Source organism: Massilimicrobiota sp. An142 (assembly GCF_002160725.1).
GTDB classification, from domain to species: Bacteria; Bacillota_I; Bacilli_A; order Erysipelotrichales; family Coprobacillaceae; genus Allocoprobacillus; species Allocoprobacillus merdigallinarum.
This window is the reverse complement of record NZ_NFLD01000025.1, coordinates 1-42769: the sequence shown is the minus strand read 5'-3', so window position 1 is coordinate 42769 and position 42769 is coordinate 1. Positions and strand designations below refer to the sequence as shown.

At 32.7% G+C, this 42769-nt stretch carries 43 protein-coding genes; 32 read left to right on the top strand and 11 right to left on the bottom strand.

From position 1 onward, the window contains the following. From B5E87_RS10660 to B5E87_RS10630, 7 genes are all read left to right on the top strand, one after another. On the top strand, nt 1-573 hold a 573-nt coding region (locus tag B5E87_RS10660), incomplete at its 5' end, for a fructose-6-phosphate aldolase (RefSeq protein ID WP_087244911.1). Between the two features lie 50 nt (nt 574-623). Beyond that, a complete protein-coding gene (locus B5E87_RS10655; protein ID WP_087244906.1) occupies nt 624-1283 on the top strand; it encodes a DNA alkylation repair protein in 660 nt (219 codons plus the stop codon). 87 nt (nt 1284-1370) lie between these two features. Next, complete coding sequence (locus B5E87_RS10650; protein WP_087244905.1) at nt 1371-1589, top strand: hypothetical protein; 219 nt, start codon at nt 1371-1373, stop codon at nt 1587-1589. A gap of 39 nt (nt 1590-1628) precedes the next feature. After that, nucleotides 1629-2660 (top strand): aldo/keto reductase, encoded by a 1032-nt coding sequence (locus B5E87_RS10645; protein ID WP_087244904.1) that lies wholly within the window; start codon nt 1629-1631, stop codon nt 2658-2660. A 72-nt stretch (nt 2661-2732) separates the two neighbouring features. Further along, nucleotides 2733-3575, top strand: a complete 843-nt coding sequence (locus B5E87_RS10640; protein WP_087244903.1) for a Cof-type HAD-IIB family hydrolase — start codon at nt 2733-2735, stop codon at nt 3573-3575. 135 nt (nt 3576-3710) lie between these two features. Beyond that, entirely contained in the window at nt 3711-4478 is a 768-nt protein-coding gene (locus B5E87_RS10635) for a ParB/RepB/Spo0J family partition protein (RefSeq protein ID WP_087244902.1), read from the top strand. A 217-nt stretch (nt 4479-4695) separates the two neighbouring features. Continuing rightward, complete coding sequence (locus B5E87_RS10630; protein ID WP_087244901.1) at nt 4696-6015, top strand: MATE family efflux transporter; 1320 nt, start codon at nt 4696-4698, stop codon at nt 6013-6015. An 84-nt stretch (nt 6016-6099) separates the two neighbouring features. Here the strand turns inward: B5E87_RS10630 and B5E87_RS10625 are convergent, their stop codons facing one another. Continuing rightward, complete coding sequence (locus tag B5E87_RS10625) at nt 6100-7131, bottom strand: lactonase family protein (protein ID WP_087244900.1); 1032 nt, start codon at nt 7129-7131, stop codon at nt 6100-6102. Between the two features lie 163 nt (nt 7132-7294). On the opposite strand from B5E87_RS10625, the gene B5E87_RS10620 reads away from it, so the two are divergent. The 4 genes from B5E87_RS10620 to B5E87_RS10605 all read left to right on the top strand — a co-directional run bounded on the left by B5E87_RS10620 (nt 7295) and on the right by B5E87_RS10605 (nt 10313). Then, nucleotides 7295-7786, top strand: coding sequence for an Lrp/AsnC family transcriptional regulator (locus B5E87_RS10620; RefSeq protein WP_087244899.1), 492 nt, complete (start codon nt 7295-7297; stop codon nt 7784-7786). Then, nucleotides 7786-8964 carry an aminotransferase class I/II-fold pyridoxal phosphate-dependent enzyme gene (locus tag B5E87_RS10615; RefSeq protein WP_087244898.1) on the top strand — a complete coding sequence of 393 codons (1179 nt, stop codon included), beginning with the start codon at nt 7786-7788 and terminating at the stop codon, nt 8962-8964. The genes B5E87_RS10620 and B5E87_RS10615 overlap by 1 nt, the downstream gene beginning before the upstream one ends. Continuing rightward, complete coding sequence (locus tag B5E87_RS10610; protein ID WP_087244897.1) at nt 8957-9364, top strand: PTS sugar transporter subunit IIB; 408 nt, start codon at nt 8957-8959, stop codon at nt 9362-9364. The genes B5E87_RS10615 and B5E87_RS10610 overlap by 8 nt, the downstream gene beginning before the upstream one ends. 94 nt (nt 9365-9458) lie before the next feature. After that, nucleotides 9459-10313: an EamA family transporter gene (locus B5E87_RS10605; protein ID WP_087244896.1), complete on the top strand. Its 855-nt coding sequence runs from the start codon at nt 9459-9461 to the stop codon at nt 10311-10313. A 19-nt stretch (nt 10314-10332) separates the two neighbouring features. Here the strand turns inward: B5E87_RS10605 and B5E87_RS10600 are convergent, their stop codons facing one another. The 3 genes from B5E87_RS10600 to tgt are packed head-to-tail and all read right to left on the bottom strand — an operon-like array spanning nt 10333 to nt 13142. Continuing rightward, nucleotides 10333-10983 carry an epoxyqueuosine reductase QueH gene (locus tag B5E87_RS10600; RefSeq protein WP_087244895.1) on the bottom strand — a complete coding sequence of 217 codons (651 nt, stop codon included), beginning with the start codon at nt 10981-10983 and terminating at the stop codon, nt 10333-10335. Beyond that, nucleotides 10983-12008 (bottom strand): tRNA preQ1(34) S-adenosylmethionine ribosyltransferase-isomerase QueA, encoded by a 1026-nt coding sequence (gene queA, locus B5E87_RS10595; protein ID WP_087244894.1) that lies wholly within the window; start codon nt 12006-12008, stop codon nt 10983-10985. Before queA ends, B5E87_RS10600 begins: the two co-directional genes overlap by 1 nt. After that, a complete protein-coding gene (gene tgt, locus B5E87_RS10590) occupies nt 12009-13142 on the bottom strand; it encodes a tRNA guanosine(34) transglycosylase Tgt (RefSeq protein ID WP_087244893.1) in 1134 nt (377 codons plus the stop codon). It lies immediately after the preceding gene. Between the two features lie 124 nt (nt 13143-13266). On the opposite strand from tgt, the gene B5E87_RS10585 reads away from it, so the two are divergent. Both B5E87_RS10585 and B5E87_RS10580 read left to right on the top strand, forming a co-directional pair. Next, nucleotides 13267-13464 (top strand): DUF6199 family natural product biosynthesis protein, encoded by a 198-nt coding sequence (locus tag B5E87_RS10585; RefSeq protein WP_087244892.1) that lies wholly within the window; start codon nt 13267-13269, stop codon nt 13462-13464. A 463-nt stretch (nt 13465-13927) separates the two neighbouring features. Further along, the gene (locus B5E87_RS10580; protein WP_241147169.1) at nt 13928-14836 is read left to right on the top strand and encodes a phosphatase PAP2 family protein; all 909 of its coding nucleotides are present in this window, start codon (nt 13928-13930) and stop codon (nt 14834-14836) included. A gap of 24 nt (nt 14837-14860) precedes the next feature. Here the strand turns inward: B5E87_RS10580 and B5E87_RS10575 are convergent, their stop codons facing one another. Continuing rightward, a complete protein-coding gene (locus B5E87_RS10575) occupies nt 14861-15802 on the bottom strand; it encodes a TIGR03943 family putative permease subunit (protein ID WP_087244891.1) in 942 nt (313 codons plus the stop codon). Next, nucleotides 15802-16911, bottom strand: a complete 1110-nt coding sequence (locus tag B5E87_RS10570; RefSeq protein WP_087244890.1) for a CobW family GTP-binding protein — start codon at nt 16909-16911, stop codon at nt 15802-15804. The genes B5E87_RS10575 and B5E87_RS10570 overlap by 1 nt, the downstream gene beginning before the upstream one ends. Before the next feature lie 149 nt (nt 16912-17060). Here B5E87_RS10570 and B5E87_RS10565 point away from each other — a divergent pair, with 149 nt between their 5' ends. From B5E87_RS10565 to B5E87_RS10555, 3 genes are read left to right on the top strand one after another with little or no spacing between them, the layout of a single operon-like run. Further along, nucleotides 17061-17489 (top strand): MarR family winged helix-turn-helix transcriptional regulator, encoded by a 429-nt coding sequence (locus tag B5E87_RS10565; RefSeq protein ID WP_087244889.1) that lies wholly within the window; start codon nt 17061-17063, stop codon nt 17487-17489. Between the two features lie 11 nt (nt 17490-17500). Further along, nucleotides 17501-19225: an ABC transporter ATP-binding protein gene (locus B5E87_RS10560; protein WP_087244888.1), complete on the top strand. Its 1725-nt coding sequence runs from the start codon at nt 17501-17503 to the stop codon at nt 19223-19225. Continuing rightward, nucleotides 19225-21084 carry an ABC transporter ATP-binding protein gene (locus B5E87_RS10555; RefSeq protein WP_087244887.1) on the top strand — a complete coding sequence of 620 codons (1860 nt, stop codon included), beginning with the start codon at nt 19225-19227 and terminating at the stop codon, nt 21082-21084. The genes B5E87_RS10560 and B5E87_RS10555 overlap by 1 nt, the downstream gene beginning before the upstream one ends. Before the next feature lie 40 nt (nt 21085-21124). Here the strand turns inward: B5E87_RS10555 and B5E87_RS10550 are convergent, their stop codons facing one another. Further along, the gene (locus B5E87_RS10550; protein ID WP_087244886.1) at nt 21125-22498 is read right to left on the bottom strand and encodes a leucyl aminopeptidase family protein; all 1374 of its coding nucleotides are present in this window, start codon (nt 22496-22498) and stop codon (nt 21125-21127) included. 103 nt (nt 22499-22601) lie between these two features. Then, the gene (locus tag B5E87_RS10545) at nt 22602-24269 is read right to left on the bottom strand and encodes a glycoside hydrolase family 13 protein (protein WP_087244885.1); all 1668 of its coding nucleotides are present in this window, start codon (nt 24267-24269) and stop codon (nt 22602-22604) included. 104 nt (nt 24270-24373) lie between these two features. On the opposite strand from B5E87_RS10545, the gene B5E87_RS10540 reads away from it, so the two are divergent. From B5E87_RS10540 to B5E87_RS10510, 7 genes are all read left to right on the top strand, one after another. Then, nucleotides 24374-25165, top strand: a complete 792-nt coding sequence (locus B5E87_RS10540) for a PHP domain-containing protein (protein WP_087244884.1) — start codon at nt 24374-24376, stop codon at nt 25163-25165. A gap of 183 nt (nt 25166-25348) precedes the next feature. After that, nucleotides 25349-26434 (top strand): 3-phosphoserine/phosphohydroxythreonine transaminase, encoded by a 1086-nt coding sequence (serC, locus tag B5E87_RS10535; protein ID WP_087244883.1) that lies wholly within the window; start codon nt 25349-25351, stop codon nt 26432-26434. A gap of 5 nt (nt 26435-26439) precedes the next feature. Next, complete coding sequence (locus tag B5E87_RS10530; protein ID WP_087244882.1) at nt 26440-27591, top strand: phosphoglycerate dehydrogenase; 1152 nt, start codon at nt 26440-26442, stop codon at nt 27589-27591. Between the two features lie 104 nt (nt 27592-27695). Next, nucleotides 27696-28658: a putative periplasmic lipoprotein gene (locus tag B5E87_RS10525; protein ID WP_087244881.1), complete on the top strand. Its 963-nt coding sequence runs from the start codon at nt 27696-27698 to the stop codon at nt 28656-28658. A gap of 190 nt (nt 28659-28848) precedes the next feature. After that, nucleotides 28849-29469, top strand: a complete 621-nt coding sequence (locus B5E87_RS10520) for a TetR/AcrR family transcriptional regulator (RefSeq protein ID WP_087244880.1) — start codon at nt 28849-28851, stop codon at nt 29467-29469. Between the two features lie 81 nt (nt 29470-29550). Continuing rightward, nucleotides 29551-31353 (top strand): ABC transporter ATP-binding protein, encoded by a 1803-nt coding sequence (locus B5E87_RS10515; protein ID WP_087244879.1) that lies wholly within the window; start codon nt 29551-29553, stop codon nt 31351-31353. Then, entirely contained in the window at nt 31354-33096 is a 1743-nt protein-coding gene (locus B5E87_RS10510; RefSeq protein WP_087244878.1) for an ABC transporter ATP-binding protein, read from the top strand. It abuts the gene before it with no gap. 47 nt (nt 33097-33143) lie between these two features. Here the strand turns inward: B5E87_RS10510 and B5E87_RS10505 are convergent, their stop codons facing one another. Next, complete coding sequence (locus B5E87_RS10505; RefSeq protein WP_158095603.1) at nt 33144-33845, bottom strand: DUF1835 domain-containing protein; 702 nt, start codon at nt 33843-33845, stop codon at nt 33144-33146. A 2-nt stretch (nt 33846-33847) separates the two neighbouring features. Beyond that, nucleotides 33848-33979 carry a hypothetical protein gene (locus B5E87_RS15590; protein WP_255374760.1) on the bottom strand — a complete coding sequence of 44 codons (132 nt, stop codon included), beginning with the start codon at nt 33977-33979 and terminating at the stop codon, nt 33848-33850. Between the two features lie 492 nt (nt 33980-34471). Between B5E87_RS15590 and B5E87_RS10500 the strand changes: the two genes are divergently transcribed. The 7 genes from B5E87_RS10500 to B5E87_RS10475 all read left to right on the top strand — a co-directional run bounded on the left by B5E87_RS10500 (nt 34472) and on the right by B5E87_RS10475 (nt 39144). Further along, nucleotides 34472-34684 (top strand): FeoA family protein, encoded by a 213-nt coding sequence (locus B5E87_RS10500; RefSeq protein WP_204209694.1) that lies wholly within the window; start codon nt 34472-34474, stop codon nt 34682-34684. A 35-nt stretch (nt 34685-34719) separates the two neighbouring features. Continuing rightward, nucleotides 34720-34938: a FeoA family protein gene (locus B5E87_RS10495; protein WP_087244908.1), complete on the top strand. Its 219-nt coding sequence runs from the start codon at nt 34720-34722 to the stop codon at nt 34936-34938. Between the two features lie 15 nt (nt 34939-34953). Further along, nucleotides 34954-37134, top strand: coding sequence for a ferrous iron transport protein B (feoB, locus tag B5E87_RS10490; RefSeq protein WP_087244876.1), 2181 nt, complete (start codon nt 34954-34956; stop codon nt 37132-37134). 56 nt (nt 37135-37190) lie between these two features. After that, on the top strand, nt 37191-37385 hold the full coding sequence (locus B5E87_RS10485; RefSeq protein ID WP_087244875.1) for a FeoB-associated Cys-rich membrane protein: 195 nt from the start codon (nt 37191-37193) through the stop codon (nt 37383-37385). Beyond that, complete coding sequence (locus B5E87_RS15205; protein WP_164483499.1) at nt 37386-37544, top strand: hypothetical protein; 159 nt, start codon at nt 37386-37388, stop codon at nt 37542-37544. Beyond that, complete coding sequence (locus B5E87_RS10480; RefSeq protein ID WP_087244874.1) at nt 37537-37902, top strand: heavy-metal-associated domain-containing protein; 366 nt, start codon at nt 37537-37539, stop codon at nt 37900-37902. The genes B5E87_RS15205 and B5E87_RS10480 overlap by 8 nt, the downstream gene beginning before the upstream one ends. A 495-nt stretch (nt 37903-38397) precedes the next feature. Beyond that, entirely contained in the window at nt 38398-39144 is a 747-nt protein-coding gene (locus tag B5E87_RS10475; protein ID WP_087244907.1) for a DeoR/GlpR family DNA-binding transcription regulator, read from the top strand. Nucleotides 39145-39161: 17 nt separating this feature from the next. On the opposite strand, the gene B5E87_RS10470 is transcribed toward B5E87_RS10475, so the two are convergent. Beyond that, nucleotides 39162-40058: a glycyl-radical enzyme activating protein gene (locus tag B5E87_RS10470; protein ID WP_087244873.1), complete on the bottom strand. Its 897-nt coding sequence runs from the start codon at nt 40056-40058 to the stop codon at nt 39162-39164. 180 nt (nt 40059-40238) lie between these two features. Between B5E87_RS10470 and B5E87_RS10465 the strand changes: the two genes are divergently transcribed. Both B5E87_RS10465 and B5E87_RS14905 read left to right on the top strand, forming a co-directional pair. Then, nucleotides 40239-42650, top strand: coding sequence for a glycyl radical protein (locus B5E87_RS10465; RefSeq protein ID WP_087244872.1), 2412 nt, complete (start codon nt 40239-40241; stop codon nt 42648-42650). Between the two features lie 10 nt (nt 42651-42660). Then, on the top strand, nt 42661-42769 hold a 109-nt coding region (locus B5E87_RS14905; RefSeq protein WP_275112312.1), incomplete at its 3' end, for a transaldolase family protein.

The window sequence follows — 42769 nt, the reverse complement described above, 5'->3', positions numbered from 1 at the left end:
CCAGAGGATTTCTTTGCACATATGCGAGCAATCAGAGATATTATTGGAAAGGATAGAAGCCTTCATATCCAGGTGATTTCTAAGGATTGTCAAAGCATGGTCAAGGAAGCACATAGAATTCTTGAAGAAATAGACAGACAGGTCTATATCAAAGTACCCGTATCTTATGAAGGAATCAAAGCAATTAAGATGTTGAAGGAAGAAAACATTCATGTCACAGCGACAGCGGTCTATGATTTGATGCAGGCTTATATGGCACTGGCAGCAGGGGCAGACTATATTGCACCATATGTCAATAGAATTGGAAATCTAGGAGCAGATCCAATGGAGCTCATCAATGAATTATCAAATCGTATTGTCATGGATGGATATGATACAAAGATAGTCGCAGCATCATTCAAGGGAGTGCAACAGATTAGAGAAGCCTTCAATTATGGAGCACAGGCGATTACAGCACCAGTAGAGATCTTGAAACAGATTTTCAAGAATCCAAGCATAGAAAAAGCAGTAGATGATTTCAATGCCGACTGGTATAGCATGTATGGTGAAGGCAAAGGAATATGTGATTTATAAGACGAGGAAACTCGTCTTTTATGTTATAATGAAACTAAGGATGTGGAATGATGGATAAGTATTTATATATCAAACAGTTATTTGAAAATATGCAAGATCAAAATCAAGCTTTATCTATGGCCCAATATATGAAAAATCAGTTTGTTTTCTACGGAATACCAACCCCTCAAAGAAGAAAGCTTTATAAAGATTTTTTGAAACAGGAAAAGAAACACAAACAAATTGATTGGGATTTTTTAGATTTATGTTATCAAGATTCCCATAGAGAATTTCAATATTTTGTTTGTGATTATTTAAAGATGTTTCAAAATCAATTGGTTTATGAAGATATTCAGCATATGAAAGTTTATATAAAAGATAAACAATGGTGGGATTCTATTGATATTTTTGATACGATTATTGGTCAAATTGGATTAACAGATCAACGTGTTGATGATTTAATGCTGGAATGGTCATTAGATGATGACTTTTGGCTAAGAAGATTAGCTATTGATCATCAGTTAGGACGAAAAGAAAAAACAAATACCATCTTGTTAGAAAAGATTCTTGTGAATAATTTGAATAGTCATGAGTTTTTTATCAACAAAGCGATAGGCTGGATATTAAGAGATTATTCTAAAACAAATCCACAATGGGTTCGTGATTTTATTCAACAATATCATGAAAAAATGGCTAAACTTTCCATTAAAGAAGGCAGTAAGTATATATGATAGAATTATCTATAAAATGGTGTGAAAGATAGAATCTGATAAAGATTATTTTTTGAAGAAAATCAATAAAGAAAGGAAGTATTGAAAATGATAATGATAGGTGTTCTAGGCATTGCTTTATGTATGATTATTTTATATGTCATAGTAAGTCAAAATCGTTATTTTCAATGTCAACATTGTCATCGAACATGGAAACCTCACTTTTTTCAGGTTATAGGCAATGTGAATCGTCAGGTTCAAGATTATCATGTTCAATGTCCTTATTGTCATACGATTCAAAATATCAAGCTTTCAAAAAAGAAATAAGTTGTGTTAAAATAAAAAGTGAGAAAAGAGGTTAGGCGTATGAAGGAAATCATTTTAGGAAGTACAGGTATTCAAGTTGTACAAAATGGGTTTGGAGCATTACCCGTTCAAAGAGTTTCTAAAGAAGAAGGGGTCACTATTATAAGAAAAGCCTATGATGGAGGAATGCGTTTTTTTGACACAGCGAGAGCTTATAGTGATAGTGAAGAAAAGTTAGGAGAAGCATTACATATTTATCCACGTAGTAGCTATTATATTGCAACAAAGACAATGGCAACGACACCTGAGGAATTCTGGAAGCAATTGGACACATCATTATCGTTATTGAAAACAGATTATGTGGATATTTATCAATTTCATTGTGCTTCACAAGTTTATGCACCAAATGATGGAACAGGTATGTATGAATGTATGTTAGAAGCTAAAAAACAAGGGAAAATCAGACATATTGGAATCACTGCTCATCAGTTACAAGTTGCATTAGATGCTGTTGATTCTCATCTCTATGAAACGATTCAATTTCCTTTTAGTTATTTATCATCTCAAAAAGAAATAGAACTGGTTCAAAAGAGTCAAGAAGCCAATATGGGATTCATTGCGATGAAGGGGTTAGCTGGAGGATTAATTAATCAGTCACGTCCAGCAATGGCTTATATGAGTCAATTTGATAATGTTTTACCTATTTGGGGAATTCAAAAAGAAAGTGAATTAGATGAATGGTTATCTTATATGCAGGATACACCGGTTCTTGATGATGAAATGAAGGCATTTATAGAAAAAGAAAAAATAGAATTATCAGGTGATTTCTGTCGAGGATGTGGATATTGTATGCCATGTCCAGCAGGTATTATGATTAATCAATGTGCCCGTATGTCATTGATGTTAAGAAGAGCACCATCACAAAACTGGTTGACTGAAGATATGCAGGCAGAAATGAAAAAGATTGAAGATTGTTTGCATTGTGGACAATGTTCAAGGCGATGTCCTTATGAATTAGATACTCCAGCACTGCTTCAAAAGAATTATGAAGATTATCAGAAAGTCTTATCTGGTGAAGTGAAAGTTCAATAACAGCATGATTTCATGCTGTTATTTTTTTGAAACATGTTATAATAAAAATAATAGTGGAAAAGGAGAGACAATATGAGCAAGATTATATTTTTAGATGTTGATGGAACATTAATTGATTATGAGGCTAAATTACCAGCTTCAGCTGCTCAGGCAGTGAATCAGGCACGTGCAAATGGACATAAAGTTTATATTTGTACAGGTTGTTCAAAAGCTGAAATTGAACAGAGAAACCTTTGTGAATTAGATGGTATGATTGGTGGGAATGGAGCTTATGTAGAAGATCATGGGCATGTTGTGATGCATCAGGGATTATCAAAGGAAGATGTCAAACATATTGTAGACTGGTGTAATGAAAGACATTTAGGATTTTATTTAGAAGCCAATAGTGGTATGTATTGTAATGATTATATGTTGGAACAGGGACCAGAAACAATGGTGAAATATGCACAGGGTAAAGGTGCGGATTTAACGAAAGCTAAAGAATCTTCAAAGAAGTTTATGGGTGGTTTTATTCATTTGCAGGGAGAAGATTTATATCGAGATGATGTGAATAAAATTAGTTTTATTTTAAGTCGTTATCAAGATCATTTAGATTCTCAAAAAGAATTTCCTCATTTGATTGCGAATACATGGGGAGGTAAGGGAGAAGTGGCCTTGTATGGTGATTTAGGTCCAACTGGTATTACAAAGAGACATGCTATTGAAGTTTTATTGGATTATTTAGGTGTTGACCAAAAAGATACGATTTCTTTTGGAGATGCTAAAATTGATTTATCTATGTTTGAATGTTGTGATTATAATGTGGCTATGGGAAATGGTGGCGAAGAAATTAAAGCTGCTGCTGATTATATTACAACAGATGTTAATGATGATGGGTTATATAATGCTTTTCGTTATTTAAAATTAATTGATTAGGGATTGATGTTAAAATTATCAACAGAGACTCTTTATAAAGAGGTCTGTTGATAATTGTTTTTTTGTGTTATTGATTTCTTTTGTTTTTTGAATAAAAATGCTATAATAAGGAACGGATTATAAGGAGAGGATTTTGTGAAAGAACCGAAATATAAATTTATAGATATACATAAAATTGAAGCTAATGAGCATCAGCCAAGAACACATTTTGAAAATGAAAAAATTCAGGAATTAGCTGTATCTATTCAACAAAATGGATTATTACAACCTATTGTGGTCAGACCTTATCATGGGAAGTATCAGATTGTTGTTGGGGAAAGACGTTATCGTGCATGTCTTTTGGCAGGTATAGAAGAAGTTCCATGTCTTGTTCAAAATTATGATGAACAACAGACTGCCACAGCTGCAATTGTTGAGAATATTCAACGAGAGAATTTATCAGCCATTGAAGAAGCATTAGCATATCAACAAATCTTAGATACACAAAATATAACACAGGAAGAATTAGCTCAAAAAGTTGGTAAAAAGCAATCAACTATTGCAAATAAGTTAAGGTTATTACAGCTTCCGATGACTGTTCAAGAAGCAGTACGAAGAAAAGATATCACAGAAAGACATGCCAGAGCTTTATTAAAGTTAGATACAACAGCAAAACAAAATAATATGTTAAGAGAAATTATGGATAAGGGTTTAAATGTTGAACAGACAGAAGAAAAAATCAAAAAGAAAATTGAACCCAAAAAGCCAAAACCTAAAACAAAAAGTATTTCACAAAATTTAAAAATTGCTATGAATACATTAGATCAGGCTGCCATGATGGTACAGCAGGCAGGAGTGGAAACAACAGTAGATATTTCTGAAACAGATGAAGAAGTTGTTTATGTGATTAAGATGAAAAAATAATGAGATGTATTGATATATATTATGTCTTGTGATAGAATGCATAGCAGATATATGATTGTTTGCCGCCGGGTAAATTTTAAGCATTGGTTTCGTATCGATAGGCCATTGAAGATACGACAATCAGTGCTTTTCTTTTGTAAAGATAGAAAAGGTGACAAAAGTCAATAAAATGTTTAATATATCTATTCAATTGATAAAATGAAAGGATAAAGAAAACATGAAGAAATTAGAGAGTTTACAGGAATTTTTTAGGTATACATCTTTAAATGTGTTAGGTATGATTGGTTTATCGTGCTATATTTTAGCAGACACATTTTTTGTTTCTAAAGGACTTGGTACAGATGGATTGACAGCTTTAAATTTGGCTATTCCTATTTATAGTTTTATTCATGGAAGTGGCTTGATGATTGGTATGGGTGGTGGAACAAAATATTCCATATTAAAAAGCCAGGAACATCATCAAGATGCAAACAAGACATTCACTCATGCTGTTTTATTAGCTATATGTTTTGCGATTATTTTTGTTTTGATAGGTTTCTTATTTTCTGGAACAATTATTTCATTATTTGTTGAGCAGGGGAATGTTTTTGATATGTCAAAAACATATTTACAAGTGATATTATTGTTTGCGCCAGCTTTTTTAATGAATAATGTTTTTCTTTGTTTTGTACGTAATGATGGAGCACCACAGCTTTCCATGGCTGCAATGCTAGGAGGAAGTTTTTCTAATATTGTTTTAGATTATATCTTTATTTTTCCTTGTCAAATGGGCATTTTTGGAGCTGTCTTTGCGACAGGATTAGCTCCTATTATCAGCATGTGCATTTTATCACCACATTTTTTCAAAAAGAAAAATCAATTTCATTTTATAAAAAGTACAATTTCATTAAAAACAATCACTGGTATTTTCTCAAGTGGTGTACCCTCTTTGGTTACAGAAGTTTCTTCTGGAATTGTCATGATTGTTTTTAATACCATTATTTTAAATCTTGAAGGGAATGTGGGTGTTGCTGCATATGGTGTTATTGCTAATTTATCATTAGTTGTCATGGCTATATATACTGGGATTGCTCAAGGTATACAGCCATTAATGAGTCGAGATTATGGCTTGAATCATTTAGATAACATTTATAGAGTATTGAAATATGCATTATTAACTATGTTAATAATTTCAGCTGTTATTTATACAACTGTTTTCTTTGGTGCATCTTCCATCACACAAATATTTAATAGTGAGAATAATGCAATGTTGCAGACAATTGCAGCACAAGGGTTGAAGTTATATTTCATTGCTTGTCCATTGGCTGGATTTAATATTATTTTATCAATGTATTTTACTTCTGTTGAACATCCTTTGCCTGCACATATTATTTCTTTATTAAGGGGATTTATCATTATCATTCCAATGGCTTTTCTCCTCTCCGCTATAGCAAAGATGAATGGTGTCTGGAGTGCATTTCCAGTGACTGAACTCATTGTGGCTGTTGTTGGACTGGGATGCTTTGAATGGTTAAAACATCATCATTATAGTGAATAAATAAAATACTATGTTTGAATAAACCTGATTGCTTGGTTAACAAACATAGTGTTTTTTATAATGAATCAAAGTGATATGCAGAGTCTATTCAAAAGCTACACAAACAGGTGCAGGTATTTCAATTGAAAAGTCACTTAAAACAAGTTCTTCTGTATCTTCATTGAATGTCATCACCTGTAACAGATTGCTGCCTTGACAAGCAATAATTAAATAACGATCATCAACAATTTGGAAATCTCGAGGATCTTTTTTTGTATGAACCATATAGAGTAAAGAAATTTTACCACTTTCTTTATTGACGCGGTACATAGCTATACTGTCATGCCCTCTATTTGATACAAAAAGATGATTTCCACTATGACTTAAGCGAATAGCAGCAGCACTTGAAAAACCTTTAAAATGTCTTGGTATACAGTGAATAGCCTGTATTAATTGGAAATGGCCCTGATAATATTTAAAGACCATAATATTATTAGCAATCTCATTGACAAGATAGGCAAAACGACCATCATGAGAAAAAATCATATGACGTGGACCAGAACCAGGAACAATATTTAAAGTATAATGAGGATCTTCTAATAAAACACCTTGAGAGTAACGATACATAACGACTTTATCAGCACCTAAATCAACAGAATAAACAAATTCCTGATCAGGAGTGATGCCAACATAATGCGCATGTGGACCTGTTTGGCGTTTTAAAAGATCGGGACCTAAACCGACATGATGAACTGCACAAATTTTTTGAGTAATAATACTATTTTCTAATTGGTAAGAAGCAGTTGCGCCAACATGATAATTTGCCGCAAAAAGATAGCGATTATTTTGATCAACGCATAAATGTGTATAAGAACGACCGCTGGAATGATAATTATTATTTAAAATCAGTTCATCTTTATAGATTGAAAAACTTCCTAATCCCCCTCCATAACTATGAGAATTGGCATTTTTATAAGCGACATATAAAGTGTGATCATTACATATCATATAAGAAGGGTAGTCTTGAGTTTCGATTTGTTGAATACGTTTCATTTCTAATGTTTTTTCATCAAATTTCATGATATAAATACCTTTATCATGATGTTTTCCATAACTTGATACATAAAAGATTTTCATGTTAAAGCTCCTTTCGCTATATAAAATATTTTATCATAATATTTTATGAAATGAATAAAAAAAGGTATAAAAACATAGAAATAATAAAAAGAAAATTATAAAATTCTTTCATAATACACAAAAGTGTAATACAATAGATACTATATTGAAGGAGGAAGCGAATATGGAAGAGAAGTTAATGTTAAGTTTATTACAAAAAAATGCGAGGATGAAGATTACTGATTTAGCGGCCGCCTTAGATGAATCTAAAGATAATGTCATTCAAAAATTAACAGAATTAGAACAGAAGAAAGTGATCTGTGGTTATCATACAATTGTCAACTGGGATTTAACAAATACAGAAATTGTAACAGCATTGATTCAAGTCAATGCAAGTCCAGAAAGAGAATATGGCTATGATCGTATTGCGAGTCATATTTATAAATTTGATGAAGTTGATACAATGTATTTATTGAGTGGAAGTTTTGAATTTGTATGTATTGTTAAAGGAAAGACAATGCAGGAAGTTGCTCATTTTGTGGCTAGTAAACTGGCATGTGTAGATGGAGTGACAGGAACATCAACTTATTTTGTATTAAAACAATATAAAAATAATGGTGTTGTTTTAATTGAAGATGAAGATGGAAAAAATGATAGATTGGTGGTGACTCCATAATGGATTATAATGATATTTTAAGTGATAGAGTCAAAACAATTAAACCAAGTGGAATTAGAAAATTCTTTGATTTAGCTTCACAAATGGAAGATGTCATATCTTTAGGAGTTGGGGAACCGGATTTTACAACACCTTGGGCTATTCGAGAAGCTGCGATTTATTCCATTGAAAAAGGAAGAACATTTTATACAGCTAATCAGGGATTACAGGAATTAAGAGAAGAAATCTGTCGATATTATCGTGATCGTTTTCATGTGGATTATAATGCCAAAGAGAACTGTATTGTGACTGTTGGGGGATCAGAGGGTATTGATATTGCGATTCGTGCTATATTAAATCCTGGAGAAGAAATGATTGTTTTGGATCCTGGATATGTAGCTTATACACCTGGTGTTGAGCTTGCAGGAGGGGTTCCTGTCACAATTAATTTACGTCAGGAAGATGAGTTTAAATTAACACCAGAGCTTTTAAAAGCTGCGATTACACCCAAAACAAAAGCATTATTGATTAATTATCCATCAAATCCAACCGGTGGATTTATGACAAAGAGTGATTATGAAAAGATTGTTCCTATTATTAAGGAATCAGGTCTTATCGTGATTTCTGATGAAATTTATGCAGAATTGAGTTATGAAGAAGAATTTTGTTCAATTGCTTCATTTGATGAAATCAAAGATCAGGTGATTGTTGTGAGTGGTTTTTCTAAAGCCTTTGCGATGACAGGATGGCGTTTGGGTTATGTTTTAGCTAATTCTGTATTTACAAAAGCTATGAATAAAATTCATCAATATATCATCATGTCTGCTCCTTCAGCTGCCCAATATGGAGCTATTGAAGGATTAAGACATTGTTATGATGAAGTCTTGAAAATGCGAGATTCTTATAAGGCTAGACGAAATTTTTTAGTAAAGACATTTAATGATATGGGATTGGAAACATTTAAACCTCAAGGCGCTTTCTATGTTTTTCCATGTATTCGTTCAACTGGACTCACATCTGATGAATTCTGTGAAAAACTGTTAGAAGATCAAAAAGTAGCTTGTGTTCCAGGAACTGCTTTTGGACCAGCAGGAGAAGGATTTATCCGTGTTTCTTATGCTTACAGTCTTGAAGAATTAAAGATTGCAACTCAAAAAATAAAAATCTTTGTAGAGAAATGTAAGGCAACACATGATTAGAGTCTTATTATGCTGTGGTGGTGGCTTTTCATCAAGTTATGTCGCTGAAAGAATGAAAAAGGAGATTATTTCCAAGAACTTATCGAATCAACTTGAAATGGAGTTTTCTCCTTTTTCTCTTGTTTTAGAAAAGATAGATAACTTTGATATTATTATTTGTTGTCCACACCTTAATATTTATGTGAAACAGTTACTTGAAAAGACTGATGTTCAAGTCCCTATTTATATTTTACCACCAAGAATGTATGGAAATATGGAGATTGAAGAAATCTATCAGGATGTTATAGATTTACTGGAGATTTATCAGCAGACACATATGAATCCTGTTCATTTTCCTGGTGAGGAAAATGTATTAAAAATAACAAGACAAAAAGCCTATAAACATGTTTATCAAAAGTAAGAACGTTGATTCTTGCTTTTTTATAATGAAAATCGTTATAAAATAGAGTTATGAGAATAAAAAAAGAAGAAATACCAGAAAAGAGGTCAAAGAGATGTGGATTTTATATGCATTTGGTTCAGCATTTTTTGCAGGTATAACAGCTGTTTTAGCAAAATGTGGTATACATGATACAAATTCACATGTAGCGACAGCTCTCAGAACAATTGTTGTTTTGATTTTTTCATGGATTATGGTTTTTATTGTAGGTTCTTTTCATGAAATAGCGAACTTATCTTATCAGACAATACTTTTTTTGGTGTTATCAGGTCTTTCGACAGGCGCATCCTGGTTATGTTATTTTAGAGCTTTACAATTAGGAAATATTAATAAAGTGGCTGCGATAGATAAGACAAGTGTTGTTTTAACAATGATTTTAAGTTTTATCTTATTTCATGAAACAGTCAATATTTATAAAATTATCGGGATGATTTTGATGATGACGGGAACTTTTTTGATGTTGGAGAAAAAGGAAACAAATCAAAAAGAAGACAATCATTGGTTGATCTATGCTGTGTTATCAGTTGTCTTTGCCAGTTTAACAACCATCTTAGGAAAGGTAGGAATCAGTCATATTGAAAGCAATTTAGGAACTGCCATTCGTACAAGTGTTGTCTTGGTGATGGCATGGGTTGTTGTGGTTGCGACAAATGCGCAAAATAGCGTTAAAGAAGTTCCTAAGCACGAATTGATTTATATTTTTTTATCAGGTATTGCGACAGGAGCTTCATGGTTATGTTTTTATAGAGCATTACAGATTGGATCAGCCAGTCTTGTCACACCGATTGATAAATTGAGTATCTTAGTCACAGTGCTTTTCTCTTATATTGTCTTTCATGAAAAACTGAATTTAAAATCTTTTATTGGATTAATGATGATTGTTGCAGGAACGCTTATTATGTTACTTTAATCACAAAAAACAGGATGCATTAGGCATCCTGCTTTTGTTCAACTTTATGTTCTTCTCTTTTTAACATTTCTTCATAACTGAACATACAGCCACAATAATTTTGGCGATACATTCCATATTCTTTAGTCATTTGTGTTGATTTTAAATAACCATTATTTTTCTTAAAATCAGCATATAAGAATTTTGGTGATTCACTTTGCCATTGATCTCCAATCTCATTAATCCATTGACTATTTTTATGTGGTGATACACTTAAAACAGTTGTCCAATAATCATAATGATTGATCTTTGCATAATCAAATGTTTTACGCATTCTCAAGCTATAACAAAGACGACATCTTATACTTCCTTCTGGATAATCTTTTAAAGGATAAAGATGAGAAATCCATTCACTATTATTATAAGGATCTTCAATGACTTGAATGTTTTGATTGAAATCGTGATTAAATCTTTCAATAAAAGATAATAATTCATGGAAACGTCTTTGATATTCATCAGATGGATAAATGTTGGAATTGGAATAATAGATTGTGATTTCAAAATGTTCGCATAATTCTTTAATCACATTGCTAGAACATGGTCCACAACAGACATGAAGTAATAATGTTGGTTTCTGATTGCCAATTTTTTGAAGTTCTTCCTGTAATTTAAGATCATAATTGATTTTCATTATTGAATAAACATACAATCACCAAATGAGAAGAAACGATATTTTTCTTCCACAGCATGATGATAAGCTTTCATAATATAGTCTTTATCAGCAAATGCACTGACAAGCATCACTAATGTTGATTTAGGAAGATGGAAATTGGTAATCAAAGCATCAATAGCTTCAAACTGATAACCTGGATAAATAAAGATATCAGTACTTTCCTGTGTAGCTTGAAATTTTCCATATTTTTTAAAGTTCGCTTCAAGTGTTCTTGTTGAAGTTGTTCCAACACTGATAATGCGTTGTCCATTGGCTTTGGCTTGATTAAGCTTTTGAGCAGTGTCTTCATCAATCATATAAAATTCACTATGCATATGATGTTCTAATACATCATCAACCTTCACTGGTCTAAAAGTACCTAGCCCTACATGTAAAGTGACATCTAGGATTTCAACACCTTTGTCTTGAGCTTTCTTTAAAATATCTTCAGTAAAATGCAAACCAGCGGTAGGTGCGGCGGCACTACCTTCGACTTTGGCATAAACAGTCTGATAACGATGAGGATCATCAAGCTTTTCCTTGATATAAGGAGGAAGTGGCATTGTGCCAAGATGATCTAAGACTTCATAGAAAATACCTTCATACATCATTTGAAAATGACGAATACCTTCTTCTCCAATATGTACACATTTGGCTTTTAAAGAACCATCTCCAAAAGTAATGATAGTATCCATTTTCACAATACGTGCATTTCCCACAAGACATTCCCATACATCTTCACCTAAATCTTTAAGAAGCAAGACTTCAACATGACCACCAGTTTCTTCTTTTATTCCATAAAGTCTGGCAGGAATGACTTTTGTATTGTTTCTTACTAAAATATCCCCAGCATGTAGATAGTCTAAAATATCATAAAAATGCTTGTCTTCAATCGTTTTTGTTTTTCTATCTAAGACCATTAAACGTGAAGTATCTCTTTTTTGTAGAGGAGTTTGCGCAATCAATTCCTCTGGTAAATCATAATCAAATTCACTAATCTTCATTTAAAACGCCCTTTCATAAACATCTCTACCATAACTATTTAAAAATTCTTCTTTAAAATCTAATAAACGATCTTCCTGAATGGCTTTTCTTATATCTTCACTTAATTGAAGTAAGAAAGCAACATTATGAATAGATAATAAACTTTTTCCAAATAATTCATCACATTTATGTAAATGTCTTAAATAAGCACGTGTATAGTTTTGACATGTATAACAATGACATTTGTCATCAATAGGCGTAAAGTCATATTTATATTTTTCATTATTAATATTCATACGTCCATGATGTGTCATTAATGCTCCATGTCTTGCGACTCTTGTTGGTAAAACACAGTCAAACATATCAATACCACGAATAGCCCCTTCAATTAAATCAATAGGATTCCCAACACCCATTAAGTAACGTGGCTTATCCTGAGGGAGCCATTTCACTGCATCATCAATCATTTTATACATGACATCTTTAGGTTCACCAACACTTGTTCCTCCTATAGAATAGCCAGGGAAATCCATTTTCACTAATTCTTTAGCTGACAGTTCTCTTAAATCTTCAAATTCTCCACCTTGTACAATCCCAAATAAAGCCTGATCTTTTCTTTTATGAGCATCTTTACCACGTTTTGCCCAACGCAGAGTTCTTTCCACACTTTTTTTCATATATTCATGTGTTGAAGGATATGGAGCACATTCATCAAAGCTCATGATAATATCAGCACCTAAATCATTTTGAATTTGAATAGATTTTTCAGGAGATAAAAATAATTTCTTTCCATCAACAATACTTTTAAAAGTCACGCCTTCTTCTTCAATCTTTCTTGTCTTTCCTAAAGAGAAGACTTGAAAACCACCACTATCAGTTAAAATAGGACCATCATAGTTCATAAATTTATGTAATCCACCAGCCATTTTGATAACATCTTCACCAGGTCTTAACCATAAATGATAAGTGTTTGCTAAAATGACTTGAGAATGCATTTCTTTTAATTGTTCTGGAGAAATACCTTTCACTGTAGCAAGTGTTCCTACTGGCATAAACATAGGTGTTTCAACATCGCCATGTGGTGTATGTAAAATCCCATATCTTGCACCAGATTGTTTACAAACATGTTTTAATTCATACCAAAAACCTTCCATTTTTTCACCTCTTTTTTAGCATACTCATTATACATGAAAGGATGTATAAGTTCAAATTTTATTGATTGAAATTCTATGAAAAAGAAAAGAGTATGTTAAAATAAAGATAAGGGATGTGACTGTTATGGAGTATGTTTGGATAGTGGTATTGTTGTTATTGGGGATTGCTATGGTAGGAAGACCTGATCTGTTATGGAAAATAGAACATTTCTGGGATGTGAAGAATGGAGAACCTTCAGAGTTGTATATCGCTTTGATGCGTGTTATGGGAACGTTTTGTATTATTGGTTCTATTATATTTTTAATTGCTCTTTTTATTTAAAATCATTCGATCATCTATATGTCAATATAATATGACTAAATCTAGATTTAGTATAAATGGTTCATAAGATATATGTATTGAATTTATGATAGTTTTACAAAAGAAAAGGATAGTATCACAAGTTTAGAAAACTGAAAATATGAAGCTTTATGAACTCAATAATATAGTCAATATTGATTTGGAAAGTAGCCATAAATAGGTGGCTTTTTGTTTATGATCAGCTTTGTTGGTATTTTGGATTACCATTACACATAAAAGGGTGTATAAGTTTAAATTTTATCAATATTCATCCATAAACATATCAATAAAAAGTAATATTTTCATATTGTTTGTTATAATATACATAAAATGATTCATATTATGTTTATCAATTTCAGATATAGTTTATAAAGTGTAAGTTTAAATGTTAAAAAAGATAGAGTTGTATTTTTTATAATATTATCAAATAAAGGGTTGGGAAAATATGGATATACAAATATATAAGAAGAAGTATTGCATAGTTATAGGTGTTATTTTACTTGTTTTAATGGGGATAGGTTCTATTTGGGATTATCAGATTTCACAGTTTTTTTATAATTCGTCTAATATTTTTGGTGTTTTTTTGGCTGGCTATGGTCAAATACCTGCCTTGTTATGTATGGCTGCAATTGGAACATTATTATTACGTATGATAGATAAGGATAAGAAAATAAAGACGATGCTATATTGTTGTTTGTCACTACTTTTTAATTTTATTGCTGTTATAGGGATCACAATAGGAGCTTTATTATATATTTCTAGAATGACAACATTATTAAGCTTAGTGATAGCTATTGGCATTGTAGGAATTGTTGATGTATTGATTTATCGACTTAGTAGCCATGCATCTCAGGATACAATAAAAAAGATAGTGATTTTTATTTTATTAATAGTTTTAATTGAAGTTTTTGTTGTTAATATTGTGAAAATGACATGGGAACGCCCCCGTATGCGAATGATTAGTAGTCGTCATGATGTCAGTTTTCAGCCTTGGTGGGTTATAGGAAATACAATGAAAGATCAGCTGATGGCTTTAGGTGTAGCAGGTGAAGAATTTAAATCCTTTCCATCTGGACATACAGCGAATGTGGCTTGTGCGATGTTGTTATGTGTATTGCCTTTGCTTAATAGAAAATTAAAAGGAAAAGAAAATTTATTATTTTTTATAGGGGTTTGCTTTACTTTTTTGGTTGCATTATCAAGAATCATTATGGGAGCTCATTTTTTAACAGATGTTGTGACTGGAATGGCAATAAGTCTTGTGATACAAATGATTATGGCTCGAGTCATATTCAAAAATTATAGCAAGGATAAGGTTGATTGTAATGGTGACATAGGAATAAGATATAAATAAAAAAGAGGATTTTCAATTCATCCTCTAATCAAAAGTGACATATTCATTTTTTAATGGTGGAATGACTTTTAAGTCATCCACTTTTAATAAACAGAAATTTCCGTTGATATCTGGATCATACTGAACATCAATTGTACCAGTGACTTCAACCCATTCATTAGGAATCAGTTGTTTAGCAGCAGGATGTTCACAGACCATACCAATTAAAGATGTATCTTCTTCACAACAAACCATAGCTAAACGTCCTAATACAAAGCCATCTTCTAATTGTTTATCACGACCGATGAATTTTCCTCTGAGAGTGACTTTCTTATGATCATATTTATCGGGGTGATCTAGGGCATCCATGCAGAAAAGACCAAAATCATGATCTAAAACATTGATATAATCCTGTTGAATATCAAATGGTAATTCATCATCTTCTAGAGTGTTGACAGTGCCATCTTCTTTTTCATAAATAATCTGACATGTAGAATTAATGGCTTTAATATTATTTCTTAAGAATGATTTTTTAATAGAATTATCAATTCTATTAAAAATCAACAAATCACTATGAACAACATGTTGATATAATAAAGAACGCATGTTTTGAATATACAAAGCAAAAGTCTTGGCATTGATAGTTGTTAAAACTTGGACAACGTCCCATCCTTCAGGTTTTTCACATTCAATAAGATGATCAACATTAAACATTCCATTCACTTCCATGAGGACTTGAGTTGGATGATATTTGTTTTTAAGTTCGGTTAAAAATTCAAGATTGAATTCATCTTCTTTATGAATATAAACCAAATCACAATTGAATGATTCAATATCTTCCTGATTATATTCTTTTTCACCTTGTTCACTGATAATTAATAAAGTTTTTTCATTATTACAGAAATCTGTTGTTGTAATGGTATCAATAATAAATGAAGATTTTCCGCTATCTAAAAAACCTGTAAATAAATAGATTCTTGTATTCATTATTCTACTCCAAATAATTCATAAATTTTGTCTTCTAATAAATCTTTACCAATGACACAGATACGACCAGTGTAATCAGCACTACCAAAACGAATTTCATATTCTCCAGGTACTAAATCAAAGTGTAACCATTTCTTATCTGGTGTAGGTAAAATACCTTTCGCACGCAAGATATCTCCATATTCATGAGATGAAGATAAAGTCTGAAGAATTTGATCTAACTGTTCCTGTGTATAAGTATGAATTGTTTCTTTTCCTAAACTTGTAAAGACTTCATCAGCATGATGATGATGGTGATGATGACCACATCCACATTCATGATCATGATGATGTCCATGATGACATTCTTCGTTTTCGTGATGATGGTGACAACATTCATGATGTTCATCATGATGATGACAATGTTCACCATGTTCATGATGATGTTCGTGATGGTGGCAATGTTCACCGTGTTCGTGATGATGACCACATTCTGGACAAATATCTGCTTCTTTCATTAAGATGTCCTGTAAAGAATTTTCATTTTCCATTGTCTGTAAAATTGTTTCACCACTTAATTCATCCCAAGGTGTTGTGATAATAGAAGCTGTTGTATTCATAGATTTAATGATATCAATAGCTTCCTGAATCTTATCTTGTGGTACATCTTGGGTACGACTTAAAATAATAGTAGAAGCATATTCAATCTGATTATTAAAGAATTCTCCAAAGTTTAGTGAATATGTTTTGCACTTTTTCACATCAATAACACTACAGAAACTATTCAATTGAAGTTCATCACTATGAACATCCCTAACAGCTTTAATGACATCAGAAAGTTTACCAACTCCAGATGGTTCAATGATAATACGATCAGGATGATACTGAGCTACGACTTGTTTTAAAGCTTCACTAAAATCACCAACTAATGAACAACAAATGCATCCAGAGTTCATTTCTGTAATTTCAATTCCAGCTTCTTTTAAGAAGCTTCCATCTATACCAATTTCACCAAATTCATTTTCAATTAAAACAACTTTTTCATTTCCTAAACAATCCTGAATAAGTTTTTTGATTAATGTTGTTTTCCCAGCTCCTAAAAAACCAGAAATAATATCTACTTTACTCATTTATTCGACCTTCTTTCTTTTTTGTATTATAGCACTCGTATTTTTAACAAGCAAATGAAATAACATACAATTCTCTTGATAAAAAGATTGAATAAGACTATAATTGTTAGCGTACTAATAATTAGTATGCTAATGAAAGGAGGAAAATCATGAAAACACCTTTTTATATGTTAGTTTTTAAAGCTTTTCATGCGCAAAGACAAAAGAATCGAATGAATATGAATGCTTTTCGTTTATCACCCGGTCAACCGAAAGTATTACGATATATTCAAAATCATAAGGATTGTAAATTAAAAGATATCGCAAAAGAATGTGATATTGAAAGTGCTACAGTAAGTAAGATTCTTGATAACTTAGAAGAAAAAGGCATGATTACAAAAGCTATAAATCCTCAAAATAAACGTGCTTATCAACTGAATTTAACAGTTGAAGGAGAAAAGGCTTTAGAAAAATGGGACGAACATTGTTTAGAAATAGAACAAATTTCTTTAAAAGGATTCAGTGAAAAAGAGAAGCAACAGTTTCAAGAATATTTATCTCGTATGTATACCAATTTAACAGGAAAAGAGATTTTATAGGAGGGGAAAATATGATCAAACGTTTATGGCCATATGCAAAAAAATATCAACGTTATTTTTTACTGGCATGTGCCTGTATTATTGGAGAAACAGTTTTTGAACTTGTGATACCTGTATTGATGGCTAATATTATTGATGTAGGTGTAGCCAATAAAGATACAAATTATATTGTCATACAAGGCATACTGATGATTGTTTGTGCCTGCATTGCTTATGTTTTAGGAGTCTTATATGCTCGTTTTGCAGCTACGGCAGGACAAGGATTTGGAGCCGAATTGAGAAAAGATGAATTTGAAAAAGTTCAGAATTTTTCTTTTGCGAATACTGATCATTTTTCAACGTCGTCTTTAATTACCCGTTTAACAAGTGACGTTATTATCATTCAAAATGCGATATGTAATGGAATTAGACCATTAGTCAGAGCACCCTTTATGCTTTTGTTGGCATTATTTTTTACTTTTACGATCAATGCCAGATTAGCTTTGATATTCTTAGTGGCGACACCTATTTTAGGTATTGGTTTATTTGTCATCGTAAGAAAAGTTGGACCACTGTTTAAGTTTATGCAATCAAGTATGGATAATATTAATACAATTGTCCAGGAAAATTTAAATGCTATTCGTGTTGTTAAATCATATGTTAGAGAGGGGTATGAATCTGAAAAATTTGAAGGCATGAATGAAAATTTAAGAGAAAATAGTGAAAAAGCCTTTCGTACTTCAGTATGGAATATGCCATTATTTCAATATGTGATGTATCTGACGATTGTTTCTATTTTATTTTTTGGTGGACAGATGATTTTAGCTGGAACGATGAAAGTTGGAGAATTGACTGGTTTTTTAAGCTATGTCATGCAGATATTAAATGCATTGATGATGATTTCTAATGTCTTTTTAATGTTAACAAGATCTATTGCCAGTTGTGAACGTATTATTGAAGTGCTTGATGAAGTACCAGATATACACGATCCACAAAATACATCAGAAATTGTTGAAAATGGTACGATTGATTTTCACCATGTTTATTTTAAATATAAATCAACAGCTAAAGAATATGTCTTAACAGATATTGATTTACATATACCGGCAGGATCAACGATTGGTATTTTGGGAGGAACGGGTTCAGCGAAAACGAGCTTAGTACAGTTGATACCTAGACTTTATGATGTTAGTGAAGGAGAAGTCTTGGTTGATGGACGTAATGTGAAAAATTATTCTGTAGAACATTTAAGAGATAGTGTAGGAATGGTTTTACAAAAGAATACTTTGTTTAGTGGAACGATAAAAGAAAACTTGCTTTGGGGTAATAAAAATGCAAGTGATGAAGACATTGAATGGGCTTGTCACATTGCTTGTGTGGATGAATTTATAAAAAATTTCCCAGAAGGTTATCAAACTGATATGGGACAAGGTGGAGTCAATGTTTCAGGTGGTCAAAAACAAAGATTATGTATTGCCAGAGCATTATTAAAAAAACCAAAAGTTTTGATTTTAGATGATTCTACAAGTGCAGTAGATACGGCCACAGAAGCCAGTATTCGAGAAGGGTTGGCATCTTTAAAAGATACAACAAAAATCATTATTGCTCAACGTGTTTCGAGTGTTCAACATGCTGATCAGATTGTGATTTTAGAAGATGGACATATTCATGCAGTGGGAACGCATGATGAGTTGTTGGCACATGATCACATTTATCAGGATATTTATTATTCTCAATTGGAAGGAGCTGGTTTATAATGGCAAGACAAATTACAAATGCAAAACCTCAAGATATGATGAAAACATTAAGCTCCTTTAAAAAGTATATTGGATATCATAAATATGCTTTAAGCAGTGTAGCTGTTTTAGTTATTATCAGTACAGGAATTAATCTTTGGGGAACATTTCAAATTCGTACGGTCATTAATCAATATTTAATGCCGGGAGATTATCAAGGATTGGTTCGTTTTATTATTTTTATGATTGTTGTCTATATGATTGGAGCGACTTCAACAGCCATTTATAAACAATTGATGGTGCATACGTCTCAAAAGATTGTTAAAGAAATGCGACAAGACTTATTTGATAAAACACAAAAATTACCTATTCAATATTTTGATAGTCATACACATGGAGAAGTAATGAGTCATTTTACAAATGATTTGGATACAGTTCAAGATGCTTTAAATAACTGTTTTGATAATTTAATTCAAAGCTTTATTATGATTGTAGGAACATTGATTTTAATTTTTGTATTAAGTTGGCAATTATCATTAATTGTTTTTGCCTGTATGTTGATTATGTATTTTATGATTCAATATTTAACCAAAAGAAGTAAACATTATTTCTCTAAACAACAGGCGGCATTAGGTGATTTGAATGGATTTATTGAAGAAATGGTTGATGGTGTCAAAGTTGTCAAAGTTTTTAATCATGAACAGGCTAATATTGAAGAATTTAATCGTCGTAATCGTATTTTACAGGAGGCGGCGACTAATGCGTTGACTTATTCAGGAAGAACAATTCCTACAGTTGTTAGTATTTCCTATTTTAATTACGCTATTGTTGCCTGTGTAGGAGGATTTTTAACAATCGGTGGTATTATGGATTTAGGAAGTTTATCTTCATATCTGGTTTTTGTCAGACAGACTGCGCAACCAGTCAATCAATTTACACAACAATTGAATTTCATTTTAGCAGCTATGGCAGGGGCTGAAAGAATATTTGATATGATGTCAGAAAAACCGGAAAGAGATGATGGTCAGGTCACTCTCACAAGAGTGCGTAAACATAAAGATGGTCATTTAAGTGAATGTCAGGAACATACAGGATATTGGGCATGGCGTCATCCTAGACCAGATGGAAGTATTGAGCTTGTCGAATTAAAGGGTGATGTGCGTTTCCATGATGTGGTGTTTGGCTATGAAGAAAATGTTCCAATCTTGAAAAATATTAATTTGTTTGCGAAACCGGGACAAAAAATTGCATTTGTTGGAAGTACAGGTGCAGGAAAAACAACGATAACAAATCTGATTAATCGTTTCTATGATATTCATAGCGGTAGTATTACTTATGATGGCATTGATGTCAAATTAATTAAAAAAGATGATTTAAGACATTCGATTTCTATTGTTTTACAGGATACGCATTTATTCACGGGAACAATTGCTGATAATATTCGCTATGGAAAACTGGATGCGACAATGGACGAAGTGATAGAAGCAGCAAAATTGGCTAATGCTCATAGTTTTATCAAACGTTTACCAAATGGTTATGAAACTATGTTGAGTGGTGATGGGGCTAATCTCTCACAAGGACAGCGTCAGTTACTAGCTATTGCCAGAGCTGCCATTGCCAATCCACCTGTTTTGATATTGGATGAAGCAACAAGTTCAATTGATACCCGTACAGAAAAGTTGATTGAAAAAGGTATGGATCGTTTAATGGAAAATCGAACAGTTTTTGTGATTGCCCATAGATTATCGACAGTCAGAAATTCAGATGCGATTATGGTGTTAGATCATGGCCAAATTATTGAACGTGGTAGTCATGATGAATTGATTGCACAAAAAGGACGTTATTATCAATTATATACAGGACAATTTGAGTTAGAATAAAACCAATGAGACAATAAGCCTCATTGGTTTTTCATCATCTTTATGGTTTTAATAATTCAACAATACTTCTGATCATAGCACCAGTTGCGCCATCAGGCGTTTTAGCAGTAGCTGCAATATCTAAGTGAATCCATTTGTTTCCATCTTCCACGAATTCATTCAACAAGCAGGCTGCCCCGCTGGCTTCTCCACCAAAAGTCATCGGCACATTTTTGAAATCAGCACTGTTGGATTGGAGTTTTTCAAGGTATTCTTCGTCCATTGGTAAACGCCATCCCTTTTCATCAGCTGCTTTCATGGCTTGTTCAAATTCTTGATAATAGGCATCATCATTAGCGAAAACACCTGTATAAACATCTCCTAGAGCAGGACCAGTCAAAGTTCCTAAATCAATAAGATGACTAGCTCCTAATTTTTGTGCATATGTGATAGCATCACATAAGATCAGTCGTCCTTCTGCATCTGTGCTTACGACCTCGACTGTCTTTCCTGATAGTGTTGTGATGAGATCCTGTGGTTTATAGGCTTTTCCATTCACCAGATTCTCTGTCACTGGAATGATTCCATAAACATTTGTCTTGGCTTGGATACCAGCAAGAATCTTCATGATTCCTAAAACATCTGCTCCTCCACACATGTCATACTTCATGCCATAGCTGTTTGATTTCAGGTTGTATCCTCCTGAATCAAATGTGATTCCTTTTCCTATCACGGCTTTATGCGGTGCATTTCCATTATGCGTATACTTCAATACAATCATGTAGGCAGGTATATGACTTCCCTGATTGACGGACAGAATGCCTCCTGCTTTCATTTCCTCTAAGGCACTCTTGTTGAGTATTGTATATTCAATGTTATACGCCTTAGCCAGTTCGATAGCTTCTTTGACCATGTCTTCTGGTGTCATCAGATTGGATGGTGTATCGGCAAGTCTTCTGGCATAGTTGATGCCTTCTCCATAGATTCTTCCTGTTTCAATATCCTTTTCAACATATCCTGATGATACAATATCCAAATCAGTTATCATTTTCGCATCATGTCCAATCTTGCATTCCTGATACTGGGCAATGATATGTGATTCTACCCATATTCTGACAAAGGCATGCTTGTCAATACCTTCATCAAGATGATCAGTCATCAGCTGAACAGGCTCGTTAATATTTTTTGAAATATTCAAAACTAACTTTCTAAGTTTGGCAGTCGTTAGTTCACTGACATCACCAAGACCAACAAAAAGAATATAAGTGAAATCATATTTTCCAAGTGTATAGACTTTTGTGGATTGATTGAAGTCTTTATTAATGATTGTGTTGATATCATATCCTAAGGTATCACATATATCATTCAAGACACTTTGATGATGATAGATCGGATAAATCATTATTTTATTGTCTGGTTGTTTTAACTGTTTCATGAAACAATCCTCCTTATGATATATATTTTATCACTATTTCAAGTGAAATGATGATTTTTGTGAAAAAGGCTTATAAGATAGAATGTTCTATCTCATAAGGCCTCTATTTAATAAGTAGAATTGTTGCTTGATATGGAGAAAGTTTTAATTGTTGGTTTTGAATATTGACTTGATCATTGGATAAAAGAACTTGAGCTTTTGAAGATAAAGGAAAATGAGTTTCTTTGTTTTGAAGGTTTTGAATACATAAGATTGTCTGTTGATCATCTTGACGCATATAGGCAATCACATATTCTTCACTTTCTAATGAAATGAAATCTCCATATACGAGTGTTTGATGATACAAAGGATTCTGTCTTAAAGCAATCATCTGTTTATAATAAGATAAAACAGAATCAGGATCATTCACCTGTTTAGCAACATTAATATCTTGATAATATTCATTATTCGTAAGCCAAGGTTGAACATCACTAAAACCTGCATATAACTGTGAATTCCAGCTCATAGGAGAACGGGTATTATCTCGACTGCGACGATTGACAAAATCTAAAGCTTCTTCTTCGCTATAACCTTCCTGTAAAGCTCTACGATATTGAGCATGTGAATTAAGATCATCAAAATCATGGATAGAAAGTCTATGATTGTTGATGGTTCCAATTTCTTCGCCTTGATAAATGAAAGGAGTCCCCTTTAAAAACATAAACATTTGACCTAAAGCTTTTGCGGCTTTTGGCGTACGTTCTTGAGGGTTACGAATAAGTCTGTTTAAACTTCTTTGCATATCATGATTTTCCAGGAAAGTTCCACACCATCCTGTTTTAAAGATTTCCTTTTGACTTAAAAAGAGCTTTTCTTTGTATTCCTGCATTGTCCAATTTTGAAGTGGGAACCATTCTTCATGTTCAGTAATATCAATATGTGAATAATTAAAATCAAACATCATTGAAAAGCATCCATCTTGACCGATAAAAATGCCTAGCTGATCATAAGGAACACCCACAGCTTCCGCCACTGTCATACAATGATGAATATCAAATGTCTTTTCTCTCAATTCTTTGAAAAAGACTTCTATACCGGGCTGATTTCTTGTGAATTCAAAACATGATGAGAGTCCATCTGCGCCATCAACAGGACCATTTTGCCAGGATTGATCCTTTTTTATAAAGTTAATAGCGTCTACTCTAAATCCTGCAATTCCTTTATCTAACCACCAGTTAATCATGCGATAGATGTCTTCTCTCATTTGTGGATTTTCCCAGTTTAAATCAGGTTGCTTTTTAGAAAAAGAATGAAAATAATACATATTATCTTCATGAGGGACTTTTTCCCAAACAGAACCACTAAAAACAGAACGCCAGTTTGTAGGAGGCTGGTTATCTTGACCTTCTTTAAAAATATAATATTGTCGATAAGGACTATCAGGATTTTTTAATGCTTCCTGAAACCAGGCATGTTCATCGGATGTATGATTAATAACAAGATCCATAATGATTTTGATATCTCTTTCTTTCGCTTTGACAATCAGTTCATCGACATCTTTCATACTTCCAAAATCAGGATGAATCTGATAATAATCAGCAATATCATAGCCATTATCATCCATAGGAGAACAATAAATAGGACAAATCCAAAGCATAGTGACACCTAAATCTTTTAAATAATCAAGTTTTTGAATGATTCCTTGAATATCACCGATTCCATCATGATTACTATCTTGAAAACTTTTTGGATAAATTTGATAAACAATTTCTTCTTTCCACCATTGTGGCATATTGATCACCTCTAAAATGATTATATCATGAAAAAATAATTGATGATAAGATTTTACAAATCTCAAATATCTTCATATAATAAATCAAAGGAGTTGATGAAATAATGAAGTATATTGATGGACATATGCATCTAGAAAATGGGCCACTCACAAAAGAATATGTTTTACAATTTGTAGAAGCAGCACATCAAAAAGGATTAGATGAAATTCAGATTTTAGATCATACACATCGTTTTATTGAATTTGAACCTATCTATGAAAGACTCAAACAATACGATGTACAAAAGACATGGTTAGCAAATAAAGACATGAAATTTAAAGATCATTTAAGTGATTTCATTGATTTAATGAAAGATATCCAACAAATGGACTTGCCTGTTAAAGTGAAATATGGATTAGAAGTCTGTTATGTTCCAGAGTATGAGAACTTTTTAAAAGAATTATTAGGACAATATTCTTTTGATTTTCTGGTAGGTGCTATTCATTCTATTGATGGTATCTTATATGATATGAGTTTTTCAAAAGATTTATTATGGAATCGCTATGATGCCAATGATATCTATAAACGTTATTACGAACTTGTCTTTCAATTAATAGAATCACAATTATTTACCCAACTGGCACATCCAGATACGATTAAACTTTTTCAGATCTATCCTACATATGATTTAAAGCCAACTTATCAAAAGATGGCAGAGCTTTTAAAAGCACATCATATGAAAGCTGAAAACAATGTGGGATGTTATTATCGTTATCATCATCCGGATATGGGATTATCTCAGGAACTTTTACAGATTTTTAAAGACAATCATGTGGATTTGATTTATGCTTCTGATGCTCATCAGCCACAGGATGTAGGCAATTATATTCGTGAAGCAACATTACAGATGAACTAGTGAAAAGCTAGTTCTTTTTTGTTATAAAGATGAATATAGTTTAAAGGATGGGTGATAAATGGATGAAATTGTATACAATTTATATAAAAATAATTGCAAATTATGAAAAATTATAAAATCATTTGATAAATTTGTATAAATCATATATAATGACATCAATATTTTAAAAAGGAGGGTGTCGATATGACAACAAAAAGAGTTTATAACTTTTCAGCAGGTCCATCAACATTACCTGTATCTGTATTAGAAAAAATCGCTTCTCAAATGTTGAACTATAACGATAGTGGGATGAGCGTAATGGAAATGAGTCATCGATCATCATCCTATCTTGACATTTTTAATGAAACAAAAGCTATGTTAAAAAAGGTAATGAATATTCCTGATGATTATCAGATATTATTTATTCAAGGTGGGGCGACACAACAATTTTCAACGATTCCACTGAATTTGATGAAAAATGGAAAAGCTGATTATATCATTACAGGATCTTTTTCAAAGAAAGCTGCTCAGGAAGCAAAGAAATTTGGTGATGTGCATATTGTTTATGATGGCAGTGCACAGAACTTTAAACATATTCCAACTCAAGATGAATTAGATATAAGAGAAGATGCTTCTTATGTGCATTTATGTTCAAATAATACCATTTATGGTACGGAATGGAAGTATGTTCCAGATACACATGGAATACCTATTGTGGCTGATATGTCTTCTAATATTTTATCTCAGCCAATCAATGTGAATGATTATGGCATGATTTATGCTGGAGCACAGAAAAATATGGGGATTGCAGGATTGGGAGTTGTGATTGTCAGAGAAGATTTAATCAAGGACCATCAGGAAAAAATTCCAGTGCTGATGGAATATGATACAATCGCTCAAAATGATTCTATGTATAACACACCACCAACTTTTTCAATCTATGTATTAGGAGAAGTCTTAAAATGGATTGATTCTTTAGGTGGGTTAGAAGCTATGAAAAAAAGAAATGAAGAAAAAGCAAAGTTAATATATGATTATTTAGATCAGTCAGACTTTTATATTGCGCATAGTGATCCAGATAATCGTTCTTTAATGAATGTGACTTTTACTTGTCCTAATAAGGATTTAGATGCAAAGTTTGTGAAGGAATCAGTAGCAGCAGGGATGACGAATTTAAAAGGTCATCGTTCTGTAGGAGGTATTCGAGCTTCTATTTATAATGCAATGGAAAAAGAAGGCGTTGAAACATTAGTTGCCTTTATGAAAAAATTTGAAGAAGAAAATAGGTGATGAAAATGTATAAAATCAAATTAATGAATAAGATTTCTTCAGTAGGGACAGCGTTATTTAATCAGGATTATCTTGTTGGAGAAGATCAGAAGGATGAAGATGGAATTCTTGTCCGTTCTGCTACGTTACATGATTATGAGTTTCCACAATCATTAAAAGCTATTGCACGTGCAGGAGCAGGTGTCAACAATATTCCTATTGAAAAGTGCAGTGAACAGGGGATTGTTGTTTTTAATACACCAGGCGCAAATGCGAATGCTGTTAAAGAGTTGGTTTTATGTGCCTTGTTTTTATCTTCACGACAGATTGTTGAAGGCATTGACTGGGTCAAAACTTTAAAAGGACAGGAAAATGTAGGAAAACTGGTAGAAAAGGGGAAAAGTCAGTTTGTAGGTCCTGAGATTGATGGTAAGAAATTAGGGATTATTGGTTTAGGAGCTATTGGAGTCAATGTGGCGAATGCAGCGATTAAGTTAGGGATGGAAGTCTATGGCTATGATCCATATATTTCAGTAGATGCAGCATGGGGTATGAGTAAATGGGTCAAAAATGCTCAAAATGTTGATACGATTTTCACTGAATGTGATTATATTACATTGCATGCGCCAAGTACGCCAGAAACAAAAGGAATGATCAATCAAGAAAGTATTCAAAAAATGAAAGATGGAGTTCGTATTCTGAACTTTGCTAGAGCAGATTTGGTGAACTCTCAGGATATTCTAGATGGAATTGCTCAGGGGAAAATCAAAAAATATATAACAGACTTTGCGACAGAAGATATCATTGATCAAAAAGATGTGATTGTGATGCCTCATTTAGGTGCGTCTACACCTGAATCAGAAGATAATTGTGCAATCATGGCTGTTAGAGAAATGATGGATTATTTAGAAAATGGAAATATTACAAATTCTGTGAATCTTCCTTCAGTGAAAGAACCACGCACAACACAATATCGTATTTGTTTAATTCATAAAAATGTTCCTAATATGTTAGCTCAATTTGCGACAATTCTTGCGAATAAACATATCAATATTGAAAATATGGTCAATAAAGCTAAGGGTGAGTATGCTTATACAATGATTGATACACAAGATATTGCAGGGTTAGAAGAATTAGAAACTTTAGAAAATGTTATTAGAGTAAGAGTGATTAAATAAGGCTAAATCAAATTTTGACTTAGCCTTTTATTTATAGAAGAGATTATTTTTTTTTGCTAAAAGATTCATTTATGGTAAAATATTGTCAAAGGGGACTGATATTTATGAAGAAAATAATCATTTTGCTGGTAGCTTTCATGCTATCAGGGTGCTCTTCTCCAAAATCGACGGAAACAAAAGTGACACCAACACAAACAGAGCTGGAAATGACAGAGGTTTATACAATTGATAATCAGTTGGAATTTGAAATGATAAAAACGTCATTGACCGATGAGATTGCACCTGCTAATAAAAATAGAACATATCAATATTTAAAGCCAGCGGATAATCAACATATATTTATTGATATTATCGTGAGAACTCATAATTTATCAGAAAATGAGTATGAGTTATCAGATTTATATAGTGGAAACATTGAATTAAATAATGAAAAACATGATGTTCAGTTGGCTATAGAATCAATCCATTATACACAAATGAGTACCACAGATACTTTAAAACCACAAGAAGAACGCTATATACATCTTTATTGTGAAGTCGCCAAAAATAATACGAAACAACAGGCACAGCTAGCTCTTCAAGTTATGAACCAAAAAGATTATCAATATACTTTTTCTTTAGAAGAAGTACAGGAAGATAATCAAGTGAAGTCTATTGGTGATGTGATAAACTGTTCCAATTTACAAATCACCATATTAGATTGCCAGGAAAGTGAACGTATTGAGCCATCACAAAAAGGATTCTTTTATAGTTATCATCCTACCGATCGTGAAGACCAGATTTTTGTTGTGTTGTCATTAGAAATTCAAAATCAATCATCCCTGGATATAGATCCTGCAGAGTATATTTATTGTGAATATCAAATGAATGATGAAATCATTCATTCTCAAATTATTTTAGAGAGTGAGGATCATCAATCAATTTCAGAAAGTGGCAGTATATTAGCGGGACAGACAAGAACGCTTTATTTGGCTATGCCTATTTTAAAAACTCAGGCTGATACAGAGGGGACAATGACATTATTTGTAGAAGGAGATGTATTTGAAATTTATCAGTCCCAAAATTAAAGAAGCGTATAGACTTGAAAGTGGAGAATTTTCAAGTCTTTTCATGAACATCAATAATAGATTTTTTAGTCAATTCTGGTTTGTCAAATAAGAGATGAACAGGGACGTGTTTTTATTTTTCCTTGACAAAAAGAAGAATATAGGTGTATTATAACAGTGTTATATAACACTGTTACATATGGAGGTAGAAATGCAAGATACATCAAATTTGACACTGAATAAAATTCAACAGGCGGCTATTGATGAGTTTTTGGAAAAAGGATTTAGAGGAGCTTCTTTACGCCAAATTGTTAAACATGCCGGGGTGACAACAGGGGCATTTTACGGGTATTTTTCTAGTAAGGAGGCTTTGTTCGCTTCGATTGTCGAACCTCATGCACAGGCTTTGATGGCCCATTTCATGCAAGCACAACTCCAATTTGCTGATTTGCCAAAAGATGAACAACCTTCACATATGGGAATCGAATCGAGCGCATGTGTAGACTGGATGGTTGATTATATCTGTGATCATCGAGAACCGTTCAAACTTTTATTATTAAAGGCAGAAGGTACAAGTTATGAAAATTTTGTTCATAACATTGTTGAGGTTGAAGTGGAATATACGCTTAAATATATAGATGTTCTTAGAGAATTGGGACATAAGGTACCTAGACTTGACAGGACTTTATGTCATATTATTGCAAGTGGCATGTTTGGAGGAATCTTTGAAGTTGTTATTCATGATATTCCCAAAAATCAAGCTATGCGTGATGTAGGACAACTTCGAGCATTTTATACTGCTGGTTGGTTAGCATTAATGGAAGAAAAATAAATGAATGCAGCAACCTGCAATTTTTTACCTCTACAGTTAGCTTATGCTAACAACAGTGAGCGTTGATACAGGAGGGATAAGATGAAAGATAAGAAAAAGAGAACAATATCAATTTTATTAGCTTATGCTGGAAACTATAAAGCATTGACTTTTGTTGGTCTTGCTTTGTCAGCAATTTCGATGTTTTGTAGTATTGTGCCATATGTTTGTATTTGGCTTGTTGTGAGAGATTTGATTGTAGCAATGCCAAATTTCAGCAAAGTTCAAAATGTCCAAACCTATGGATGGATTGCCTTTGGCTTTGCTATGCTGGGGATTGTGCTTTATTTTATTGGTTTGTTATGTACCCATTTGGCAGCTTTTAGAACTGCGGAGAATATTCGAAAAATTGGGATGAATCATATCATGAAAGCACCTCTTGGTTATTTTGATAATAATGCTTCGGGACTTATTAGAGGAAGACTTGATAGTGCTGCTAATGATACGGAAACGCTTTTGGCACACAATTTGGCGGATATCATTGGAACAATCGTGTTATTTGCTGGTATGGTCATCTTAATGTTTGTATTTGATTGGCGTATGGGAGCGGCTTGTCTATTATCAGCGGTTATATCCATCGTTGCTATGTTTTCCATGATGGGAGGTAAAAATGCTAAACTGATGGAAGAATATCAGGCTGCACAGGATAGAATGACAAAAGCAGGAACAGAGTATGTCAGAGGTGTTCCGGTTGTTAAGATTTTTCAACAGACAGTTTATTCATTTAAGACTTTTAAAAAAGCAATTGAAGAATATAGCAATAAGGCTGAATATTATCAGGGAGAAGTTTGTCGTGTTCCCCAATCAATTAACCTGACATTTACTGAAGGAGCCTTTATCTTTTTAGTACCACTTGTCATTTTTCTAGTTCCAAGTACATTACATGATGGGAACTTCAGCAATCTTGTCATAAATTTCGTATTCTATGCTGTTTTTTCTGCTATCATTTCGACTGCATTGGCAAAGATTATGTTTGCATCATCGGGCATTATGCTGGCAAGTACAGCACTAAGCCGTATTGATTTAGTAATGAAAGCACCAACACTTGAAAAGTGTATTCATCCAAAAATGCCAGAAGACAATAGCGTGATTTTCAAAGATGTCAGTTTTACCTATGAAGGCTCAAGGACACCTGCGTTATCACATATATCCTTTAGAGTTGAACCAGGTCAAACTGTTGCACTTGTTGGTCCCTCAGGAGGTGGTAAAACAACGGCTGCCAGTTTGATTCCACGATTCTGGGATGTAAGCGAGGGTGTAGTTGAGGTAGGTCATGTTAATGTTAAAGAAATTGACCAGCATGTTCTCATGGATCAGGTTGCTTTTGTTTTCCAAAATACAAAGCTTTTTAAAACATCAATTTTGGAAAATGTTAAAATTGCTAATCCTAACGCCTCAGATGATGATGTTATGCATGCATTAAAGGCTGCAAGATGTAAGGATATTATTGATAAACTACCGAACGGTGTCCATACGATCATTGGAAGTGAAGGTACTTATCTCTCTGGAGGGGAACAGCAACGTATCGCTTTAGCTCGTGCCATTTTAAAGAATGCTCCAATCGTGGTATTGGATGAGGCTACTGCATTTGCTGATCCTGAGAATGAAGTTTTAATTCAAAAAGCTCTTAGTGTTTTATGCAAAGATCGAACAGTTATCATGATTGCTCATCGTTTATCAACTATTGTCAATGCGGATAAAATTATTGTTTTAGAAGAGGGACATATAATTGAAGAAGGTACTCATAAAGAATTATTAGATAAAAATGGTCTATATCATAAGATGTGGACTGATTATAATCAAGCAGTGAAATGGAAAATCACAAGTGGAAAGGAGGCAGCGTAGATGTTTGGAAAAAATTTTAAGCGAAAATATGCCTTAACAGAGAAAGGCGTTCAGAATGTCAAAAAGGGAACATTTTGGACAGTTATAGTAAATATTGTTGTTATGGGTGGTGTCAGTGTATTATATTTACTGATGAAAGATTTGGCGGCAGTTTTTATTGGTAATCAAACAGAAATGAATACAATAACAATTTTAATTTTATTAGTTGCATTTGTATTCTTATCATTTGTAACGCATCTTCAACAGTATACAGCCACTTATGGACTTGTTTATGGGGAAGTAAAAGCTACTAGAATTGCATTGGCTGAAAAACTTCGTCAATTACCTTTAGGATATTTTAATAAAAAGGATATTGCTGATTTAACAGAAACAATCATGGGAGATGTCAATCGTATGGAACATGTCTGGTCACATGTTTTAGGTTATTTGTATGGATCTTATATTTCAACTGGTATTATTGCTGTTTTCCTATTTATTTATGATTGGCGTTTAGCGATAGCCTGTCTTTGGGGTGTACCTGTCGCATTTGGACTTTTGTTTGGTTCACGCAAATGGACTTCAAAAGTCTCTGAAAAACTTAAACAAGCTGCAATTAAGGTATCTGATGGAATCCAGGAAACATTAGAAAATGTTAGAGAAATTAGAGCTACAAATCAAGAAAAGACTTATCTTCGAGGTCTATATCAAAAAATTGATGAGCATGAAAAGGTAATGGTAAAAGGAGAACTTGTGGCGGGTATATTTGTGAATGCTGCAAGTGTTATCATGCGTTTAGGTGTAGCAACGACAATTTTGGTTGGAGCACATTTGATTGTTCAAGGGCAAGTTGACTTCATGATACTGTTTATGTTTTTGTTGGTTATTACAAGAATTTATGCACCATTTGACCAAAGTTTAGCATTAATTGCAGAGATGTTTGTATCACAGGTATCAGCAAATCGTATGATGGAAATTTATGATACACCTGTTGCGTCAGGAAAAGAAACCTTTGAACCAAAAGGACATAACATTGAGTTTCATCATGTTTCCTTTGCCTATGATCTACAAGATGTTTTAAAAGATGTCAGTTTTACAGCAAAGGAAGGTGAAGTGACGGCTTTAGTTGGACCGTCTGGTTCTGGTAAAAGTACCTGTGCTAAACTAGCTGCACGTCTATTTGATGTTCAAAAGGGGAAGATAACAGTTGGTGGTGTTGACATAAATGAAGTTGATCCTGAAGTTTTGTTGAGTGACTATTCCATGGTATTTCAAGACGTTGTTTTATTTGATGACAGCATTAAAGAAAATATTCGTCTGGGAAAAAGAAACGCAACGGACGAAGAAGTATATCAAGCTGCAAAAGCGGCAAATTGTGATGAATTTGTTCAAAAACTACCAAATGGTTATGACACCCTTATTGGTGAAAATGGTGCAAAACTATCTGGAGGAGAAAGACAAAGAATTTCAATTGCAAGAGCACTTTTAAAAGATGCACCTATCATTTTATTAGATGAGGCAACTGCTAGTCTTGATGTTGAAAACGAAACAAAGATTCAAGAAGCTTTATCAAGACTATTAGCCAAAAAAACTGTGCTGGTTATTGCACATCGTATGCGAACTGTTCAATCTGCAGATAAAATCATTGTTTTAGAAGATGGAAAAGTGAAAGAAGAAGGAAGTCCAGAACAATTATATAAGCAAAATGGACTCTATCGTCATATGCTTGATTTACAAAATGAGAGTGCTCAATGGCAAATTGATTAATAAAAAAGTCCTCATATAGTTGATTTGACTATGTGAGGACTTTTTAACTAGTGATTGTTTTTCAAATATTTTATTCTATTCAATATCATATCATCTCTCATCAATGCAAAATTTTGTTTATGATAATCAAATAATATGTGACTGCATAAATCTTGATTAGATATATTTGGGAACTGTTCTCTGTATGATAGAATCATATTATCAAAATAATTAATTTGTACCGAAACAATTTGGTTATTTATTTTTAATCTTAAGGGTGCATTTTCTTGAATCAATTTTTCAGCAAATTTGATATATTGACTTGGGTCTATGATTTCAGCTTTTTTCATCAAGGTTACAAAATCATCAGGTGCAGTTAAAAACATCGTTACATATTTGTTGTTATGAAGTTTGGCAGATTGACATAAATATATCTGTTTATCATAAAGTTTTAATTGATATAAGATATAGCATATAATATAAAATCCTATTTTTTCATGGGCATAAGATGAAGTCCATATTCTGATTTGCTGATGATTTTTGAGTTGTGATAATATGTCTTTATAATTTTTAATCATCCTATGAAAATCATAATTGACTTTTAACTTTTGTAATGAAGTTATACGTTCTCCTAGATTTTTAACATTCAAAGAACCAATGGATAAATCATCATATAAATATATAATCCGATGAAAAGAATCAATAACATTTTCAGCTTGAAGAATTTTCAAAATATGATATGTATTGATATCAAAACATAATTCTAACATAATCATCTTACAATTGTGACATGTTCAGTATTGGTAATATGTCCACCATTAAGGACACGACCACTAACTAAAGACACTGTATAATCTAATGTACATTTGATTTTATGCCCTTTTGTAAATTTGTTTGTTCTCATAAAATTTTCCTCCTAAATATGGTGTAAAAGCTTTTACAATATTATCATATATTATGAGTTGGCCATGGTTAACTCTATTTTTTCTTGCTTTATAATCTTCTAAGTACTTATAAAATAGAATATTTTGGGTTTATAAAAGATGAGGGTGTGTGATTTAGAATACTAAATAGTTGAACATTATATTAATAAATGATATGAAATACTGATTTAATATATGACATTTTAATGTCGAAATAAGAATAACAAAATTATCATATAAGAGTATTTTATCACAAAATGCATGTTTAATGAGGTTTTCAATGAATATAATGATAATTGAAATCAAGTTAACTAAAGAAATTATTATACATGAATATATGAAAATAGCTACTTTTTTGCTTATATATATTGACAATGATAGGAAATGAGAGTATTCTAATGATGTGGTTAGTAAAGACTAACTTATATTTTTAACAAAGAGTTAGCATACACTAATATAAAGAAGGGATGATTATGATGCCATTAACATTAGCTGGTGTTGGAGAAGTGAATACAATTCGCAGAATAGGTGGCAATGAAGAAACAAGGCGTTTTTTGGAAAATCTTGGTTTCGTTGCTGGAAGTGAAATTACTGTTTTATCTGCCATTGAAGGTAATGTCATTGTCAATATTAAAGATTCTAGAATTGCCATTAACAAAGATATGGCACGTCATATCATGGTATAGCTTTTAGGGTATTTGAAAAGGGAGGAGAGATGATGATGAATTTAAGTGAAGCGAAAGTTGGAAGTACAGTCACTGTTACAAAAATAGAAGGGGACAGTGCTTATAAACGACGCATCATGGATATGGGAATCACTAAAGGAACGAGTCTATATATTAGAAAAGTTGCACCATTAGGTGATCCTGTAGAAATTACAGTCAGAGGATATGAATTATCTGTAAGAAAAATGGATGCGCAGTGTGTCCAAGTGAAATAGAGGGGGTATTGGATTATGAATATGAAAATTGCTCTTGCTGGTAACCCTAACTGTGGAAAGACAACAATGTTCAATGCTCTTACTGGAGCGAACCAATATGTTGGAAACTGGCCTGGTGTTACAGTAGAGAAAAAAGAAGGAAAATTAAAAGGGAAGAGAAAAGATGAAGATATCATTATTACCGACTTACCTGGTATTTATTCTCTTTCACCATATACATTAGAAGAAGTGGTCAGCCGTGATTATATTTTAAATGAAAATCCAGATGTTATTATTAATTTGGTTGATGCTACAAATATTGAAAGAAACTTATATTTAACAACACAATTGATTGAAACTGGGGTACCGGTTGTGATTGCTTTAAATATGGCAGATTTATTGAAAAAAAGAAATATCAAGATTGATACAAAACGTCTTTCAATGTTATTAAACTGTCCAATTATTGAAACATCTGCTTTAAAACAGACAGGGTTAAATGCTTTGATTGATGAAGCAATTAAAGTTGCGCGTAAAAAAGAAGTGGCTTTACCAAAAGATATCTTCTCTTCTGAATTGGAAAAAGCTATTGCAGAAGTTGAAAAATTGCTTCCTGTTTCTATAAGTGAAGGTAAAAAGAGATGGTATGCTGTTAAATTATTGGAAAATGATAGTAAAGTTGTTGAAAGTATTGGAAATCAAATTCAGAATAAAACTCTTATTGATCAACAACGTGAAGCATTGGAAAAGAAACATGATGATGATATGGAAAGTATTGTCACTGATGAACGTTATCAATTTATTCAAAAAATTATTTCTACAACTGTAAAAAAAGGTGGAGAAAAATTAACAGTATCAGATAAAATTGATAAAATTGTGACAAATCGTATTTTAGGTATTCCTATTTTTATTGCTGTGATGTTTATTGTTTATTATGTATCTGTCACAACAGTAGGAACTTGGGTGACAGATTGGACAAATGATGTCTTTGTTGTGGCCATTCAGGATGCTGTTGGATCTTTCTTGACAAGTATTGGAACTGGAGAAGTTGTTCAGGGACTTGTTGTCGATGGAATTATTGGTGGTTTAGGAGCTGTACTTGGTTTCGTACCACAGATGGCTATTTTATTCTTATTCCTATCCATTTTAGAAGATTGTGGATACATGGTTCGTATTGCATTTGTGATGGATCGTGTGTTTAGACATTTTGGATTATCTGGAAAGAGCTTTATTCCATTATTAATTTCTTCAGGATGTGGTATTCCAGGAATCATGGCTTCTAAAACAATTGAACAGGATAATGATCGTCGTTTAACAATCATGACAGCCACTTTCATTCCATGTGGTGCGAAGCTTCCTGTTATTGCACTGATGGGTGGTGTGATTGCAGGAGAAGCAGCTGGATATACAGAAAGTTCATTTGTTGCGCCAATGATGTACTTTATGGGAATTGTTGCCGTATTGGTTGCTGCTATTATTTTGAAGAAAACAAAACCATTCTCTGGAAAACCTGCACCATTTGTTATGGAATTGCCACAATATCATATTCCATCTGCCAAAACAGTTTTATTACATGTATGGGAAAGATTAAAAGGATTTATTATTAAAGCTGGAACAATCTTGTTCTTAGCTTGTGTTGTGATGTGGTTCTTAGGTGCTTATGGATTTGTAGATGGACAATTTGGACTAGTAGAGAGTGGCGATAGTTTATTAGCAATGATTGGTGGATTGATTGCTCCAATCTTTGCACCACTTGGATTTGGAAACTGGCAGGCAGTGGCTGCTTCGCTTTCAGGATTTACAGCGAAAGAAGCGATTGTTTCAACAATGGGATTATTGGCGAATGTTGCTGGAGATGTCGAAGATGCAGTCAATGTTGCTCAAGGTGTCCAAGCATGGTTCCCTACAACTTTATCTGCTTTATCATTCTTGATTTTCAACTTATTAGATTCACCATGTCTTGCGGCTATTGCAACTATGGCTCAACAGATGCAATCTCGTAAATGGTTCTGGTTTGCCATCATTTTCCAAAATGTCTTCGCTTATGTTGTATGTTTATGTATTTATCAGATTGGAACATTCCTGATGGGAGGAGCCTTTGGAATCTGGACTGCTATTGCATTTGTCTTAGCAGCTGTGATATTATTCTTATTGTTTAGACCTGATCCATATAAAAATCAAAAAGTTTATTCAAGAAGATCGGTTCAAGTGAATTCATAATCAAATAACTGGATACCTTGGTGTCCAGTTTTGACATATCAAAGGAGTTGAAAGAAATGGCAGATATGATTGTACTTATATTAATAATAGGATATTGTGGATTTGTCATTTTTCAGCGACATCGTCAAAAGAAGAATGGGACACAAAATGGATGTCGTGGAATATGCGATGGATGTAGTGGGTGTGGAGATTTGAGTCATTTAAAAGAAACATATTTTGCTGATAAAATGAAAAAAGAAAGGAAATTATAGATGGGTAATTCAACAGGTTCAATGTTTTATATGTTCATCATTGTGATTGGTGTTTATATTATAGGAATGTTAGCCTTTCTAGGATTTCAACGAATAAAGAAGTGGTTTCATAAGCGTCGTGATTTAAAGTTCCAGGAAAGAAGGGATCGTCATGGTTGATGCCATTATTATCATTATTGTGATTGTCTTATTAGGATTTGCATTAAAAGGAAGTATAAAACATTTTAAAGGTGAAGGAGCATGTTGTGGAGGAAGTCATGAAAGTTTAGATATGCAAGAAAAGAAATTGACTTCACCTGTTATTGGGAAGAAATTATTAAAAATTGAAGGAATGCATTGTGATCACTGTGCCAAACAGGTCATGGATGCTATAAATAAGATTGATGGAGTTAGTGCAAAGGTTGATCTTCAATCACAGACAGCGACGATTTTCTATGATCGAGAAATCAATGATAATGAGCTATATCAGGCTGTAAAAAGTGCTGGTTATCATATTCAATCAATAAGTTGTTCATAGAAAAGTATTGAAGAGGATCATAATCAAGAGATGTTATAGATGATATGTTTTATAACATCTTTTTTAATATGTTTTGATAGCTGAATCAACAAGGAAAACAATGAATTTATTGATTAAAAAATCATAAAAACTATTGACAAATTTATTATATATAGTATACTGATTATAGAGTTAGTTAAAGCTAACTATTAATAATATCTAAAAGTTAGCAAATCCTAACCGATATATCTAAGCGTGTAAAGATATATAAAGAATAAAAGAGGATATGAATGATAGAAATAGTTGCCCTCATACTCCTATTCATCGTCATTTTAGATTAAAAAGCCAGATTAGATCTAGACATACTTGTAACTATGATATATTCTATCCTTTAACAGACACATTTTGTGTATGATGAAAAGTAATCTTCGGATTACTTTTTTTCTTTGGTATATAAAGTTGCGTTTGAAAGTTGAATGTGATAATCTAAATGTTAAGGTGATGAATATGAAGAAAATGGAATTGCGTCATACAAAAATATTGGAGTTATTAACTGAAAAGAATAAAGTGGATGTTACAGAATTATCTCAAAATCTTGGTGTGTCACAAGTGACAATACGTAAAGATTTGGATATGCTAGAGAAAAAAGGATTGATTGTTAGAGAACATGGCTTTGCGACGCTGAATGGACAGGATGATATGAATAATAGATTAGCCTATCATTATGATATTAAACAACAATTAGCCAAATCAGCTTGTCAGATGATTGAAGATGGTGAAACAATTATGATTGAATCTGGTTCCTGTTGTGCCTTACTAGCTCAAGAGATTGCTTCAACAAAAAAAGATGTTACAATTATTACGAATTCTTCTTTTATTGCTGATTACATTCGTCAATATTCTCAAGTCAAACTGATTTTACTTGGCGGAGAATATCAAAAAGAAGCACAGGTTGTTGTAGGTCCAATGACAAGACGTTGCGTTGAAGCGTTCTTTGTTGATAAGTTTTTTATTGGTACAGATGGTTTTTCAAAAAATACGGGATTTACTGGAAATGATTATATGCGTAGTGAAACAGTGCGAGATATGGCTCGTCAGGCTGCTCATGTGATTGTTGTGACAGAGTCTTCTAAGTTTCAACAAGTAGGTTTGGTTAATTTATTGCCCACACAAGATGTCTATTGTGTTGTTACAGATGGAATGATTCCTCAAGAAAGTGAAGAATATTTACAAAGTCAAAATGTGATTGTCAAAAAGGTATAATAAAAGGAGCAATGCTCCTAAATAAAACAATCTAAACCTTCATCAATAAAAATTTGCTGATAATCTTTTAAGTCCTCATTATGGAGGGCTTTTTGATTTTTATAGGTATATTCTTTATTCAACATGTCATATTTTTTTTCACCAAATTGATGGAAAGGCAAGAGTTGCACACGTTTTAATCCAATCTTATGTAACATTCCAGCAAGTCCTCTTGCATCTTCTAAAGAATAATTGAAATCAGGAATGACAGGGATACGTGGTAATATGTCTATACCCTGTTGAAAAGCCCAGGTTAAGTTTTTTATAATCAGTTCATTATGAACGCCAGTTTTTAAGAAATGTTGTTGACTGTCGTGGTGTTTGACATCAAATAATAAAAGGTCAAACTGTGGAGCTAAATGTTGAAATGTTTCTTCTGGAACATATCCTGTTGTTTCAATTGCAGTATGGATATGTTCTTTTTTTAATGCCTGAATGAGTGCTTCAACGAATTGGGGTTGTCCCATACCTTCACCACCAGAAATCGTCACGCCACCTTGAGATTCTTCATAAAAAGGAAGATCCTGTTTGCAGATACGAACAATTTCATCAATGTCCTGATACTCTCCTTCACATGATAAAGAATGTGAAGGACATTGCTGAACACATTGTAAACAACCAATACATTGATCAAAATGAACATGGATATATCCATCCTGAAATGAGATTGCTTGTTGAGGACAAGTTTTTACACAATGGCAACAATGTAAACATGTGTCGTGATGACATAGAATCTGTATATTTTCATTTTGTGATTCCGGATTAGAACACCACTCACATCTTAATGGACAACCTTTTAAAAAGACTGTTGTACGGATACCAGGGCCATCATGAATACTAAATTTTTGAATATTAAAAATGATACCTTTTGTCATAGTCATTCTCCTTTTGACTATATGTTATCACAAATGTTTTAAATAGTAAATAAATAAGTTTCAAATGAAATATAATATGTTTTTGTTCAAATAAATATTGACTTTAATTAGATATATGTTAAGATATATTTGAAAATGAAACACATAAAACTTTCAAATGAAATAAAAAGGAGAAGAAAAATGAAGAATGTTGAACATTTTGGTGATTTAACACCACGTATGAATCATTTTAGAGAAGCTGTATTGGATAAGAAACCTTATATTGATGCTCAGCGTGCATTGCTTGTGACAGAAGCTTATGAGAAATATAAGAATCAGACACCTGTCATGAAACGTGCCTATATGTTAAAAAACATATTGGAAAAAATGTCTATTTATATTGAAGATGAAACTTTAATTGTAGGAAATCAGGCTTCATCAAATAAAGATGCACCGATCTTTCCTGAGTATACAATGAAGTTTGTTATGGATGAATTAGATACATTTGAAAAACGTGATGGAGATGTTTTCTATATTACAGAAGAAACAAAAGAAGCTTTACGTTCTATTGCGCCATTTTGGGAAAATAATAATCTAAGAGCTAAAGGTGAAGCTTTACTTCCTGAAGAAGTCAGTGTCTTTATGGAAACAGGATTTTTTGGTATGGAAGGAAAACTGAATTCAGGAGATGCTCATTTGGCTGTTGAATATCAAAAAGTCTTAGAAATCGGTTTAAAAGGTTATGAAGACAGAGTTTTAGATATCAAAAATCATTTGGATTTATGTGTTCCTGAAAATCTTAATAAATATCAATTTTATAATGCAGTATTGATTGTTATTGAAGCAGTCAAAACATTTGCAAAGCGTTTTAGTGTTCTAGCAAAAGAAAAAGCTGAAAAAGAAACAGGAAAAAGAAAAGAAGAATTATTGGAAATCAGTCGTATTTGTGACAAAGTGCCTTATCAGCCAGCTCAAACATTTCATGAAGCGATTCAATCAGTATGGTTTATTCAATTGATTTTACAGATTGAATCTAATGGACATTCATTATCATATGGTCGCTTTGATCAATATATGTATCCTTATTTAAAACATGATTTAGATAACAATATTATCACAGAAGATGAAGCAGTTGAATTATTGACAAATTTATGGATTAAAACTCTCACAATCAATAAAGTCCGTAGTCAGGCTCATACATTTTCAAGTGCTGGAAGCCCAATGTATCAAAATGTGACAATTGGAGGACAGACAACAGATAAAAAAGATGCGGTGAATCAATTATCTTTCTTAGTTTTGAAGTCAGTGGCACAAACAAGATTGCCTCAGCCAAACTTAACGGTGAGATACCATGCTCATATCAATCAGGAATTCTTTGATGAAGCTATTGAAGTGATGAAATTAGGAACTGGTATGCCAGCCTTTAATAATGATGAAGTGATTATTCCTTCATTTATTGAAAAAGGTGTCAAAGAAGAAGATGCTTATAACTATTCTGCAATTGGTTGCGTGGAAACAGCAGTGCCAGGAAAATGGGGTTATCGTTGTACAGGTATGAGTTATATGAATTTCCCAAGAATTTTATTAATTGCGATGAATAATGGGGTGGATATGACTTCTGGAAAACGTTTTGTAAAAGAATGTGGTTATTTTACAGAAATGAAATCTTATGAAGAATTGATGCAGGCATGGGATCAGGTGGTTAGAGAATTAACACGTATGAGTGTGATTGTTGAAAATGCAATTGATTTAGCTTCTGAAAAAGATGTTCCTGATGTTTTGTGCTCAGCCCTTACTGAAGATTGTATTGGTCGTGGAAAGACAATTAAAGAAGGTGGAGCTGTCTATGATTTCATTTCAGGATTGCAGGTAGGTATTGCGAATATGGCTGATAGTCTGGCAGCAATTAAGAAACTTGTCTTTGATGAAAAGAAAATCACTCAACAACAATTATGGGATGCTTTAGTTGATGATTTTCAAAGTGAAGAAAGTCAAAGAATTCAAAGAATGTTGATTGAAGAAGCGCCTAAATATGGTAATGATAATGATGAAGTGGATCAGTTGGTCGTTGATGCCTATGCATCTTATATTGATGAAATGAAAAAGTATCCAAATACGCGTTATGGTAGAGGGCCAATTGGAGGTATTCGTTATGCTGGAACATCCTCTATTTCCGCTAATGTAGGGCAGGGATTTGGAACGATGGCAACACCAGATGGCAGACATGCTCATACACCATTGGCAGAAGGATGTTCACCAGCGCATAGTTGTGATAAAAGTGGTCCAACAGCGGTCTTTAAATCTGTGTCCAAATTACCAACTCATGAAATTACGGGTGGTGTTTTATTGAATCAGAAAGTAACACCACAGATGTTATCAACAGAAGAAAATAAACAGAAATTAGAAATGTTGATGAAAACATTCTTTAATAGATTAGAAGGATATCATGTTCAATATAATGTTGTGTCTAAAGAAACTTTAATTGATGCTCAAAAACATCCAGAAAAGCATAAGGATTTAATTGTGCGAGTGGCAGGATATTCAGCTTTCTTTAATGTGTTATCAAAAGCAACACAAGATGATATTATTGGAAGAACAGAACAAAGTTTATAGGGAGAAGATTATGGAATTTATTATTGATACAGTTGATTTAGAAGAAATTAAGGAAGCCGTTGCTTATATGCCTATCGTAGGTGTTACAAGCAATCCTTCTATTGTCAAGAAGACAAGCC

Excerpts from the sequence above, each read along its gene's own strand:
- B5E87_RS10655 (WP_087244906.1), top strand. The coding sequence starts at position 624 with ATGGATAAGTATTTATATATCAAACAGTTATTTGAAAATATGCAAGAT.
- B5E87_RS10650 (WP_087244905.1), top strand. The coding sequence starts at position 1,371 with ATGATAATGATAGGTGTTCTAGGCATTGCTTTATGTATGATTATTTTA.
- B5E87_RS10645 (WP_087244904.1), top strand. The coding sequence starts at position 1,629 with ATGAAGGAAATCATTTTAGGAAGTACAGGTATTCAAGTTGTACAAAAT.
- B5E87_RS10640 (WP_087244903.1), top strand. The coding sequence starts at position 2,733 with ATGAGCAAGATTATATTTTTAGATGTTGATGGAACATTAATTGATTAT.
- B5E87_RS10630 (WP_087244901.1), top strand. The coding sequence starts at position 4,696 with ATGAAGAAATTAGAGAGTTTACAGGAATTTTTTAGGTATACATCTTTA.
- B5E87_RS10625 (WP_087244900.1), bottom strand. The coding sequence starts at position 7,131 with ATGAAAATCTTTTATGTATCAAGTTATGGAAAACATCATGATAAAGGT.
- B5E87_RS10620 (WP_087244899.1), top strand. The coding sequence starts at position 7,295 with ATGGAAGAGAAGTTAATGTTAAGTTTATTACAAAAAAATGCGAGGATG.
- B5E87_RS10615 (WP_087244898.1), top strand. The coding sequence starts at position 7,786 with ATGGATTATAATGATATTTTAAGTGATAGAGTCAAAACAATTAAACCA.
- B5E87_RS10610 (WP_087244897.1), top strand. The coding sequence starts at position 8,957 with ATGATTAGAGTCTTATTATGCTGTGGTGGTGGCTTTTCATCAAGTTAT.
- B5E87_RS10605 (WP_087244896.1), top strand. The coding sequence starts at position 9,459 with ATGTGGATTTTATATGCATTTGGTTCAGCATTTTTTGCAGGTATAACA.
- B5E87_RS10600 (WP_087244895.1), bottom strand. The coding sequence starts at position 10,983 with ATGAAAATCAATTATGATCTTAAATTACAGGAAGAACTTCAAAAAATT.
- queA (WP_087244894.1), bottom strand. The coding sequence starts at position 12,008 with ATGAAGATTAGTGAATTTGATTATGATTTACCAGAGGAATTGATTGCG.
- tgt (WP_087244893.1), bottom strand. The coding sequence starts at position 13,142 with ATGGAAGGTTTTTGGTATGAATTAAAACATGTTTGTAAACAATCTGGT.
- B5E87_RS10585 (WP_087244892.1), top strand. The coding sequence starts at position 13,267 with ATGGAGTATGTTTGGATAGTGGTATTGTTGTTATTGGGGATTGCTATG.
- B5E87_RS10580 (WP_241147169.1), top strand. The coding sequence starts at position 13,928 with ATGGATATACAAATATATAAGAAGAAGTATTGCATAGTTATAGGTGTT.
- B5E87_RS10575 (WP_087244891.1), bottom strand. The coding sequence starts at position 15,802 with ATGAATACAAGAATCTATTTATTTACAGGTTTTTTAGATAGCGGAAAA.
- B5E87_RS10570 (WP_087244890.1), bottom strand. The coding sequence starts at position 16,911 with ATGAGTAAAGTAGATATTATTTCTGGTTTTTTAGGAGCTGGGAAAACA.
- B5E87_RS10565 (WP_087244889.1), top strand. The coding sequence starts at position 17,061 with ATGAAAACACCTTTTTATATGTTAGTTTTTAAAGCTTTTCATGCGCAA.
- B5E87_RS10560 (WP_087244888.1), top strand. The coding sequence starts at position 17,501 with ATGATCAAACGTTTATGGCCATATGCAAAAAAATATCAACGTTATTTT.
- B5E87_RS10555 (WP_087244887.1), top strand. The coding sequence starts at position 19,225 with ATGGCAAGACAAATTACAAATGCAAAACCTCAAGATATGATGAAAACA.
- B5E87_RS10550 (WP_087244886.1), bottom strand. The coding sequence starts at position 22,498 with ATGAAACAGTTAAAACAACCAGACAATAAAATAATGATTTATCCGATC.
- B5E87_RS10545 (WP_087244885.1), bottom strand. The coding sequence starts at position 24,269 with ATGCCACAATGGTGGAAAGAAGAAATTGTTTATCAAATTTATCCAAAA.
- B5E87_RS10540 (WP_087244884.1), top strand. The coding sequence starts at position 24,374 with ATGAAGTATATTGATGGACATATGCATCTAGAAAATGGGCCACTCACA.
- serC (WP_087244883.1), top strand. The coding sequence starts at position 25,349 with ATGACAACAAAAAGAGTTTATAACTTTTCAGCAGGTCCATCAACATTA.
- B5E87_RS10530 (WP_087244882.1), top strand. The coding sequence starts at position 26,440 with ATGTATAAAATCAAATTAATGAATAAGATTTCTTCAGTAGGGACAGCG.
- B5E87_RS10525 (WP_087244881.1), top strand. The coding sequence starts at position 27,696 with ATGAAGAAAATAATCATTTTGCTGGTAGCTTTCATGCTATCAGGGTGC.
- B5E87_RS10520 (WP_087244880.1), top strand. The coding sequence starts at position 28,849 with ATGCAAGATACATCAAATTTGACACTGAATAAAATTCAACAGGCGGCT.
- B5E87_RS10515 (WP_087244879.1), top strand. The coding sequence starts at position 29,551 with ATGAAAGATAAGAAAAAGAGAACAATATCAATTTTATTAGCTTATGCT.
- B5E87_RS10510 (WP_087244878.1), top strand. The coding sequence starts at position 31,354 with ATGTTTGGAAAAAATTTTAAGCGAAAATATGCCTTAACAGAGAAAGGC.
- B5E87_RS10505 (WP_158095603.1), bottom strand. The coding sequence starts at position 33,845 with ATGTTAGAATTATGTTTTGATATCAATACATATCATATTTTGAAAATT.
- B5E87_RS15590 (WP_255374760.1), bottom strand. The coding sequence starts at position 33,979 with ATGAGAACAAACAAATTTACAAAAGGGCATAAAATCAAATGTACATTA.
- B5E87_RS10500 (WP_204209694.1), top strand. The coding sequence starts at position 34,472 with ATGATGCCATTAACATTAGCTGGTGTTGGAGAAGTGAATACAATTCGC.
- B5E87_RS10495 (WP_087244908.1), top strand. The coding sequence starts at position 34,720 with ATGAATTTAAGTGAAGCGAAAGTTGGAAGTACAGTCACTGTTACAAAA.
- feoB (WP_087244876.1), top strand. The coding sequence starts at position 34,954 with ATGAATATGAAAATTGCTCTTGCTGGTAACCCTAACTGTGGAAAGACA.
- B5E87_RS10485 (WP_087244875.1), top strand. The coding sequence starts at position 37,191 with ATGGCAGATATGATTGTACTTATATTAATAATAGGATATTGTGGATTT.
- B5E87_RS15205 (WP_164483499.1), top strand. The coding sequence starts at position 37,386 with ATGGGTAATTCAACAGGTTCAATGTTTTATATGTTCATCATTGTGATT.
- B5E87_RS10480 (WP_087244874.1), top strand. The coding sequence starts at position 37,537 with ATGGTTGATGCCATTATTATCATTATTGTGATTGTCTTATTAGGATTT.
- B5E87_RS10475 (WP_087244907.1), top strand. The coding sequence starts at position 38,398 with ATGGAATTGCGTCATACAAAAATATTGGAGTTATTAACTGAAAAGAAT.
- B5E87_RS10470 (WP_087244873.1), bottom strand. The coding sequence starts at position 40,058 with ATGACAAAAGGTATCATTTTTAATATTCAAAAATTTAGTATTCATGAT.
- B5E87_RS10465 (WP_087244872.1), top strand. The coding sequence starts at position 40,239 with ATGAAGAATGTTGAACATTTTGGTGATTTAACACCACGTATGAATCAT.